At 45.4% G+C, this 57671-nt stretch carries 49 protein-coding genes, 9 tRNA genes, 3 rRNA genes and 1 other annotated feature (2 of these 62 only partly in view); of the genes, 54 read left to right on the top strand and 7 right to left on the bottom strand.

The annotated features are described in order from the left end of the window. The 29 genes from MKX41_RS18405 to MKX41_RS18265 form a co-directional block, all read left to right on the top strand. Positions 1-936, top strand: the 3' portion of a protein-coding gene (locus tag MKX41_RS18405; RefSeq protein ID WP_042194404.1) for an Rne/Rng family ribonuclease. It extends 306 nt beyond the left edge of the window; the window shows 936 of its 1242 coding nt (coding positions 307-1242); its start codon lies off the left edge, out of view; it ends in the stop codon at positions 934-936. 62 nt (positions 937-998) lie between these two features. After that, positions 999-1084, top strand: a sequence feature (ribosomal protein L21 leader region). A gap of 14 nt (positions 1085-1098) precedes the next feature. Then, positions 1099-1410, top strand: a complete 312-nt coding sequence (gene rplU / locus MKX41_RS18400; RefSeq protein ID WP_042130566.1) for a 50S ribosomal protein L21 — start codon at positions 1099-1101, stop codon at positions 1408-1410. Positions 1411-1422: 12 nt separating this feature from the next. Then, positions 1423-1758 (top strand): ribosomal-processing cysteine protease Prp, encoded by a 336-nt coding sequence (locus tag MKX41_RS18395; RefSeq protein WP_042191166.1) that lies wholly within the window; start codon positions 1423-1425, stop codon positions 1756-1758. 17 nt (positions 1759-1775) lie between these two features. Then, positions 1776-2087 (top strand): 50S ribosomal protein L27, encoded by a 312-nt coding sequence (gene rpmA / locus MKX41_RS18390; protein WP_042130564.1) that lies wholly within the window; start codon positions 1776-1778, stop codon positions 2085-2087. A 280-nt stretch (positions 2088-2367) separates the two neighbouring features. After that, on the top strand, positions 2368-3108 hold the full coding sequence (locus tag MKX41_RS18385; protein WP_076300740.1) for a Spo0B domain-containing protein: 741 nt from the start codon (positions 2368-2370) through the stop codon (positions 3106-3108). 15 nt (positions 3109-3123) lie between these two features. Continuing rightward, positions 3124-4434 (top strand): GTPase ObgE, encoded by a 1311-nt coding sequence (gene obgE, locus MKX41_RS18380; RefSeq protein ID WP_340972429.1) that lies wholly within the window; start codon positions 3124-3126, stop codon positions 4432-4434. Positions 4435-4646: 212 nt separating this feature from the next. Continuing rightward, complete coding sequence (locus MKX41_RS18375) at positions 4647-5966, top strand: SPFH domain-containing protein (protein WP_042191160.1); 1320 nt, start codon at positions 4647-4649, stop codon at positions 5964-5966. A gap of 11 nt (positions 5967-5977) precedes the next feature. Next, a complete protein-coding gene (locus MKX41_RS18370) occupies positions 5978-6724 on the top strand; it encodes a hypothetical protein (RefSeq protein WP_076300743.1) in 747 nt (248 codons plus the stop codon). Between the two features lie 14 nt (positions 6725-6738). Next, positions 6739-7509: a hypothetical protein gene (locus tag MKX41_RS18365; protein WP_340972424.1), complete on the top strand. Its 771-nt coding sequence runs from the start codon at positions 6739-6741 to the stop codon at positions 7507-7509. A 54-nt stretch (positions 7510-7563) separates the two neighbouring features. Then, positions 7564-8925, top strand: a complete 1362-nt coding sequence (locus MKX41_RS18360; protein ID WP_340972421.1) for a hypothetical protein — start codon at positions 7564-7566, stop codon at positions 8923-8925. A gap of 158 nt (positions 8926-9083) precedes the next feature. Beyond that, on the top strand, positions 9084-9521 hold the full coding sequence (locus MKX41_RS18355) for an ACT domain-containing protein (protein ID WP_042130552.1): 438 nt from the start codon (positions 9084-9086) through the stop codon (positions 9519-9521). Positions 9522-9557: 36 nt separating this feature from the next. Beyond that, positions 9558-10844, top strand: a complete 1287-nt coding sequence (locus MKX41_RS18350) for a homoserine dehydrogenase (RefSeq protein ID WP_042191151.1) — start codon at positions 9558-9560, stop codon at positions 10842-10844. A gap of 59 nt (positions 10845-10903) precedes the next feature. After that, positions 10904-11884: a homoserine kinase gene (gene thrB, locus MKX41_RS18345; protein ID WP_076300746.1), complete on the top strand. Its 981-nt coding sequence runs from the start codon at positions 10904-10906 to the stop codon at positions 11882-11884. After that, a complete protein-coding gene (gene pheA, locus MKX41_RS18340; protein WP_149646001.1) occupies positions 11881-12768 on the top strand; it encodes a prephenate dehydratase in 888 nt (295 codons plus the stop codon). Before thrB ends, pheA begins: the two co-directional genes overlap by 4 nt. Before the next feature lie 4 nt (positions 12769-12772). Continuing rightward, positions 12773-13654, top strand: coding sequence for a branched-chain-amino-acid transaminase (gene ilvE / locus MKX41_RS18335; RefSeq protein ID WP_339798169.1), 882 nt, complete (start codon positions 12773-12775; stop codon positions 13652-13654). 324 nt (positions 13655-13978) lie between these two features. Continuing rightward, complete coding sequence (locus MKX41_RS18330) at positions 13979-15808, top strand: LysM peptidoglycan-binding domain-containing protein (protein ID WP_340972413.1); 1830 nt, start codon at positions 13979-13981, stop codon at positions 15806-15808. A 445-nt stretch (positions 15809-16253) separates the two neighbouring features. After that, positions 16254-17811, top strand: a 16S ribosomal RNA gene (locus MKX41_RS18325). A gap of 232 nt (positions 17812-18043) precedes the next feature. Continuing rightward, positions 18044-20972 (top strand): 23S ribosomal RNA (locus MKX41_RS18320). Positions 20973-21119: 147 nt separating this feature from the next. Further along, positions 21120-21236: ribosomal RNA gene (gene rrf, locus MKX41_RS18315) — 5S ribosomal RNA — on the top strand. The 16S, 23S and 5S rRNA genes sit together here, the layout of an rRNA operon. 133 nt (positions 21237-21369) lie before the next feature. After that, complete coding sequence (locus MKX41_RS18310; protein WP_340972410.1) at positions 21370-21906, top strand: AAA family ATPase; 537 nt, start codon at positions 21370-21372, stop codon at positions 21904-21906. An 82-nt stretch (positions 21907-21988) separates the two neighbouring features. Then, positions 21989-22063 (top strand) — tRNA-Glu (locus MKX41_RS18305). 88 nt (positions 22064-22151) lie between these two features. Further along, positions 22152-22227: transfer RNA gene (locus MKX41_RS18300), tRNA-Val, on the top strand. 43 nt (positions 22228-22270) lie between these two features. Further along, positions 22271-22347 (top strand) — tRNA-Met (locus MKX41_RS18295). Positions 22348-22373: 26 nt separating this feature from the next. After that, positions 22374-22451 (top strand) — tRNA-Asp (locus tag MKX41_RS18290). A 15-nt stretch (positions 22452-22466) separates the two neighbouring features. After that, positions 22467-22539 (top strand) — tRNA-Lys (locus MKX41_RS18285). A 36-nt stretch (positions 22540-22575) separates the two neighbouring features. Further along, positions 22576-22650 (top strand) — tRNA-Gly (locus MKX41_RS18280). A 10-nt stretch (positions 22651-22660) separates the two neighbouring features. Further along, positions 22661-22737 (top strand) — tRNA-Arg (locus MKX41_RS18275). A 19-nt stretch (positions 22738-22756) separates the two neighbouring features. Then, positions 22757-22835, top strand: a tRNA-Leu gene (locus MKX41_RS18270). An 80-nt stretch (positions 22836-22915) separates the two neighbouring features. Further along, positions 22916-22988: transfer RNA gene (locus tag MKX41_RS18265), tRNA-Lys, on the top strand. A 118-nt stretch (positions 22989-23106) separates the two neighbouring features. Here the strand turns inward: MKX41_RS18265 and MKX41_RS18260 are convergent. The 3 genes from MKX41_RS18260 to MKX41_RS18250 form a co-directional block, all read right to left on the bottom strand. After that, positions 23107-24027, bottom strand: a complete 921-nt coding sequence (locus MKX41_RS18260) for an aldo/keto reductase (RefSeq protein WP_076284852.1) — start codon at positions 24025-24027, stop codon at positions 23107-23109. Between the two features lie 217 nt (positions 24028-24244). After that, on the bottom strand, positions 24245-25435 hold the full coding sequence (gene fabV, locus MKX41_RS18255; RefSeq protein WP_340972407.1) for an enoyl-ACP reductase FabV: 1191 nt from the start codon (positions 25433-25435) through the stop codon (positions 24245-24247). Positions 25436-25699: 264 nt separating this feature from the next. Next, the gene (locus MKX41_RS18250) at positions 25700-26635 is read right to left on the bottom strand and encodes an aldo/keto reductase (RefSeq protein ID WP_340972404.1); all 936 of its coding nucleotides are present in this window, start codon (positions 26633-26635) and stop codon (positions 25700-25702) included. 184 nt (positions 26636-26819) lie between these two features. Between MKX41_RS18250 and MKX41_RS18245 the strand changes: the two genes are divergently transcribed. From MKX41_RS18245 to yajC, 11 genes are all read left to right on the top strand, one after another. Beyond that, the gene (locus tag MKX41_RS18245; RefSeq protein ID WP_339243278.1) at positions 26820-27794 is read left to right on the top strand and encodes an ornithine cyclodeaminase family protein; all 975 of its coding nucleotides are present in this window, start codon (positions 26820-26822) and stop codon (positions 27792-27794) included. Between the two features lie 11 nt (positions 27795-27805). Further along, a complete protein-coding gene (locus tag MKX41_RS18240) occupies positions 27806-28969 on the top strand; it encodes a dipeptidase (RefSeq protein ID WP_340972401.1) in 1164 nt (387 codons plus the stop codon). An 11-nt stretch (positions 28970-28980) separates the two neighbouring features. Further along, entirely contained in the window at positions 28981-31107 is a 2127-nt protein-coding gene (locus MKX41_RS18235; RefSeq protein ID WP_340972398.1) for a CocE/NonD family hydrolase, read from the top strand. Positions 31108-31223: 116 nt separating this feature from the next. Further along, positions 31224-31943: a BofC C-terminal domain-containing protein gene (locus MKX41_RS18230; protein ID WP_197071247.1), complete on the top strand. Its 720-nt coding sequence runs from the start codon at positions 31224-31226 to the stop codon at positions 31941-31943. A 254-nt stretch (positions 31944-32197) separates the two neighbouring features. Next, positions 32198-32701 carry a crossover junction endodeoxyribonuclease RuvC gene (gene ruvC / locus MKX41_RS18225; RefSeq protein WP_036677679.1) on the top strand — a complete coding sequence of 168 codons (504 nt, stop codon included), beginning with the start codon at positions 32198-32200 and terminating at the stop codon, positions 32699-32701. Further along, positions 32698-33315 (top strand): Holliday junction branch migration protein RuvA, encoded by a 618-nt coding sequence (ruvA, locus tag MKX41_RS18220; protein WP_042191130.1) that lies wholly within the window; start codon positions 32698-32700, stop codon positions 33313-33315. The genes ruvC and ruvA overlap by 4 nt, the downstream gene beginning before the upstream one ends. A 36-nt stretch (positions 33316-33351) precedes the next feature. Then, on the top strand, positions 33352-34359 hold the full coding sequence (gene ruvB / locus MKX41_RS18215; RefSeq protein WP_042191128.1) for a Holliday junction branch migration DNA helicase RuvB: 1008 nt from the start codon (positions 33352-33354) through the stop codon (positions 34357-34359). 32 nt (positions 34360-34391) lie between these two features. Continuing rightward, a complete protein-coding gene (locus MKX41_RS18210; protein WP_340972393.1) occupies positions 34392-36494 on the top strand; it encodes a SpoIID/LytB domain-containing protein in 2103 nt (700 codons plus the stop codon). A 9-nt stretch (positions 36495-36503) separates the two neighbouring features. Continuing rightward, positions 36504-37532, top strand: coding sequence for a tRNA preQ1(34) S-adenosylmethionine ribosyltransferase-isomerase QueA (queA, locus tag MKX41_RS18205; protein WP_340972390.1), 1029 nt, complete (start codon positions 36504-36506; stop codon positions 37530-37532). Between the two features lie 21 nt (positions 37533-37553). Beyond that, a complete protein-coding gene (gene tgt / locus MKX41_RS18200; protein ID WP_042130504.1) occupies positions 37554-38690 on the top strand; it encodes a tRNA guanosine(34) transglycosylase Tgt in 1137 nt (378 codons plus the stop codon). Positions 38691-38739: 49 nt separating this feature from the next. Then, on the top strand, positions 38740-39048 hold the full coding sequence (yajC, locus tag MKX41_RS18195) for a preprotein translocase subunit YajC (RefSeq protein WP_042191123.1): 309 nt from the start codon (positions 38740-38742) through the stop codon (positions 39046-39048). Between the two features lie 94 nt (positions 39049-39142). Here the strand turns inward: yajC and MKX41_RS18190 are convergent, their stop codons facing one another. Together MKX41_RS18190 and MKX41_RS18185 are read right to left on the bottom strand one after the other, a co-directional pair. Further along, on the bottom strand, positions 39143-39982 hold the full coding sequence (locus MKX41_RS18190; protein WP_256990033.1) for a phosphatase PAP2 family protein: 840 nt from the start codon (positions 39980-39982) through the stop codon (positions 39143-39145). A gap of 95 nt (positions 39983-40077) precedes the next feature. Next, positions 40078-40470, bottom strand: coding sequence for a TIGR04086 family membrane protein (locus MKX41_RS18185; protein ID WP_042191121.1), 393 nt, complete (start codon positions 40468-40470; stop codon positions 40078-40080). A 225-nt stretch (positions 40471-40695) separates the two neighbouring features. Here MKX41_RS18185 and MKX41_RS18180 point away from each other — a divergent pair, with 225 nt between their 5' ends. Then, positions 40696-41460: a DUF421 domain-containing protein gene (locus tag MKX41_RS18180; protein WP_042191118.1), complete on the top strand. Its 765-nt coding sequence runs from the start codon at positions 40696-40698 to the stop codon at positions 41458-41460. Positions 41461-41465: 5 nt separating this feature from the next. On the opposite strand, the gene spoVB is transcribed toward MKX41_RS18180, so the two are convergent. After that, positions 41466-43061 (bottom strand): stage V sporulation protein B, encoded by a 1596-nt coding sequence (spoVB, locus tag MKX41_RS18175; protein WP_042191117.1) that lies wholly within the window; start codon positions 43059-43061, stop codon positions 41466-41468. A gap of 196 nt (positions 43062-43257) precedes the next feature. On the opposite strand from spoVB, the gene MKX41_RS18170 reads away from it, so the two are divergent. From MKX41_RS18170 to MKX41_RS18145, 6 genes are all read left to right on the top strand, one after another. Continuing rightward, complete coding sequence (locus MKX41_RS18170) at positions 43258-43509, top strand: post-transcriptional regulator (RefSeq protein WP_042191115.1); 252 nt, start codon at positions 43258-43260, stop codon at positions 43507-43509. A gap of 227 nt (positions 43510-43736) precedes the next feature. Beyond that, positions 43737-44987 carry a protein translocase subunit SecD gene (gene secD / locus MKX41_RS18165; protein ID WP_042191112.1) on the top strand — a complete coding sequence of 417 codons (1251 nt, stop codon included), beginning with the start codon at positions 43737-43739 and terminating at the stop codon, positions 44985-44987. Further along, the gene (gene secF, locus MKX41_RS18160; protein ID WP_340972379.1) at positions 44977-45876 is read left to right on the top strand and encodes a protein translocase subunit SecF; all 900 of its coding nucleotides are present in this window, start codon (positions 44977-44979) and stop codon (positions 45874-45876) included. Before secD ends, secF begins: the two co-directional genes overlap by 11 nt. Before the next feature lie 165 nt (positions 45877-46041). Further along, on the top strand, positions 46042-46992 hold the full coding sequence (locus MKX41_RS18155; RefSeq protein ID WP_042191108.1) for a cation diffusion facilitator family transporter: 951 nt from the start codon (positions 46042-46044) through the stop codon (positions 46990-46992). A 29-nt stretch (positions 46993-47021) separates the two neighbouring features. Further along, a complete protein-coding gene (recJ, locus tag MKX41_RS18150) occupies positions 47022-49424 on the top strand; it encodes a single-stranded-DNA-specific exonuclease RecJ (protein ID WP_340972377.1) in 2403 nt (800 codons plus the stop codon). Between the two features lie 160 nt (positions 49425-49584). After that, positions 49585-50103, top strand: coding sequence for an adenine phosphoribosyltransferase (locus tag MKX41_RS18145; RefSeq protein WP_042191103.1), 519 nt, complete (start codon positions 49585-49587; stop codon positions 50101-50103). Between the two features lie 207 nt (positions 50104-50310). Here MKX41_RS18145 and uraA read toward each other — a convergent pair whose 3' ends face one another. After that, complete coding sequence (uraA, locus tag MKX41_RS18140; RefSeq protein ID WP_340972374.1) at positions 50311-51624, bottom strand: uracil permease; 1314 nt, start codon at positions 51622-51624, stop codon at positions 50311-50313. A 306-nt stretch (positions 51625-51930) separates the two neighbouring features. On the opposite strand from uraA, the gene MKX41_RS18135 reads away from it, so the two are divergent. The 7 genes from MKX41_RS18135 to hisS all read left to right on the top strand — a co-directional run. Beyond that, positions 51931-54111: a RelA/SpoT family protein gene (locus MKX41_RS18135; protein ID WP_149647662.1), complete on the top strand. Its 2181-nt coding sequence runs from the start codon at positions 51931-51933 to the stop codon at positions 54109-54111. A 21-nt stretch (positions 54112-54132) separates the two neighbouring features. Further along, positions 54133-54576 carry a D-aminoacyl-tRNA deacylase gene (gene dtd / locus MKX41_RS18130; protein ID WP_076284841.1) on the top strand — a complete coding sequence of 148 codons (444 nt, stop codon included), beginning with the start codon at positions 54133-54135 and terminating at the stop codon, positions 54574-54576. Between the two features lie 160 nt (positions 54577-54736). Continuing rightward, positions 54737-54892, top strand: coding sequence for a hypothetical protein (locus MKX41_RS18125; protein WP_179085778.1), 156 nt, complete (start codon positions 54737-54739; stop codon positions 54890-54892). 148 nt (positions 54893-55040) lie between these two features. Then, positions 55041-55550, top strand: a complete 510-nt coding sequence (locus tag MKX41_RS18120; RefSeq protein WP_076284837.1) for a type 1 glutamine amidotransferase domain-containing protein — start codon at positions 55041-55043, stop codon at positions 55548-55550. 44 nt (positions 55551-55594) lie between these two features. Beyond that, positions 55595-56044: a hypothetical protein gene (locus MKX41_RS18115; RefSeq protein WP_340972369.1), complete on the top strand. Its 450-nt coding sequence runs from the start codon at positions 55595-55597 to the stop codon at positions 56042-56044. A gap of 366 nt (positions 56045-56410) precedes the next feature. Then, positions 56411-56536 (top strand): hypothetical protein, encoded by a 126-nt coding sequence (locus MKX41_RS18110; RefSeq protein WP_256716317.1) that lies wholly within the window; start codon positions 56411-56413, stop codon positions 56534-56536. 198 nt (positions 56537-56734) lie between these two features. After that, positions 56735-57671, top strand: the 5' portion of a protein-coding gene (gene hisS / locus MKX41_RS18105; protein ID WP_042191091.1) for a histidine--tRNA ligase. The gene runs 317 nt beyond the window's last position; the window shows 937 of its 1254 coding nt (coding positions 1-937); it begins with the start codon at positions 56735-56737; the stop codon falls past the right edge of the window.

Raw genomic sequence — 57671 nt, 5'->3', positions numbered from 1 at the left:
AAAGAGCCTAGTGGCGGCAAAGGTGCGCGTGTAACGACCCATTATACATTGCCCGGTCGCTGGATGGTGTACATGCCTTTTGCCGATTATGTTGGGGTATCCAAAAAAATAAGTCGCGATGCAGAACGTAGCCGGCTCAAAGGAATTGGTGAGCGTCTGCGAATGAAAGAAGAGGGGGTTATTATGCGGACCGTCTCTCAGGATGAGCCGCATGAAGCAGTGGAGGGTGATCTTTCATTTTTACGTGCGCAATGGGATAACATTACACGTCGGGCACAAACTGCAGAAGCCCCAGCTCTACTTCATCGTGATCTTAGTATTGTTCAGCGCTTTATAAGAGATGCGTTTAATCCACAGCGTGATCAGCTGATTATAGATTCTCCAGTTGCAGTTAAAGAAGCCAAGGCATTTCTGGATGACATGGCACCTGATGGGTACAAGCCTGTGAGTTTATATAATGGACCGGAGTCCATTTTTACAGCTTATGGGGTTCAGGAACAGTTGCACAAGAGCTTCAGTCGCAAGATCACGCTGGAGGGCGGAGCGACAATGATCTGGGATGAGACGGAGGCGCTCACCGTTATTGACGTGAACACCGCGCAATACATTGGAGGAGCATCCCTTGAAGAGACGGTGACGAATACTAATTTGCTTGCAGCAGAGGAGATTGGTCGTCTGATCCGTTTGCGAGATACCGGCGGAATTATTATTGTTGATTTTATTGATATGGAAGAAGAAATACACCGTAAAATGGTTACCGAGCGGCTGGAGAAAGTGATCTGCAAGGATCGAACCAAAACCCATATTCTCGGTTGGACAAGACTTGGACTCCTCGAGATGACCCGGAAGAAGGCAAGACATGATTCAGCCAGCTTCGCACCTATCCTTTGTCAGTGCTGCGGAGGGACTGGGAAAGTTGGAGAATGGATGGAATGAGTTGACGATGGGCGATAAGTATGATAATATCTTCAAGTATGTGTTTGATTGATTCGGTCCTGCACATGCTGTAACCGCTCCGATCGGGTACATAAGTGCAGTTTCCACGGGGATCTGCCACCTAGACTAGGCGAGTCTGAGACATGAGGAGGTGCAAGTAAAATGTATGCAATTATCGAAACTGGCGGTAAACAATACAAAGTCCAAGAGGGCGATGTTTTGTTCATTGAGAAGTTGGAAGCTGAAGACGGCGCAAGTGTAACTTTTGACCGTGTATTGGCTGTTTCTAACGAAGGTGGTCTGACTGCAGGAACTCCGCTCGTAAGCGGCGCGTCTGTAACAGCTAAAGTCGAGAAACATGGTAAAGGCGCTAAGGTTGTAGTTTACAAATACAAACCTAAGAAGAACTACCACAAGAAACAAGGCCATCGTCAACCGTACACGAAAGTAACTATCGAGAAGATTCAAGCGTAAGAAGGTGCGTGAATGATTAACGTACGGATTACACGATCTTCGGATCTAGGAACTATCGTTGGCTTTGAGGTAAAAGGGCACGCGGGTTATGCAAAGCGTGGCGAAGATATCGTATGTGCCGGTGTTTCGGCCGTAACGGTTGGAACCGTCAATTCGATTGAGACTTTGACCGGAATCTCCATGGATACATCCATGAAGAACGGATTCCTAAGTGGAACATTAGGTTCCATTGATGATTTCGATACTTCCGCGAAGGTGCAATTGCTGCTTGAATCCATGGTCGTGATGCTAAATGATATCGCAGAATCATACGGAAAGTATCTTCAAATAGAGCAAGTAAATATTTAAAGAAGGAGGTTGACAACATGTTGAAATTGAATCTTCAATTGTTCGCATCGAAAAAAGGTGTAGGTTCCACAAAAAACGGACGGGATTCCCATTCCAAACGTCTTGGCGTGAAACGTGCTGACGGTCAAGCAGTAACCGGCGGTAACATCTTGGTTCGTCAACGCGGAACAAAAATTCACCCAGGCACTAACGTAGGCATCGGTAAAGATGATACGTTGTTCGCATTGGTGGATGGCGTAGTGAAGTTCGAACGTTGGGGCCGCGATCGCAAAAAAGTGAGCGTATACCCAGTTGATGTCGCTCCGGTAGCAGCGGCACTGGAAGCGTAAGCTTACGGAACCATATTTGCATGTAGAAGCCTCCGGCATGAGTGCCGGAGGCTTTTTTGTAGAATATTCAGAAGCGTTTGTGTATACCTTTGAGCACTTTAGAAATGTAGACCTTCAGAGTTTTAAGAAAACATAAACATCCTTAGACATATGTGAAATCTCACGGTTATCTCTGGTGAACTACAGGGAACTGCTGTGTTATACTAGGAAATGGTAATTGATGAGGGTAATAATCTAAACGAAGTCATGAATTTTGCGAACTGAGGGACGGGGAGAAAGAATGAAATCCTGGAAAAGTGCAATCTGGGCAGTCATGTTATCCGTAATGCTTCCTTTAGGACTCGTGTATTGGCATACCTCCCTTTTGACGTGTCTGTTGCTTGGAATTTGGGTAGCAGCAACGGTTGCTTTTAGTTTGATTTGGAATCAGCGTCATTGGGAACGGGAGCTGCGTATACAAGAGAACACTCTGCAACAGGCGGCGATTCGGACACTGAATCATCATCGTCATGATTGGATGAATGATTTGCAGATTCTTTACGGATATATTCAGCTTGGAAAGCCTGATAAATCCGTGGAGTGTGTGGAAAGAATAAAGGAACGCATAGCGCTTGATAGTCGTATCGCTAAGCTGGGCATTCCTTCATTGGTCTTCTATATCCAATCTTTCCGAACTTACCGGACTAGTCTGGAACTGGAAGTTCAAGTGGAGGAAGGATTGCAACTGGAGGAGAAGCTAAACCGGGAAGCAGGAGATGAGCTGACTTCAGTGATCATGCAGACCGTACGAGCTTATCAATATAACGGACTGGCTCCTCAGGGTGAAACGCGCAAGCTGCGTCTTGGCTTTATTCAGGATGGAGGAGACATTCTTATCTCCTTCGAAGGTGAGGGAGAGCATGGCAATCCCGAGCAGCTCAAAGGGCAAATTTATAATATAGTACAAGGGAAAATCATGAAAGCGGAGCAGTTTAAGCCCAGCAAGGCTTATGTAGAGCTGCGTTTGCCGCTTGAAATGTGAGGAAGGTGAACATTAATGTTCGTAGATAAAGCTAAGATTTATGTTAAGGGCGGAGACGGCGGGGATGGTATCGTTGCGTTTCGCCGGGAAAAGTATGTACCGGATGGTGGCCCAGCAGGTGGTGACGGTGGCCGTGGTGGCGACGTTATCTTCCGCGTAGATGAGGGCTTGCGTACGCTGATGGATTTCCGTTATCAGCGCCATTTTAAAGCGGACAAAGGGATTAAAGGACGTAACAGAAGTCAGCATGGGGCGAACGCTGACCATATGATCGTGCGGATTCCACCTGGAACCATATTAATTGACGATGATACTCAAGAGATCATCGCCGATTTGACTCGTCATGGTCAGCAAGTTGTTGTTGCTCGTGGGGGTCGTGGGGGTCGTGGGAATGCTCGTTTTGCAACAGCAGCTAATAAGGCTCCAGAGCTAGCAGAGAACGGCGAAGAAGGTCAAGAGCGGTATATTGTTATGGAACTTAAGGTTATGGCTGATGTGGGACTTGTAGGCTTCCCGAGTGTGGGCAAATCTACGCTACTGTCGGTCGTATCCGCAGCTCAACCAAAGATTGGTGCATACCATTTCACTACGATTACACCGAACTTAGGTGTAGTAGATGTTGGGGATGGACGAAGCTTTGTAATGGCGGATCTGCCAGGATTAATTGAGGGAGCTAGTGAAGGTATAGGGCTTGGTCATGAATTCCTGCGTCACGTTGAACGTACACGGATCATTATTCACGTAGTGGATATGTCTGGTTCAGAGGGGCGTGATCCCTTCGAGGATTGGGTTCTCATTAATGACGAGCTGAAGCAATATAATGCGGCTCTAATTGATCGTCCTCAAATCGTGGCCGCGAATAAAATGGATATGCCAGAGTCTGAGGAGAATCTCATCGCTTTCCGAGAACGCGTAGCTGAGCTGCGTCCGGATCTTGAGGTTATGCCAATCTCCTCGCTTACCCGTCAGGGTGTTCAGGAACTGTTATATCGTGCAACGGATATTCTTGATAGTATTCCGGTGGCACCGGTAGTTGAAGAAGTATCAGGAACAACTGAACGTAAGGTTTATAAGCTAGAAGCGGAAGATAATAACTCGTTCACCATTACACGTGATAATGAAACATATGTGGTCAACAGCCCTCGTATCGAGAAAATGTTGAAACGTATGCAGCTTAGCACACATGATGCGATTCTAAAGCTCGCCCGGACATTGCGACATATGGGTGTAGATGCAGAGCTTCGTAAACGTGGAGCTGTAGAGGGGACTATTGTCCGTATTGGTGAGTTCGAATTCGAGTTCGTAGAGAATAGCAGTTACTATTAATATTTAGCTGATTACAAAGCGCGACTTGTGTTCTCCTGTAGAGGAAGACACAAGCCGCGCTTTTTTTATTTCCATATCGAGTATATTTTTTTCGTGAAAAGAACCCAAATCACGATATATATCGTATACAATTAATATCGAAATACACAATTTCCCATCCGGGAACGCATACGTTATTCATATATCATAGATGATGAAAGAGGGAATAGCAGATGGCAATTATAGAAGTGGTGAAGTACGACGGTCCTCCGGGGATTTTCGCATGGAAATATCCTAACCAAGAGCTAGGGACATGGACTCAGCTAATCGTTAATGAATCTCAGGAAGCGATCCTATTCAAGGGCGGACAAGCGCTTGATTCCTTTACGGCAGGGCGGCACACCCTGAGCACCGCCAATATTCCTATTTTATCTAATATCGTTAATCTTCCTTTCGGTGGGAAGTCGCCGTTCACAGCAGAAGTATGGTATGTGAACAAGACCAATTCGATGAATGTTAAATGGGGAACCAGCGCACCTTTACAACTCCAGGATCCTAAATACAAAATTATGATTTCTGTTCGTTCCTTCGGACAGTTTGGTGTAAAGGTTGATAATCCGCGCAAATTTTTGTTGCAGCTTGTTGGAACGCTTCCTCAGTTTGATCACGATACGCTCGTGAATTATTTCCGCGGCTTGCTTATGTCGAATATAAATGAACTGATTTCATCCTACCTTGTACATAAGCAAATCAGTATACTGGAGATTAATGCCTATGTTGCAGAGATCTCAAAGCATATCCAGGGGCGGCTAGCATCAACTTTTCTGGATAATGGACTTGAGCTGAATAATTTCTATATTGATTCCATTAATATTCCTGATGATGATCCGGCAACGATTCGATTAAAGGAAGCTTTAGCTAAAAAAGCAGAAATGGATATTATCGGCTTCAACTATCAACAGGAGCGTGGCTTTAACACGATGGAAAAAGCAGCAGGTAATCCTGGCAATCTTGGAGTAGGCATGATGAACACCGGGATGGGGCTTGGACTTGGTATGGGATTCGCTGGACCGGCTATGGATATGGTGAATCGTATGACCCGAGGGATGAGTTTTGATTCAGGGACTACAGTTGTGCGCCAAGAGCGCTCCTGTTCGAAGTGTGGGGTTATGAATTCTGTTGAGGGAAGGTTCTGTAGTGGCTGTGGGCATGCTCTGGAGAGCATTCAGCAAAGCGCATCGTCCGGAAACAAGATCAATTGTTTGGAATGTGGTCATGAATTGAAAGCAGGAGCCAAGTTCTGTCCTGGTTGTGGCAATCCTTATCGTGCTTGTCCAACCTGTGGAGCAGATAATCCTGAGGGTGCATCTTCCTGTGTCTCTTGTGGAAAAGAAATGCCTAAAGCCTGTGGTAAATGTGGAGAAATGGTATCACCAGGGGTGAAATTCTGTCCTCACTGTGGAGATAGTTTGGTTATTAAATGCGGAGGTTGTGGGCATGAGCTGAAGCCTGGACAGAAATTTTGTGCAGAGTGTGGAACAAAAGCAGGCTGAAGGAGGACGTTATGAACAAGGGCAAAAGTTATATTCGTATCATCACCATTATTTATGTGGCTGCTATAATACTAACGGTGTTCTCCTTTATAGGGTTAGGCTTCTCTGAATCACTGTTTCGATTCGTGATTTCGCTAGTTGCTGTTCTGCTGGCGGAGAGTGTGGTGTATGGCTATTGTATTTTTTGGCTCCGTACTGCAGGTAGTGTGCAGCGGACCTCACCCGTTCTTCTCAGCGGTGCAATCATCACGGGGATTTATGCGGTTGGAGTATTCGCATCGGCTATTGTCTTCGATTGGCTACTGGAGTTGTCCCCTCTGTGGTATGCTGCGGTTCAACTGCTGATTCTTTTGATTGGTGGAATCACACTGGCTGTGATCGGGATTTATGGATGGAATGCCGGAACAGAAGAACAGCAAATACAGAGGTCCTTGCAAGCTTTTCGGCAGCATCAGAGTGAAATAAACGAGATCAGTGCGCTGGCAAGCAGCTGGAAGAATCCTGAAACTGAACAGCTTGTACAAGTGCTCAATAAGTTACGAGATCAATTCAAGTTCAGTGATCCTGTATCAGATCCATCTTTATATGCTACTGAGGATATCATGCATCAGCAGATCTCCCTGTTGCATGATCATGTGAAGCTTCTGCTCATGACAAATGAGCCACATGAGAACTGGCAAGCTGAAATCAACGAAATGGCCGACAGTATTAAAGCTACACTAGAGCGGCGAAATCGGGAATTAGCGGCACTTAAATAGGAGGAAATAACTACATGAACAGATTGAACATACAAGAGCCGTCACCGACCCCAGCGGGGAGTGCAGCGGTTCCTCTGATTAAATTAGACCGGACTGGGTTTGATTATGTCATTCTTGCAGCAGCTTATCTATTCACACCCATTGGACTCGTTCTTGCATTGTTACGTTTGATGCTAACTCATTATAAAAATCATCGGAGACCCACCAATCTAAATCTGATCATGCATGTATTTATCGGAGGATTTGTTGAACTCTCTGTTGCAATGTTTGTGGATACCATGAGTGGAAACACTGGAACTTCCGAATTATTAACGATCCAGATTTTCCTTGCAGTTATATTTTTGATTCCGGCACTTATTCTTGCGAGTGTGACAGCAAAAGCTAAATATACACTTTCTAAGCTTAACACTTCTTATATAGAGCTGATTCAAAATAAAAATATCCGATATGTCGGCAGTATATCTGAACGGATAGGTCAAAGCGATAGCGATGTACGGAGAGATGTCCAGTATCTAAAGAATAAAGGATTACTGGATATTGATATTGTACTTTCCGAGGGGCGTCAGACGCCAGATCCATCCATGGCAGCACCTAATCTTGTACATCCTGGAAGGACTTCAGGCTTCGGAGCCCAAGCTTCGGGACAGCAGATTCATTCTCAACCGCAGTCCTCACCGCTGCTGCCTAAGTCCATCCGTTGTCCGGGCTGCGGAGCACAGAACACGGTTCAGCCTAGTCAGTCAAAGAGCTGTGAATACTGTGGCACGATGATATCGTATAGTTAATGCCAAGGTTCTCCCTGAGCATTGTAGATATAACTTAACTAGGGGAGATAGAAGATGAGTAAATTGGATATACGAAGGCAGCCACCAACAACAGGCAAACCGATATATAAGCACGAATATGAGCGGACGGCGTTTGATTATACGACTATTGTGTTTGCGTATGTATTTGCTCCGGTTGGCTTTATATTGGCTGCTATTCGGTTATTATCTACACATTCCAAGAGACAGCGCAAAGCAAGCAATATTAACCTGTTTTATCATGCGTGTATGGGTGCCTTTGTAGAATTGGCGATCTATTTCATTATTAGCAAGCTACTCGGTCAAATCGATTATGTCGCACTCTTGATCAGGCTGGTGATTATCTACGCATTGTTTAGGATTCCCGCCATCAAATTGTCGGTTAGGGCCGTAGGGTGGAGAGAGGGATTCACCTATCTTTGCAATGACTATATCGCATTGGTTCTTGTGGACGGCATAAGGCATATCGGCAGCCTATCCGATATTCGCGGATTCAGTGAAGAGAACGTCCGCGAGGTTTTGGAATATTTAAAAGATCAGGGAGTACTTTCACCAGATATTGTTTATTATGAAGGACGTGTAGACAATCCATTTGTAAAATTGCCGCCGAAGCTTATTTATTCCAAACGGGCACAAGCACTGGTGCGTGCGCCTGAGAATAACCTTCGCTACCGTAACAAGCGAGACCGGACAGTGTTTGATCGAATCATCATGGCGATTGCCTATTTGTTTGCTCCGCTTGGGTTTGTACTTGCGATGCTTCGTTTTGTAAGCACTCATTATAAGAATGAGCGGAAATCATTTAACTACAAATTGCTCTATCATGTATGTATGGGAGCTTTTATGGAACTTGCCGTCCTCTTCGCCGTGGGGACCTACAAAGGGGATTTTAAGTGGTTCACTTTATTGATCATTCTGGTGGTCCTCTACTTGATCTTTATAATTCCGGCGGACAGCTTTGCAGGGAGGGCTACCTTCGCAACAGAAAACTTTGATCTTCTGTGCAAGAAGTATCTCATGCTGATCATAGTGGATGATGTTAGACATATTGGTAATTTAGCTGATATCACGAAACAAAGTGAAGATGATGTACGTAGAGACCTACGGTATTTGGTGAGATGGGGGTTACTTGCTTCTGATCTTGTCTATTATGAAGGACGTGTTAAGCTCTTAGATAAACAACCGCCCAATCTTGTGCATCCTGACCGGGCACAGCCCTCCGCGGCATCAGAGAACCAGCCATCATCTGGGCGGCAGTCATTACCGGAGAATAGGCCTAAGCCACCTGTCCAACTGCCGAAATCCATCGTTTGTTCGAGTTGCGGTGCTAAGAGTAGAGTACTTCCTGGGCAGGATAAAATCTGTGACTATTGCGGGACGACGATTCCATACAGTTAGTGTACATACGATTGCCTGCTGCCCCCGGGAATCCGGGGGTTTTGCTGCACCGTACTCCCTGGCCTCAGAGTATACATATAAAGTTATTGCATTTTATAAGTCTTTTCCGATATAATGTCCACTAAGAAAACACAAAAGTCTTTGAGGTGAGGACGTTCGTGAAAGAACGCTATTATTTGGTCCGTGAGGACATATTACCTGATGCCGTACTTAAGACTATGCAGGTCAAACAATTGCTTGAGGCCGGGGATGCGAAGACCGTACATGAGGGTGTAGAACAGGTAGGATTAAGCCGGAGCGCTTTTTATAAATACAAGGATGGCATTCACCTGATCCATCAGCTCGAACGTGAGCGAATTGTTACGATCTCCATGGATTTGGAACATGAATCGGGGATGCTCTCCAAGGTTCTAGGATCTGTGGCGGGGCATGGGGCTAACGTGCTGACGATTCACCAGAGTATTCCGCTACAAGGACGAGCGAATGTGGTGATTTCCGTGGAAATCTCACATTTGAATGAGGAGCTCGGAGAGATGCTTGATAGTCTGAAGAATATTCCGGGAGTGAAGCGCGCCCTAATCGTTGGACAGGGATAGAGAAATTATATACGTAAAACTTTTAGGAGGATACTGATGAAGCCGGTTAAAGTAGGATTGCTGGGTCTGGGAACAGTTGGTACAGGTGTAGTTCGTATCGTGGAAGGAAATCAGGAGGATTTGAGCAGTCAAGTAGGCTCTCCAATACTCATTGAGCGCATAGCGGTGAATAATTCCAATAAGCTCCGTGATATTGAGGTCGACCCTGCTAAAATAACAACAGATCCATGGGATGTTATTCGTGACCCTGAGATCGATGTAATCGTTGAAGTGATGGGTGGTATCGATGGAACAAAGGAATATATTCTTGAAGCTTTGGACCGCGGTAAACATGTCGTAACTGCGAATAAGGACTTGATGGCGCTGCACGGTTCGGAGATTCTGGCTAAGGCGCAAGAGAAGCAATGTGATGTCTTTTATGAGGCTAGTGTTGCAGGTGGTATTCCGATTATTCGGACGCTTATCGAAGGCTTTTCTTCAGATAAGATCATGAAGATTATAGGTATTGTGAATGGAACAACTAATTACATACTAACCAAAATGAGCCAAGAAGGCGCATCCTATAATGATGTGTTAAAAGAAGCGCAGGATTTAGGATATGCAGAGGCTGATCCAACTTCCGATGTTGAAGGTCTGGATGCTGCCCGCAAAATGGCGATTCTCGGGACCCTAGGCTTCCGTACTAACGTGGAGCTACATGACGTCAGTGTGAGTGGGATTTCAGAAGTGAGTAAAGCCGATATTGCCTTTGCAAAGCGTCTCGGATACGAAATTAAGCTGCTAGGCATTGCTGAACGTCAGGATGAGGAATTCAGTATCAGTGTTCAACCGACCTTGATTCGAGCAAGTCACCCACTTGCATCTGTAAATGGTGTCTTCAATGCAGTTTATGTGTATGGTGAGGCAGTAGGAGAGACAATGTTCTATGGTGCGGGCGCGGGTGCAATGCCAACGGCAACTTCGGTAGTAGCTGACTTGGTAGCCATTATTAAGAACCTCAAGCTGGGTGTTAATGGATTGAAGCAAAAAGTACCTTATAAGCAGAAGAAGCTTAAGAGTGATGAGGATATCTTTTATAAAAACTTCCTACTTTTACACGTTGATGATAAAGCAGGCGTATTGGCCAAGATTACTCAGGTGTTTGCCGAGTATGACGTGAGTCTTGATTCGGTAGTTCAGCAAGCCAATCCAAATAATCCTGATGCGGAGATTATTATTGTTACCCATAACGCCAGCAAAGCAAGTATGAATAAAGTGCTGCGTCACTTTAATGAACTGAAAGTCATCCACCGGATCAAGAGTCACTACCGTGTGGAAGGTTAGCACTGTAGATGGACTATACTTTCTATATTTAAACAATGAGTAAGGAGATTGCACCTGTTATGAGTACTTATGGAGTAGCAAGGGTTAAAGTACCTGCTAGTACTGCCAATCTTGGTCCGGGCTTCGATACTCTTGGCATGGCATTGCCGCTGTATGCCTGGATTGAGATGGAGGAAGCAGAGGAGACTGTTTTTCATCTATATGGTGACGAGATGAAGGGAGTGGCTCAGGATAAGAGTAATTTACTCTATAAGGTCGCTCAAATGGTATTTGCAGAAGCTGGCGTTACGGTGCCTGAAATATCTATTTCGATGTACTCTGAGATTCCGCTTACGCGTGGACTCGGCAGCAGTGCCTCGGCCATCATTGGGGGCATGGTCGCAGCTAATACGATGATCGGCTCTCCGCTCGATGATGCGAAGCTGTTTGATATGGCTACCCAGCTTGAGAAGCATCCTGACAATGTAGGAGCTTCCTTATTTGGTGGCATCATTACCGCAGTGTGGGACGGTGATCATGCGGATTACGTTCGCCTTGATCCACCTCAAGACCTTGAGGTTCTCGTGGTTATTCCTGAATTCGAGCTGGAAACCACAAAAGCACGGGGAGTGCTTCCAACAGAAATCTCAGTTAGTGATGCTGTGTACAACATCAGCAGAACCTCTTTAATGACAGCCTCGTTTGCATCAGGTCGGCTTGACCTGATCAGTAGAGCGATGCAGGATCGTCTGCATCAGCCCTATCGTGCAGCACTTATTCCAGGCATGGAGAAGCTGCTCGCGGAAGCACCTAACCATGGTGCTTTAGGAATCGCACTTAGCGGTGCCGGTCCTACCCTACTGTGTTTAGTTGATCGCCATGAGACTCGTAAGCGAGAGCTTGAGGCTTTCCTGATGAATACGATGCAAGAACACGGCATCTCTGCTCAGACTTGCTGGCTGATGCCTTGTACTTCAGGTGTTACATCAGAGCTTCTTGAAAGAAACGAGATGCAAAACGTATCATTTTTGGATATGATAAAAGGAGAAGTACGGTTATGAAATCAATAGCGGTATTGCCGCAGGGCTCGGTATCTCACGAAGCGCTGCTGCATTTGTTTAACGGCGAGCCTGTAAAAATTGTGCATCATAAGTTAATTTCCGATGTCTTTCTCTCTACGGCTGGTGGCACCACTGATTACAGCGTTATCCCGATTGAGAATACTATTGAAGGCTCAGTTAGTCTACATATTGATTGGCTCATTAATGAGGTCGATCTGCCTATGCAGGCTGAATGGATCTTTCCATCGATACAGAATCTCATCGGTCACCCGCTGGAATTCAGAGATACGAACGGCAATAAGGATTTCACTAAAATTAAAAAAATCCTTTCGCATCCTGTTGCAATGGCACAATGCATGCAATTTGTTCGGAAGCATGCACCTTGGGCTGAACTGGAGTCGGTCGGAAGCACCTCTGAAGCTGTTGAAATCGTTAAGAACAATCCTGACAAGGGCTGGGCTGCGATTGGTACTGCTCTTGGCGCAGCAACTCATGGGCTGGAGATTGTTGATCGGAAAGTTACAGATCACAACAACAACTACACGCGATTTGTCCTTGTCGGTCCGCAGAAGATTGATCTTCCACGGAGCAGCAATGGTGTAAAGACGAGTGTCCTAGTTACGCTGCCGGAGGATTTTCCCGGTGCTTTGCATCAGGTCCTCGCTGCCTTTTCTTGGCGGAAGCTGAATTTATCGCGTATTGAATCACGACCAACGAAAAAGAAGTTGGGTACTTATTATTTTTATATTGATGTGCTGGAACCGATAGAATCAGTCCTGCTGCCAGGAGCGATTGAAGAGATTAGCGCTTTAGGCTGTCAGGTTCGGATTCTGGGCTCGTATCCCACATACACCTATGAGGAAGAGAAAGCGGAGGTGCAGTAAATTCATGGCTGAACAATGGATCTATCTGGATGGACAACACGTAACTAAGGAAAATGCAAAGGTATCCGTTTTTGATCACGGTTTTTTGTATGGAGACGGCATATTTGAAGGTATTCGTATCTACAATGGTAATATTTTTAAATGTAAAGAGCATTTGGACAGACTATATGATTCGGCGAAGTCGATCATGCTGGACATTCCGCTCACTTATGACGAGATGCTGGAAGCTATGGCTGAAACGATTCGCCTTAACGACATGCGTAACGGTTATATTCGACTGATCGTATCCCGTGGTCCTGGTAACTTGGGTCTTGATCCACGCCGTTGCCCTAAAGCCAGCGTAATCATTATCGTTGAACAATTAGCTATTTACCCAGAGCAAGCGTACATTAATGGGCTTCGCGCTGTTTCTGTATCCCAACGTCGTAATATTCCGGATGCACTGAATCCGAAGATTAAATCGCTTAACTATCTCAACAATATCCTAGTGAAAATCCAGTCCAATTTGGCAGAAGCCGATGAAGCAATCATGATGAATGCTCAAGGATATGTTACTGAAGGATCTGGAGATAATATTTTCATCATCAAAAATGGTGTGGTCTTTACTCCTCCATGCTATTTGGGAGCGCTTGAAGGAATCACACGTCTGGCGATCATCGAGTTATGTGAGAAATTGGGTATTAAGCTAAAAGAAGAACCATTCACTATGCATGATGTTTACATAGCGGACGAGGTATTCTTCACAGGTACTGCTGCTGAAGTTATTGCTGCGCGTGAAATTGACGGCCGAATCATTGGTGAAGGACAAGCGGGTCCAATCACTTTGAGATTGCTTGAAGAGTTCCGCAATGTTGTTGACAAAGATGGCTACAAGGTTTGGGAATAACAGTTAATCGTACAATTTGCTCTTTACATGCTAGTCGAGTAATGAGTATTGAATAGGCATTAGATATCCTTTCATGTATATGAAGAAGATGGCCGGAGGTCTCTGGTAAATCTTTTCATGTCTCATGAAAGGATTTTTTTTATTTCAGGGATGTCATTCGCCCATGGGCTGCATAAGATGTAGTAACGAAGGAGGCGGCTGTACCGCATATAACTCTGTAAGAGAGCAATGTTCCATCCAAAGGGTGTTTGCTTTCAAAGCCAGTTTTGCTGTGTAGCTGTAAGAAAGCAATACTCCACAAAACTTTTAGGAGGTTAATGCTACGTGAAAATACACATTGTCAAACAAGGCGATAGTCTGTATGCATTATCGCAAAAGTACGGAGTGCCGTTACAGAAAATTATTGAAGCTAATCCACAGATCAGTAATCCGAATGTGTTGGCACTTGGTGAAAAAGTAAAAATACCTACGGCTCCTGTATCCGTACCGGATAACAGTGAAGTTTACTACAAGCATACAGTCAAACAAGGAGATACCTTATGGAAATTATCTAAGGCGTGGGGAATCCCTTTAAAAGATATGGTTGAAGCAAACCCCCAGCTAAAGAATCCGAATGTTTTGATGTTAGGGGAAGTAGTCAACATTCCTAAAAAGACATCAAACGCTTCACCCGTACAGCCAGGCTACATGCCTTCTAATGCTTCTGAGAAAACACAAGTTGGCGGGAAGGAATATACGGGTCCAAAAGAACAGCCAGTAGCTGAGGTAGTTCCTGCACCAAAACCGGAAACTAAACCAGAGGTCAAACCAGAAACTAAACCGGAAGCAAAAGCAGAAAATAAACCAGAGGCAAAAGCAGAAAATAAACCAGAAGCTAAAGCGGAAACTAAACCTGCACCTAAATCATCGCCAAATATCTCGCCTTTGTACAATTCTGCACCACACCCATCGATGAACATTGCCCCTATTAATACTCAAAATGCTGCACCTAATCCTGCACCGAATATGCAGATGGAAGTTGCTCCTGTGCAAGAAATTGAAATGCAGAGCTTATTTGTTCAGATTACAGTTCCAAATCAAGAGCCTGTAGCTCATCATGAGGCACCAAAAGCTGAGATGAAGCCAATGGCTTGCAAAGAGGAAAAGGCAGATGCTTGTGACAATATGGGATATCCAGGACTAGGAGGAAATCCTTATCTCTATGATTCTTATCAAAATAGCCCTAATATGAACATGAATTGGGCACCAAGTTATGTTCAACCTGCGTCATATGGACCTGAATGCATGTCTCCATACTTCTTTTCAGAAAATATGTATTCACCTAACATGAGTCCAGAACAATGGAATCCGAATGCTGCACCTAACATGAGTCCAGAACAATGGAATCCGAATGCTGCACCTAACATGAGTCCAGAACAATGGAATCCGAATGCTGCGCCTAATGTGAGTCCAGAACAATGGAATCCAAACGCGTGGCCTAACATGAGTCCAGAACAATGGAATTCAAACGCGTGGCCTAACATGAGTCCGGAACAATGGAATCCGAATGCTGCACCTAATGTGAGTCCAGAACAATGGAATCCAAATGCTGCACCTAACAATATGGAGGCTAATGTTTCAGGGATGAATCCGATGTATGGGATGTCACCGAACCTTCCTTGGCCAACTACTTGTGGGTGTGGGGGAATGCATGTTCAACCCTATTCATATGAAATGCCCGTATATAATACCTATCCTGCATATGGAAACCCAAATGCATTCTCTGCTTATGGAGCGGGAACACCTAATCAGGGAATAGTTCCAGCATCTCCTCTTGGAGCTTTTGGCGGGCCGATAATGTCGAGTATTCCATCTAATCCGCAGTATCCAGGTATTGGTAATTATTCACAGCATAATCGGGTTCCGGAAATCCAAGATCCTGAAACGTTTGTACAGGACACTCCCGAAGTTGCTAGAACAGTGAGTGAGGAATCTACTTCTGGCGCTTCTCTCAAGAGCAAGGGAACTGGAACGAAGGAAACGGCATCAAAAGCAAAGACCTCGAGTCAAAACAGCAGTAAGAAAAACAAAACGGCTGTGAAGTCTCAACGTTCAAATGCTGGTGGTCGTACAGAGAGCTCAAAGAAACGCAGAAATCCGTGGATTTCTAATTAATACAGTTCTGAACTAACATCCAATCTCTATTTAACGTGTAGGTTCTGATTATTAGAATCTGCACGTTTTTTATGAGAAGATGGGAACGAGAAGTAGGACTGAGGCGAAAGTACTTATTTATGTTTTTTGAATTTAGGGGTTGTTTTTAGAGTGGGTTATATGTTACATTATAAATCCAGTCGCAAAGAGGAGATATAAACTTTCGGTTGGTGAATGTTAATCTGGATGAAATTACAAAAGACTTTGAAAAAAAAGTATTGCAATTCATCGGAAAACATGATATATTATAAAAGTTGCTGCTGAGACATTAAAAGGCGCCAACGAGAACTTGATCTTTGAAAACTGAACAACGAGTGAGTAGGAAATCACGAAAGTGAAATCCGAAATTAGAGAATTAATTTTCTCGTCAGATGTTTCAAAATGAGCATATCGCTCTTTTCAATACTAATTGGAGAGTTTGATCCTGGCTCAGGACGAACGCTGGCGGCGTGCCTAATACATGCAAGTCGAGCGAAGTTACTTTGAAAGCTTGCTTTCAAAGTAACTTAGCGGCGGACGGGTGAGTAACACGTAGGCAACCTGCCCCTTAGACTGGGATAACTACCGGAAACGGTAGCTAATACCGGATAATTTCTTTTTTCTCCTGAAGGAAGAATGAAAGACGGAGCAATCTGTCACTGAGGGATGGGCCTGCGGCGCATTAGCTAGTTGGTGGGGTAACGGCCCACCAAGGCGACGATGCGTAGCCGACCTGAGAGGGTGAACGGCCACACTGGGACTGAGACACGGCCCAGACTCCTACGGGAGGCAGCAGTAGGGAATCTTCCGCAATGGACGAAAGTCTGACGGAGCAACGCCGCGTGAGTGATGAAGGTTTTCGGATCGTAAAGCTCTGTTGCCAGGGAAGAACGTCCGGTAGAGTAACTGCTACCGGAGTGACGGTACCTGAGAAGAAAGCCCCGGCTAACTACGTGCCAGCAGCCGCGGTAATACGTAGGGGGCAAGCGTTGTCCGGAATTATTGGGCGTAAAGCGCGCGCAGGCGGTCATTTAAGTCTGGTGTTTAAACCTTGGGCTCAACCTGAGGTCGCACTGGAAACTGGGTGACTTGAGTACAGAAGAGGAAAGTGGAATTCCACGTGTAGCGGTGAAATGCGTAGATATGTGGAGGAACACCAGTGGCGAAGGCGACTTTCTGGGCTGTAACTGACGCTGAGGCGCGAAAGCGTGGGGAGCAAACAGGATTAGATACCCTGGTAGTCCACGCCGTAAACGATGAGTGCTAGGTGTTAGGGGTTTCGATACCCTTGGTGCCGAAGTTAACACAGTAAGCACTCCGCCTGGGGAGTACGGTCGCAAGACTGAAACTCAAAGGAATTGACGGGGACCCGCACAAGCAGTGGAGTATGTGGTTTAATTCGAAGCAACGCGAAGAACCTTACCAGGTCTTGACATCCCTCTGAATCCACTAGAGATAGTGGCGGCCTTCGGGACAGAGGAGACAGGTGGTGCATGGTTGTCGTCAGCTCGTGTCGTGAGATGTTGGGTTAAGTCCCGCAACGAGCGCAACCCTTAACTTTAGTTGCCAGCAGGTTAAGCTGGGCACTCTAGAGTGACTGCCGGTGACAAACCGGAGGAAGGTGGGGATGACGTCAAATCATCATGCCCCTTATGACCTGGGCTACACACGTACTACAATGGCCGGTACAACGGGAAGCGAAGCCGCGAGGTGAAGCCAATCCCATCAAAGCCGGTCTCAGTTCGGATTGCAGGCTGCAACTCGCCTGCATGAAGTCGGAATTGCTAGTAATCGCGGATCAGCATGCCGCGGTGAATACGTTCCCGGGTCTTGTACACACCGCCCGTCACACCACGAGAGTTTACAACACCCGAAGTCGGTGGGGTAACCCGCAAGGGAGCCAGCCGCCGAAGGTGGGGTAGATGATTGGGGTGAAGTCGTAACAAGGTAGCCGTATCGGAAGGTGCGGCTGGATCACCTCCTTTCTATGGAGAATCGTCTTCTGCAATGAAGACATTCAAATCGGAAGTTAAGCTTCCACAACTCAGGTTTAGGCCTGTTACTCACTCGTTGCTCAGTTTTGAGAGTTTAAGCTCTCAAGTAAGACTTGATCCTTGAAAACTGGATACCGAAACGAATTTGCGTTTTAGAACATCTTTTAGCAACTTGTGTAAACAAGTAAATGTTATTAGTGAGATTTTTCTTAGGAAAAATCAAGGTTAAGCTAATAAGAGCACACGGAGGATGCCTAGGCGCCAGGAGCCGACGAAGGACGTGGCGAACAACGAAACTGCCTCGGGGAGCTGTAAGCAAGCTTTGATCCGGGGGTGTCCGAATGGGGAAACCCAGCTGTGGTAATTCGCAGTTACTCATCTCTGAACACATAGGAGATGTAGAGGCAGACCAGGGGAACTGAAACATCTAAGTACCCTGAGGAAGAGAAAACAATAGTGATTCCGTCAGTAGCGGCGAGCGAACGCGGAACAGCCTAAACCTAAGAGCTTGCTCTTAGGGGTTGTGGGACGTCTCACATGGAGTTACAAAGGAATATGGTAGGTGAAGAGGTCTGGAAAGGCCCGCGATAGAGGTAAAAGCCCTGTAGCCTAAACTGTGTTCTCTCCGAGACGGATCCCGAGTAGTGCGGGGCACGTGAAACCCCGTATGAATCCAGCAGGACCATCTGCTAAGGCTAAATACTACCTGGCGACCGATAGTGAAACAGTACCGTGAGGGAAAGGTGAAAAGCACCCCGGAAGGGGAGTGAAATAGAACCTGAAACCGTGTGCTTACAAAAAGTCAGAGCCCTATTAATGGGTGATGGCGTGCCTTTTGTAGAATGAACCGGCGAGTTACGTTTAACATGCAAGGTTAAGTCGAGAAGACGGAGCCGCAGCGAAAGCGAGTCTGAATAGGGCGATTTAGTATGTGGACGTAGACCCGAAACCGTGTGATCTACCCCTGTCCAGGGTGAAGGTGCGGTAACACGCACTGGAGGCCCGAACCCACGCATGTTGAAAAATGCGGGGATGAGGTGGGGGTAGCGGAGAAATTCCAATCGAACTCGGAGATAGCTGGTTCTCCCCGAAATAGCTTTAGGGCTAGCCTCGGTATAAGAGTAGTGGAGGTAGAGCACTGATTGGGTGCGGGGTCCGCAAGGATTACCAAGCTCAGTCAAACTCCGAATGCCATATACTTATTGCCGGGAGTCAGACAGTGAGTGCTAAGATCCATTGTCAAAAGGGAAACAGCCCAGACCATCAGCTAAGGTCCCCAAGTGTGTGTTAAGTGGGAAAGGATGTGGAGTTGCACAGACAACCAGGATGTTGGCTTAGAAGCAGCCACCATTGAAAGAGTGCGTAATAGCTCACTGGTCGAGTGACTCTGCGCCGAAAATGTAACGGGGCTAAACACACCACCGAAGCTATGGCTAGATACGTATGTATCTGGGGTAGGGGAGCGTTGTATGTGGGTTGAAGGTGTACCGTAAGGAGCGCTGGACAGCATACAAGTGAGAATGCCGGTATGAGTAACGAAAAGATCAGTGAGAATCTGATCCGCCGAAAGCCCAAGGTTTCCTGAGGAAGGCTCGTCCGCTCAGGGTAAGTCGGGACCTAAGGCGAGGCCGAAAGGCGTAGTCGAAGGACAACAGTTTGAAATTACTGTACCACCGTAATCCGCTATGAGCGATGGGGTGACGCAGGAGGGTAGTGACGCGGACTGATGGATATGTCCGTCTAAGCAGTGAGGCTGATGTGTAGGCAAATCCGCACATCGTTAAGGCTGGGCTGTGATGGGGAGCGAAAATTACAGTAGCGAAGGTCATGATCTCACACTGCCAAGAAAAGCCTCTAGCCAGGAGAAGGTGCCCGTACCGCAAACCGACACAGGTAGGCGAGAAGAGAATTCTAAGGCGCGCGGAAGAACTCTCGTTAAGGAACTCGGCAAAATGACCCCGTAACTTCGGGAGAAGGGGTGCCCCGGTAGTGTGAATAGCACGAGGGGGCCGCAGTGAAAAGGCCCAAGCGACTGTTTAGCAAAAACACAGGTCTGTGCGAAGCCGCAAGGCGAAGTATACGGGCTGACGCCTGCCCGGTGCTGGAAGGTTAAGGGGAGTGGTTAGGGGTAACCCGAAGCTATGAACCGAAGCCCCAGTAAACGGCGGCCGTAACTATAACGGTCCTAAGGTAGCGAAATTCCTTGTCAGGTAAATTCTGACCCGCACGAATGGCGTAACGACTTGGGCGCTGTCTCAACGAGAGATCCGGTGAAATTTTAATACCTGTGAAGATGCAGGTTACCCGCGACAAGACGGAAAGACCCCATGGAGCTTTACTGCAGCTTGATATTGAATTTGGGTACGATCTGTACAGGATAGGTGGGAGCCGTAGAAATCGGAGCGCAAGCTTCGGTGGAGGCGCCGTTGGGATACCACCCTGATCGTATCTAGGTTCTAACCTAGTACCCTAATCGGGTACGGGGACCGTGTCAGGCGGGCAGTTTGACTGGGGCGGTCGCCTCCTAAAGAGTAACGGAGGCGTTCCAAGGTTCCCTCAGAATGGTTGGAAATCATTCGAAGAGTGCAAAGGCATAAGGGAGCTTGACTGCGAGACCTACAAGTCGAGCAGGGACGAAAGTCGGACTTAGTGATCCGGTGGTACCGCATGGAAGGGCCATCGCTCAACGGATAAAAGCTACCCTGGGGATAACAGGCTTATCTCCCCCAAGAGTCCACATCGACGGGGAGGTTTGGCACCTCGATGTCGGCTCATCGCATCCTGGGGCTGAAGTAGGTCCCAAGGGTTGGGCTGTTCGCCCATTAAAGCGGTACGCGAGCTGGGTTCAGAACGTCGTGAGACAGTTCGGTCCCTATCTGTCGTGGGCGCAGGAAATTTGAGAGGAGCTGTCCTTAGTACGAGAGGACCGGGATGGACGTACCGCTGGTGCACCAGTTGTTTCGCCAGAAGCATGGCTGGGTAGCTACGTACGGACGGGATAAGCGCTGAAAGCATCTAAGCGTGAAGCCCCCCTCAAGATGAGATTTCCCAATTAGTAAGACCCCTTGAAGACGACGAGGTAGATAGGTTGGAGGTGGAAGTGCAGTAATGCATGGAGCTGACCAATACTAATCGGTCGAGGGCTTATCCTATACTTAAAACGCAAATTCGATTCGGATTCAGTTTTCAGGAATCAAGTTCTAAACCATATGGTCCTAGTGGCTGTATGTTGATGAATTTTGTTTTCAGCATTTGGCGATGCTGAGACCTGAATAATGCATTTGTACCGCAAATGCCCGTTTGGTGGCGATAGCGGAGGGGTTCCACGCGTACCCATCCCGAACACGACCGTTAAGCCCTCCAGCGCCGATGGTACTTGGACCGAAGGGTCCTGGGAGAGTAGGACGTTGCCAAGCACGCAAGACCACTGTTGAGTAATCGACAGTGGTCTTTTTGTTGTGCCTTGTAGAGTGAATTTGCTTGTAAGGGTTTTTATGATAAAGTGGTTTAATAGAGTCACTAATAGATTATTCATGGGGGATAAAGATCTTGATTATATGGATCAATGGAGCTTTTGGTGCGGGGAAGACAGAAACTGCATATGAATTACATCGCAGACTTCCTGATTCTTTTGTATACGATCCAGAGAATGTAGGGTATTACATAAGAGCAAACATTCCCGAGGTGATGACAAAAAGTGACTTTCAGGACTATTATCTTTGTGAAATTAACCATTCCATGTTAAAATACATAGCTAGCGAATATAGGGGAACGATTATCGTACCTACGACCATAGTCAACCCAGAATATTGGATGGACATTGCTGGTAATCTAATAAATGAGGGATTAGAGGTTCATCATTTTACTTTGTGTGCCTCACGAGAGACGCTGCTCAAGAGATTGGGTGGTAGAGGTGAAGGGAATGACTCGTGGGCCGTTCAACAGATCGACAGATGCCTCACAGGGCTTAATAAGGACGTATTTAAAGACCATTTAGACACAAATAACCTGACTACTCTAGGAGTCGTAAAGATGATAGCTAGTAAGCTTGATATCACTTTAACGCCTATTATAGAAGAAAAGTGAAAATATATTAATTTAGGTATTGCTATACTTCGAAATACATGATATAATCTTTTTTGTTGTCAAAACATTTTGTTTTCAATACGGCCCGTTGGTCAAGGGGTTAAGACACCTCCCTTTCACGGAGGTAACATGGGTTCGAATCCCATACGGGTCACCAATTTCTTTAAAACGTAATTGTTCTTCTGAAATAAAATGTTGCATTACAGGTTGGATTGTGTTATGATAATTGAGTTGCTTCTTTACATGGAGGCTTAGCTCAGCTGGGAGAGCATCTGCCTTACAAGCAGAGGGTCGGGGGTTCGATCCCCTCAGCCTCCACCATGAAGCTTTCTTATGGTAATGAATAGCTAAATATTTTTAATGACGCGGGGTGGAGCAGCCCGGTAGCTCGTCGGGCTCATAACCCGAAGGCCGCAGGTTCAAATCCTGCCCCCGCAACCAATTTTCATCAAGCAATTATATCTTTTGGAACCGTGGTGTAGTTGGCCTAACATGCCTGCCTGTCACGCAGGAGATCGCGAGTTCGAATCTCGTCGGTTCCGCCATTTTTCTTGCTTCATGAGCCATTAGCTCAGTTGGTAGAGCACCTGACTTTTAATCAGGGTGTCGAAGGTTCGAGTCCTTCATGGCTCACTTCTTAAGTGAGTCGGACACTAATACATACCGTGTGCGGACGTGGCTCAGCGGTAGAGCATCGCCTTGCCAAGGCGAGGGTCGCGGGTTCGATTCCCGTCGTCCGCTCCATATAAATTTTGCGCCCTTAGCTCAGCTGGATAGAGCGTTTGACTACGAATCAAAAGGCCGGGAGTTCGAATCTCTCAGGGCGCGCCATATTTCAACTTCATACTTTGCCGGCGTGGCGGAATGGCAGACGCGCTCGACTCAAAATCGAGAGGGAAACCGTGGAGGTTCGAGTCCTCTCGCCGGTATCAATTAGCAAGCGAAGCTCTTATGCGTTAAGCTAAGGGCTTTTGCTTTTCAAGTATAGTAAGGTAAATCATTATATTGTGGACTCTTAGCTCAGTTGGTAGAGCAGTAGACTCTTAATCTATTTGTCCAGGGTTCGAGCCCCTGAGAGTCCATCCTTAAAAGAAGCGGCAGAGATGCCGTTTCTTTTTTTATATGAGTTATACGGTTTCAATTATAGTCACAAAAAAAGCCACGAAGTACGATATTAGCGTACTTCGTGGCTTTTGATATTTATGGAAGGATATTACCCGCAGCACGGTAAATTTCATACCATTCTGGTCTGGTGAGTGTAATATCGGATGCTTTGGCAATATCCCGCAATCGCTGCGTATTGGTTGTACCTACAACAGGCTGCATATTTGCCGGATGTCTGAGAATCCAGGCAATGGCAATAGCGGTATTGGTAACCTCTTTTTCAGCTGCTAAGCGGTTAATGACCTCGTTCAATTCAGGGAACTTGTCGTTGTCCAAGAATACACCTTCAAAAAAGCCATATTGGAAAGGCGACCATGGCTGAATGGTCATGTCATGAAGACGGCTGTACTCCAAAATCCCGCCATCATGAACAACCGAACCGGAGTTTGTCATATTCACATTAAAGCCGGTATCAATCATACCCGTAAACATAATGCTTAATTGCAGCTGGTTGAACAGCAGTGGTTGCTTTACATTTTTCTTCAGTAGCTCGATTTGTAACGGGTTCTGGTTGCTGACACCAAAATGCTTGACCAATCCCTTGTTCTCCAGAATGTCAAAAGCCTCAGCCACTTCTTCCGGCTCGAACAGCGTGTCAGGACGGTGAAGCAAGAGCACATCGATATAATCGGTCTTCAAGCGTTTTAGGCTACCCTCTACGGATTGTAGGATATGCTCTTTGGAAAAATCAAAATAGCCCTTGCGGATTCCGCATTTGGTTTGGATCAGCATTTTATCACGCATACCAGGATTGTTCTGAAGTACCCCTGCGAATACCTCTTCAGCTTTGCCGTCCGCATAAATGTCGGCATGATCAAAGAAGTCTATTCCGAGCTCCAACGCACTATGTACATGTGTATCAGCCTCTTTTGCAGACAAATCCGCAATCCGCATACAGCCCAGCGAAATTTGGGATACGTCAAGTACACCATTCGCTACACTAATTTTCTTAACCATGAGTGATTCACTCCTTAGAATGTAAGTTAGAACTTGCAGTATTCTATCAAACCATATCACAAAGTGGGAGGCTAAGCCAATATGCCCTACGACGTATAGGTAGGTTGTAAGCAAAGTACAAAAAAGAGGCCGCCACATCAGTAGACTTCACTACTTTTGCAGACAACCTCTTTGTTTATACATCCAGAATTAGCATATGGATGTATTCAGAATCATTTTAATACATATTCGGAATGTCGACATTAGGATCAATATCTGCTTCGTAGTCTACGCCATCTGTTCTAAAGCCAAACAGATTGAAGAAATCTTGGCGGTAGCCTTCAAGATCAGCCAGCTCACCTGCATTATCAGTTGTCAGCTCGTCCCAACGTTTCATAACCTCTGTCTGGACATCCTCACGCATTTCCCAGTCGTCAATGCGGATCAAGCAGCTTCCGTCAGCAGTAGCCTTGCCTTCACCGTATAGGTGCTCAGAGAACAAGCGATACATTTGTTCAATACAGTTCTCGTGCAGGCCTTTTTCCTTCATCACTTCATAAAGTGCAGAGATATAAAGGGGTACTACAGGAATAGCTGAGCTGGACTGAGTTACGAGCGCCTTATTAACGGATACAAAGGCACGTCCGCCTTTTGATGAAAGAAGGTCATTCATTTGGATCGCAGTCTGTTCCAGATCGTGCTTGGCTTGGCCAATTGTTCCGTCCCGATAGATAGGGTGAGTGATTTCAGGCCCGATGTAGGAGTAAGCAACGGTAGTAGCACCATCTGCAAGGACATCAGCTGCTTGAAGCTGATCGATCCACATTCTCCAGTCTTCGCCTCCCATTACAGCGATGGTCTGACGTACTTCCTCTTCATTAGCAGGCTCAATGGTGGTCATGGATACTTCGCCTGTATGGAAGTTCAAGGTTTTATTCGAATAAGCTGTTCCCACCGGTTTAATAACGGAGGAGAAGGTTTCTCCTGTTACCGGATGGGTACGACGAGGTGAAGCGACACTATAAATAACTAAATCGATGGTGCCATATTCAGCTTTAATCAGTGCAATGGTCTTCTCTTTAATCGCATCAGAGAAGGCATCGCCAACTATGCTGTGTGATTTAAGTCCAAGCTCTGCTGCTTGTTGTTCAAAGGCAGCGGAGTTGTACCAGCCTGCAGATGCGGTGCGCTGACCTTCCGCAGCCTTATCGAAGAACACACCAATGGTATTGGCGCCAGCACCAAAAGCAGCTGAAATTCTAGAAGCCAGTCCGTATCCGGTAGAGGCACCGATGACAAGTACATTCGCAGGTCCCTCAATTTTCTTTTGCGCTTTTACATATTCAATTTGTTGTTCTATTTGTTTGGCGCATCCCTTTGGATGGGCTGTTGTGCATATAAATCCGCGTGTTTTAGGTTGAATAATCATCAAGGAATTCCCCTTTGTATAAAAATTTAAGTCTACTGATACACAGAGAAAGTATAGCAAACAATATTTACTAATACAAAGAATTTAGGATATTCGATAAGAATCCGCTGCCCTGTATTTTTGTTTGTTGGCTAGCTGCGCTATCGAGTCTTGATCATTTATTAAGGCTTGCGGACTCCAGCGACGCTATTCCTTAGAAAAGGGGCTGCCCCAGTAGCCATTTCATGACTTCAAGGACAACCCCCTTTACATTATAAGGCGCTATTACGCCTTAAAGATTGAATCAATCGCTTTGATCTCATCTGGTGTCAGCTGAACTTTCAGAGTCTGGAGATTCGATACGATCTGTTCCGGACGTTTAGCTCCGGGAATAAGTGCGTCGATGGAAGGTACGGTCAAATACCAGGCTAGCACCACATGTGCGACTTCAACACCTTTGGCATCGGCAATTTGGCGAACCTTGTCAACCTTCTCCAGGTTTTTGGCAAAGGTCGCTCCTTGAAACATTGGGTTGTTCTTTCTATTGTCGCTGAACGTATCGCCTTGCTTATACTTGCCGCCAAGAAGGCCGGACGCGAGTGGGAAGTAAGGAACGAAAGAAATGCCAAGCTCCTGCGTGTAAGGGAGCAGTTCTTTTTCTGCATCACGGTGCAGCAGGTTGTAATGGGATTGGAGAACATCCACATGCCCGTCCTTGTTAGCTTCTCTCAGCTGTTCAATGGAGAAGTTGGAGACCCCAATCGCTTTGATCTTTCCTTCATCCTTCAGCTTCTTAAGCTCGCCAACAGCTTCATCCTTAGGAGTGCTTTCATCAGGGAAATGAATATAGTAAAGATCGATATAATCGGTCCGGAGGCGTTTCAAGCTGTCTTCCACAGACTGTCTTAGAAAAGCTGGAGAGTTGTCGATCGTAACCTTATCGCCAGTAATCTTGTGAGCGCCCTTAGTAGCAATAACCACATTGTCACGGCCGCCTCTTTCTCTCAGCACTTCTCCAATAAGTTCCTCGGATCTACCTGGACCATAGATAAAGGCGGTATCAATGAAATTGATCCCATGGTCAAGAGCGTTGCGAACGATGTCTTTACCAGTCTCATCATTTAAGCCGGGAAATAAATTATGCCCACCAACAGCATTGGCACCCAGTCCGAGAGGGAGTACCTGCAAATTTGTTCTACCTAAAGTTATTTTACTAGACATAATCAATCGTCAGCTCCTTAAAATAGAATATGAACTATATTAAGTATAGCTAATAGCCCGTGGTAAGACAAATTGCTGATTTCCAGCTTTATACATGAATATTTAAAGCGTATAAGTTATGATATAAAGAATAATTTTGCGTTCCCACATTTGTTGCCACAATGAAGTAAAGGAGGTTTGTCTTATGCTAGTTATTAATCAAAATGAAGTGGCTGAGCTATTAGCAATGGAGTCTTGCATCACAGTGATGGAATCCGTTTTGAAGGACTTGTCCGCAGGACAAGCCATACAGAGCTTAAGACAAGTACTCCCGCTGCACCAAGGCAATCTGATTGGCTTAATGCCGGGCTTTTTGCAGAGTGAAGAAGTAGCAGGTGCCAAAATCATCAGTGTGTTTCCAAGCAACCATGGCTCAGGTTTACCTTCCCATCAAGGGCTTGTTACGTTATTCGATTCTTCTACCGGTGTTCTGAAAGCTGTAGTAGATGGACAGAAGATTACCGCAATTCGCACAGCAGCTGTTAGCGCAGTAGCCACTCGTTATCTGGCTAGAGAAGATGCAGAGGTACTTGCCATTCTAGGTACCGGCGAGCAAGCCAAAAGTCATCTGGAAGCGATGCTACTGGTTCGATCGATTCGTGAGGTCAGAGTTTGGAGTAGGGCACTTGCAAAGGCAAGAGATTTCCAAGCAGAAATGAGCCGTAAATATGGTGTGGACATCCTTGTGGCTGAGACTATTCAAGAGGCAGTTAATCCAGCAGATATCATTTGTACCGTAACAGCATCCACAGAGCCTGTACTCGAAGGAGAATGGCTGAAGCCTGGAGTACATATCAATGCGGTTGGAGCCTGCAGAGCAGCGGATCGTGAGCTGGATTCGGAGACCGTACGGTTAGCTAAGTTATATGTAGACCGATTGGAATCCGCGCATAATGAATCTGGGGATTATTTAATTCCGCTGAACGAAGGCGTGATTACTTCAGGCCATATTATCGGTGAAATCGGTGAACTGATCAGCGGGAATATTGAGGGCAGAGCTACAGCTGATGAGATCACTCTTTTTAAAGGACTAGGACTTGCAATAGAGGATTTAGCAGCAGCCAACTTCATTTATAATGAAGCTGTTAAATTACAAAAAGGCATTGAAATTGCATTCTAAGGAGCGACCACATGATGAGCACATATGAAGGTTTGTATGATTTCAAGTTGACGGAGCAAGACGAAGAACGGGCCGTACATTTGCATGAGCAGAACATTAATATTGATTTGCTATTTCAAGGTCCCTTATCTCCAAACGCAATTCCAGAGTCTGTGTCTAAAAAAATAAAAGAGCTGTGTGAGCCCTATAAAGATGAGCCGATGATATATAGCAGCATGCCAGCAAAAATGATCACAAAGCTGTCGGCCAGCGGTGAGATCCCTGAGTATAAAAGTGAATGGTATAAATCGGGAATTACCGCGGGTAACCGGGAACTTCATTTAGAGTCCTTAGAAAGCATGATCAATAGCATGGCTGAAGTTCAGCTTCAGTTTGACTCCGCAGATTGGTTAGTAAAAGCATTAACCGCAGAGGACATTCGTTCAGCCAAGCGTAATGGGCATAAAGCGGGTATTATCACGGCACAAGAAACAGATGGCCTGGGTACCAATCTGGACCTATTAGATGTGTTACATAATTTTGGCTTAAGAATTTTACAATTAACTTATAACAATCAGAATCAGGTCGGTGCAGGCTGTGCAGAACAGTCGAACGCTGGGATTACGAATTATGGAAAAAGATTCATTGAGCGTTTGAACAAGCTCGGGATCATTGTAGATACGGGACATTGCGGAAAACAGACCACGCTCGATGCTTGTCAGTATTCTAAGACTCCGGTCATTGCTTCACACACGGGTGTAGAGGCTATCTATCCACATATGCGCTGTAAAAGTGATGAAGAGATTATCGCGATAGCGAAGACGGGTGGAGTCATCGGTATTTTTGCTATGCCGTGGTTTGTTCATGAAGATCCTAACCATACGACCATTGATCATGTGTTGGATCATATCGAATATGTGATTCGGCTTGTAGGCGTGGATCATGTCGGGATTGGAACGGATTGGCCGATGAGCGATGTGCTCTGGTCATTGGTTTATTTTAAAGAACATATTGCACCTAAGCTAGGATTTGCCAAAGGAGACGGACCTTCTACTGAAACCGTTGCTGGGCTTGAAAAATATAGCTATTTTATCAATTTTACTAGAGGTCTAGTGGCTCGCGGTTATAAGGATGAGGATATTGCAAAGATTATGGGTGGCAACTGGCTGCGCGTGTTTGAAGAAATTTGGGGATAGGGGATAAATAGATGACAACATACTTGAACACAACTACATTTAACTTCTACTGTTCTGGCATTTATTCAGGGAAAATACATTTTACGGAACAACAAATTATGCTCGCTAAGGTTGATCCACGCAGACGAACACAAATGCAATACAATGCGCTGGATACCCAGTTCAAGACCGTTCTTCCATTTCAAAAAATCCACGAACACATGGACGCTTACGCTAAAGCAGAATGGGTCAATGATGAGATAGTTCTAAGTAATGGTGATCTTTATCAAAAGCATATTCAGTATCAGGCTGTATTGGATGGCCGTGAGCTTACTTCACAAGTATGGGCGCTACGAAAAGAGACGGCACTGGATATTGTGACCTTGGATGGTGAGATTATTGCCTTTCTTGCGCCGAATCGGTATGGCATCGAGCTGATTGTTAAAGCAGGATATGAGAAGCTGACGCCTCTGGTTGTTTATGATGATCCCCTTTTGTCCAAGCCAGAGTATGGTGTAAATGATTTGGGTACGGATCTGATTCCGATGCATGATGGCGTGAGACTGGCTACGGATGTGTTTCTTCCTGAGGGCATTCAGCCGGGAACCAAGCTGCCGACGATTCTTGTGAGAACCTGCTATGACCGTAACGGGAAAAAAGAGATTTTTATGAGATGGGCTAACAAAGGTTATGCAGTGGTGTCACAGGACGTAAGAGGTCGGGCGGATTCGGAGGGGGAATTGATCCCTTTTTATAATGAACGGGATGATGGCTACGATACGATCGATTGGATTATCACGCAGGATTGGTCAGATGGCAATGTTGGAATGTGGGGCGCGTCCTATCTCGGCTTTGTGGTTGTCTCGGCGGCGACCAGTGGGCACCCTAATTTGAAGGCTGTTGTGGATGAAGTGAATGTTGGCTCACCGTTTGTAGATACAGCGCGTAAGGGTGGGACGCTTTGCTCTTGGCCACTCTTGTCTTGGACGCTTGCACAATCTGTGGGTACCCGGACGGATTTTGATATTTTTGGGGGCATTACGGTGAACCCAGAAGCGGCCGTCGATGCGAGACCGATTAAGGAGATTCCACAGCAAATGATAGGCAAAGCATCAGGACCATGGGATTTGTGGAGCCAGCATCCGGAGTATGATGATTTCTGGAGAAACTGTACCTTTACGGAACGTGGGGATCAAGTGCAGGTCCCTATGTATGTGATCTCAGGCTGGTATGATGGCGACAGCCCTGGCGTATCGGAGACTTGGAGAATGCTGACTGAACATGATGTGCCAAATCGTAAAATCCGTCTGGGTGCATGGGAGCATGGGCCAAACCGAGCCAGAGATTATGAGGGAGTAAGCTTCGGCAATGATGCAGTCGTCTATGATTATGATGTTTCTGTACTGCGCTGGTTCGACCGCTTCCTCAAAGGCATTCCGAACGGAATAGATCAGGAGCCTAGAGCCTCTTATTATGTCGTTGGTGAGAATCAGTGGAGAACGTCGGAGGATTGGACACCAGTTGAAGCTACAACTACGCCGTTTTATCTTTCCAGTGCTGGCCGTGCTAATTCAGGACAAGGAGACGGGAAGCTGCTCACAGCGCCAGAGGAACACTCTCCAGAAGATACTTATGTCTATAACCCAAATGATCCTATGAATGATAGCGGTGAGCGGGAGCCTGAAAATTTGCGGAAATATGAGCTCCGAAATGATATTCTTGTGTACACTAGTGAGGTGTTGACGGAAGAATTGACTATTGCTGGCGAATTGTCTGCTGTCATCTACGCCGCTAGCACAGGTAAGGATACGGATTGGGTAGTTACGCTTAGTGATGTGAATGAACATGGAGACTCTATCCGGTTATCTAACTATATTGTCAGAGCTAAATATCGTCATGGGTTTGATGCACCAGAGCTACTCACGCTAGGGCAAGTGGAGGCATACGATATTTTCATGCCGAATATTGCTCACAGATTTGCCGTAGGACACCGAATTCGTTTTTCGATTACCTCTTCCAGTAAATTCGTTGCTTTCCCGAATACGAATACTGGTGGTAACCCGTATGAAGATTCAGAGGCGATTACAGTGCTGCAGACGGTTTACCATAATAGTGAATATCCAAGCCATGTGAAGCTGCCGGTTATTCCTAACGCTTGAACGGTACTGCAAGGTCAACCTTGCAATTAGGATAAAATAGCGATTATTCACAGAAAAGCGCATAAATGATCCCTTCTCAGGTCACAATAGGGAAAAACCAGAATGAAGGGATTAACGTGTCGCGCATAAAAAAACAACTTTGGCAGCGATGGAGACGTTGGAAAAAGGCGCTTTGGGTAGGGGCAGCTTGTTTAGCTCTTACTGTACTGGCATGGCGCAGTATGCAGGTACCTGAGGAAATCAGTGGACTGCTGACGGATTCTAGTTGGACGGATAGTGCCGAAAGCGAGTTGGCCGCAGCTGTATTTAAAGTAGGCGTGGACAGCGGTGAGGAGAAAGAGAAGGGCACCATAAAAAACGAACAACTGTTGCAGACGATCGCTCAAAGCGGACTCAGCAGAACCGTTCATTTAAAAATATCGTATGTATCTGGGGAAGAAGTTCAGACATTGCCAGGTGTAAAGAACCCGCTTCAGCTTAAAAAGATAATTCACGAACACCCTGCATGGAGCGGCTTCATCAGCAGTGATGGAGATTTGTGGCTGGAACAAAAAGTGAATGATCTATCGACCCTAACGAAAAAAGAAGCCTATATCGGGGTCGATGCATTTGGAAATTTGAAATTGTTTAAAGGCCCTCCGGTACAGGAAAAGGTTCTGAAGACCTTTTTTCAAATGGATATGGGTTCCTTGAAATCCTCCCTGCCGGAAAGTATTTGGAAAGAGCTTCATGAGGGCATTCGTGTACAAGATATTGAAGAGTACAACAGCGTATTGTCCACCTTCAGTGACTATGCGCGAGAGGCTGCCGAACATGTCATGCAGAATAAGCAATAGCATCCTTAAGCATATCAGCTGTCCTAAAGTCATTATTAATGGCTATAGGGCAGCTTTTTTTTGCAAATATAAGAAAGTTTGAGGTTCTCATTGTAGGCCTAAAGTTGTCATTTCGCATCAGAGGGTAAACTTTTTTTCTCCCGGAAGGGGTATTTTTGCTATAATGGTTTGAAGGAATACATATGTTCGCTTCGTAGCGGAGTAATGGATGAAAACGGTGGAATAAACTGCCTGTTATAGAGGAGAGATCGTGCTTGCGCATTTTGGGAATTGATCCAGGGCTGGCGATTGTCGGTTTTGGCTTTGTGGATAAGGAAGGTCATAAGTTGACCCCGGTCCAATATGGTTGTATCCAGACTGAGGCTCACACGCCTGAGGAAGAACGTCTGCTGCATGTCTATGAAGGCATGGGTCAGCTCATTGATAAATATAAACCTGATGCTGTAGCGATAGAGAAGTTGTTCTTTGCACGTAATGTTACAACAGCATTGCCAGTAGCACAGGCCCGCGGAGTGACGATATTAGCTGCTGTACAGCGTGGCTTACCCGTCTCGGAATATACACCTATGATGGTGAAGCAGGCTGTAGTTGGTTATGGTAAGGCAGAGAAACGGCAGGTACAGGAAATGGTGAAGCTGCTACTGAAATTATCGGCGATCCCTAAACCGGATGATGTAGCGGATGCACTCGCGGTAGCGGTATGTCATGCCCATTCGAGCAGTCTTAATTCTAAATTAAATGAGGTATTGCGAAAATGATAGATTTCTTAAGAGGACCCGTCGTTCATTTAGAGTCGGAATATGTGGTGCTGGATGTGCAGGGCGTAGGATATCGGGTGTTCTGCCCGAACCCTTATGCTTTTGCTAAAGTAGAAGGGCCTGTAACGATCTATATTCATTATCAAACACGTGAGGATGCAACGCTTCTGTTCGGGTTCCCGACTCGGGAGGAGCAAAAATTGTTCCGCAAGTTGATTGAGGTATCTGGGATCGGTCCGAAGGTTGCGCTCGGAATACTGACAGGTGGAACTCCAGATCAGTTGATCTCGGCAATTTACCAAGAGAATATAACCTTCTTAACGAAACTGCCGGGCATTGGCAAGAAGACGGCGCAGCGGATGATCCTAGATTTGAAGGACAAGCTGGACGGACTCAGTATGGCTTCCATGCAAACGGGATTATTTGCAGTTCCAATGGAAGAAGCATCGGATGGGTTAGCTTGGCAAGAGGCTAGGGATGCCCTTAAGGGATTGGGTTATACCGAAAGTGAATTGGACCGTGTGTGGCTCGCTATGAAAAAAGAGGGCGCAGAGACAGGGACTGTAGATGTGTTGATGAAGAAAGCACTTGGGCTATTATATATTGCTAAGTAAAGCCGAACACATCCTTGAAGAAAGGGAGCGATAGGAATGGATGACCGGATTATATCCGCTAATTTGATGATGGACGAGCAAGCCGTAGAATTAAGTTTACGCCCTCGTTATCTGGGAGAATATATCGGACAGAATCAGGTAAAAGAAAACCTGAAAATATATATCGAAGCAGCCAAAATGAGAAGTGAAGCGCTGGATCATGTGCTGCTCTACGGGCCTCCAGGTCTCGGTAAAACAACACTCGCGAACATTATCGCCAATGAGCTGGGTGTGAATTTACGAACAACGTCCGGTCCTGCGATAGAGCGGCCGGGAGATTTAGCCGCCCTGCTGACGAACCTGCAGGAAGGCGATGTGCTGTTCATCGATGAAATTCACCGCTTACACCGGACGGTGGAGGAGGTTATGTATCCGGCGATGGAGGACTTCGCGCTGGACATCATGATCGGCAAAGGGCCAAGTGCCCGTTCGGTACGATTGGATTTGCCGCCTTTCACACTTATAGGTGCTACCACCCGTGCTGGCCTGCTGTCAGCGCCACTACGTGATCGTTTCGGAGTGGTCAGCCGCTTGGAGTTCTATACCATAGATGAGCTAAGCTTCATTGTTGCTCGAAATGCAGATCTTTTAGGAATTGAGATTGTCGGAGATGCGGCGGAAGAGATAGCGCTTCGTTCCCGTGGAACGCCGCGGATTGCGAACCGACTATTGAAGCGAGTCCGTGATTTTGCTCAAGTGCGCGGCGATGGGATTATAACCCCTGAGATTTCTGGGGAAGCCCTGAAGATGCTACAAGTGGATCCACGTGGGCTGGACAGCATCGACCACAAGATGTTAAGAGCGATGATTTCAAGCTTTCGTGGCGGTCCTGTAGGGCTGGATACGATTGCTGCTACAATTGGTGAGGAAAGTCAGACGATTGAGGATGTTTATGAGCCCTACCTGCTGCAGATAGGATTCTTGCAGCGGAGCCCTCGTGGAAGAATTGTAACCCCGGCCGCTTATCATCACTTAGGCCTTCCGCTCCCTCCGGAGCAGCATTGAGTCAGTAACTACATTTAAAAGGAGGATGCTGGATGAAGCATACGAAGATGAAATGGAGAGGAATAGCTCCACTAAGCAAAGGATTGCTAGCAGCTGCGATTGCTGTGGGAAGTCTCTTGATCCCTGCGGGTGCCAGTCATGCCGATTCTAATAGTACGATACGAGTTGCCCTTTATGCCGATATTGGTAGTAAATATAAATCTACCGTGCCAGTAGTAACTATGTTATCGACACAAAGCTTCACTTTGATGTCAAACCAACCAGGGAGCACTCCTTTGTTATCGGTGCCTGCCCAGAGCAGAATTCGTGTTAGTGTGGATAGTTATAGAGTAAAGGTAATGGAGACTTCAAGCTGGAAAACAGCTGCCGATGCGGCTAAAAAGCTTCAGTCCACCTCTGATAAGCCTCAAATTTATATGATTTCTAGAAATGGAACCAATGTATATCAGTTGTATACAGGTGTCTATGCCAGTGAAGCTGCTGCCAAGGATGGACTTGCCCGTGTATTAAAGGCAGGACTCGGCATTCCTGCTGATCAAACCCCTGCGGTGAAAGGGGATAAGCATTTATTGGCGGGTCGCTATACTTCGGAACAAGAAGCTGATACTGCTCTAAGTAGTATTACAGCTGCTGGTTTTGATGCCTGGAAGGTGTTTCTCTCAGGAAGTGATGGCAGTGCTCAGTTTGAGGTATGGGTAGGCGAAGCTGCGAATGACAAAGATTTGGGTGCTGTTCAGACCGCAGTGTCAGCAGCATTGCCACAGCTTGCTATGTCTGCTGCAACTTCACCTGGGTTAATCATGCGTCTGGATGCTGGGCTGGACCTTAGTAGCGAGACACAAGCTAATCATTATATGGTTTCCGGAAATGATGCTAAATTTTTGGCCGTTGGCAGTGAGGCTGGAATTCAGCTCGAAGAAAGATCCAAGCGTACCTACCGTGGAAATATGGAACTAAGTAATTTGAGAGGTTCCCTAGCGGTTATCAATGAAGTGCCACTGGAACAATATTTGTATGCAGTGGTTGGAGGAGAGGTTTCCTCCAGCTGGCCGGATGAAGCTCTAAAGGCTCAGGCTGTCGCCGCCCGAAGCTATGCAATGGCGCAAGGCAACCGTTTCGAAGTAGCGAATGTAGTAGATTCTACATTGAGTCAGGTATATAACGGAATCGGATCAGAGGCTCCAGTTATTATTAAGGCAGTGGATGCTACTGCCGGTGAAGTATTGATGAGTGGTGGTAAAGTTATAGAGGCTGTGTTCTCCTCGAACAGTGGCGGAATAACCTCTGATCCATCAGAGGTATGGGGCAATGGTGGAGATGCATTCGCCAGCGTTCCCAGCAAAGAGGATGTCGCAGCTACCGCGACCGCTAAGAAGTGGTATTATTTACTGCTCGCTAATGGTACCTCTGGATACGCACGTGAGGATAACATTAAATTGACAGGAAATAAAACTGCAGCGGGACTGGATATAGCGACAGCTACCACTAAAGATGTCAATGTACGCCCCCTTCCTGCTGTTGAAAGTAGTGTAAGTGCGGTAGGTAAACTGAATCCAGGCGAGAATGCTGTTGTTCTAGACAAAGTCTATGAGTCCGGTAGTTATAGCTGGATCAAAGGGCCATACACCTCTGCCGACCTTTTAAAAAGCTTGCAGGGTAAAACAACTAGCGCGCTCCCATCTAGCATCCTTAATTTGCAGGTCACTCAGCGCGGCCCTTCTGGAAGAGCGATTCAGGTGAAAGCAAATGGTCAGGCACTGGATGTGAAATATCCTGATATGTTCCGTTCTGCGTTCAATGGATTGCCAAGTACATTGTTTGATATTGTACCAGCCGGAAGTTATACTGTATTAGGCGCTGACGGTGCTACCAGCACGATTGGAAGTTCACAGAGCGCAGGTGTACTCTCTGCATCAGGTAAGGTTAATGTGAACGGTAGTGGAACTGTAGTGATGGGTGGGGATTCCTCAGCCAGAGCGATTACTAACAGTTCGGGCTTTCTGTTCATTGGCCAAGGATACGGTCATGGTCTAGGCATGTCGCAATGGGGCGTGAAAGGCATGGCTGACAGCGGGTATGATTACAAGCAGATATTGCAACACTATTATCAGAACGTTACTATAGTTAAGGAATGAAGACAGACCATGAATGTAGACGCATATGATTTTCATTTACCGGAAGAATTAATTGCCCAGACACCACTCTCTGACCGTAGCTCTTCTAGACTGCTCTTAGTAAATAAGGAGGATGGGGAGCTGGCTCACCGGCATTTTACCGATATTATTAATTATTTTCAACCGGGAGATACGCTTGTTCTGAATGATACGAGAGTCATTCCTGCCAGATTGTTTGGGGCTAAAGAAGATACGGGGGCTAAAGCTGAAGTGCTTCTCCTTAAGAATCTGGGAGACGATCGTTGGGAAGCTCTTGTAAAGCCAGGTAAAAAGCTCAAGACAGGAGCGGTTATCATCTTTAGTGATGAGCTTCGTGCTGTTATTGAGGAAGAGGCTGATATGGGTGGACGAACGCTTCGGTTCATTTATCAGGGTATTTTTCAGGAGATTCTGGACAGGCTGGGAACAATGCCACTGCCTCCTTATATTAAGGAAACACTCGATGATCGGGAACGATATCAGACCGTTTATGCTAAGCATGAAGGATCAGCTGCTGCTCCTACAGCAGGGCTTCATTTTACCAAAGAACTGTTGGATCAGATTGAAGCCAAGGGTGTAAATATTGCTTATATTACACTTCATGTAGGTCTCGGAACGTTCCGTCCGATGTCTGTTGAGAAGGTTGAAGAGCATGTTATGCATTCAGAGTATTTTGTAATGTCTCAAGAAACAGCAGATACTATAAATGCTACTAAGGAACAAGGTGGTCGCATTATAGCGGTAGGGACAACTTCTTGTCGGACACTTGAAACAGTCGGAAGACAATGCGAAGGCGGTCCACTAGTGGAATGTAGTGGCTGGACGGATATTTTCATCTATCCGGGCTATAAGTTTAGTGTAGTTAATGCGTTAATTACTAATTTTCATTTGCCGAAGTCTACTTTGGTGATGTTGGTTAGTGCTTTGGCAGGTCGGGAACATATTCTAGCTGCTTATGAAGAAGCGATAGAGCAGAAGTACCGGTTTTTTAGCTTTGGAGATGCAATGTTTATTTACTAAGGTAAGAGGATGGGTTAACTTATGGCAGCAATTACTTATGAGCACATCAAAACGTGCAAACAATCCGGAGCAAGACTTGGAAGAGTCCATACTCCACATGGTGTGATTGAGACACCTGCATTTATGCCAGTCGGCACACAAGCTACAGTCAAGACAATGAGTCCTGAAGAACTGAAAGAGATGGATGCTCATATTATTTTGAGCAATACGTACCATTTGTTCCTGAGACCGGGCCATGATATTGTTCGTGAAGCAGGCGGACTGCACAAGTTCATGAACTGGGACCGTCCCATTCTAACGGATAGCGGCGGGTTTCAAGTATTTTCGCTTAGTGACATGCGCAAGATTACCGAAGAAGGCGTTCATTTCCGTTCCCATCTAAATGGGGATAAGAAGTTCTTGTCTCCTGAAGTAGCTATGGAAGTTCAGAACGCACTTGGCTCTGATATCATGATGGCATTCGATGAGTGTCCTCCATTCCCAGCGGAATATGACTACGTGAAAAAATCATTGGAGCGTACAACGCGCTGGGCAGAACGTTGCCTGAAAAGTCATGCTCGCCCGAATGATCAAGGGCTGTTCGCTATCGTTCAAGGAGGTATGTATGAGGATCTTCGCCGTCAGAGCGCGGCAGATTTGACTTCCATGGATTTCCCGGGGTATGCTATTGGAGGGCTCAGCGTCGGAGAGTCCAAGCAGCTAATGTATGAAGTGCTGGATTATACAGTTCCCCTGCTGCCACAAGGCAAACCTCGCTATTTGATGGGCGTTGGTTCACCGGATGCGCTGTTGGAAGGTTCAATCCGGGGAGTGGACATGTTCGACTGTGTTCTGCCTACCCGTATTGCTCGTAATGGAACAACGATGACCAGTCAGGGAAGACTCGTTGTACGCAACGCAAAGTATGCCCGCGATTTTGGGCCGCTTGATCCGGAGTGCAACTGCTATACATGCCGGAATTATTCCCGCGCTTATTTGCGCCATCTAATCAAAGCCGATGAAACCTTCGGACTTAGATTGACGACATACCATAACTTGCACTTCCTGTTGGATTTGATGCGTAAAGTGCGCGAAGCCATCAAGGAAGATCGGCTGCTTGATTTTCGCGATGAGTTTTTTGCTAAATACGGATTATATGATAATCTTAAAGGCTTCTAAAGCTTCGTTGAGGTCCATGTTTTAATGTGCTTTGAAAGGGGGGAGAAATATGTTTCAATATGCAGCAGCAACAGGCGGAGGTAGTATACTGGGTCTTGTAGGTCCATTCGTACTTATGTTTGTAGTATTCTACTTCTTGCTGATTCGTCCGCAACAGAAGAAGACCAAAACACGTAATGCAATGTTGAAGTCTCTGAAAAAGGGCGATAAAATCGTTACTATTGGTGGTCTTCACGGTACGATCATGGAGATTTCCGATGATATCGTGGTTCTACGGGTCAATGATGTAACTAAACTGACCTTTGATCGCGGTTCCATTAGTCACTCCGTTGCCACGGACGTGGAGGAGAAAGTATAGTTTCGTTATTTAAAAGTACATAAAAAGCGGTGTCTTCTCATTAAGAGAATGACACCGCTTTTTTGATGTTCATCTTTCATCGTGATCTATGGGTTTAACGCATATCCGTTATTCGGCTGCGAACGGTGAGCGATTCTTCACGTCCCCGTAAGGTTAATTTGGCAAGCTGTACACCAACTGTTGAAGCTAGGACTGCTAGCAGAGTGCCGCCTATCATATCTGTAAGCCAATGAATGCCCAGATAGAATATACCAAAGACGATTACGACTGCGGAAATACTCGTAATGACCATCCACCGGCGGTTTCCTGAACGGAATGCCAGTAATGCCATCGTAACGGAAATGGACGTATGTAGACTCGGGAAGCAGTTGTTGAGACCGGATAGAGGGCGGTACTCTTGCTCAAACTTCGGAAATACATCCAGCATAGTAAATCTAACGCCTGCAGGTACATAGGACCATACCTCATTTACAGGGAAGTATAGGTAGAATGGAATTGCTACAGCATAGTTAATGATAATAGCATAGCAGGTAGCGTACAGCATCACACGGTTCTTATCTAACAGATAGACACCTAGAGAAGCTGCTAGTACAGATTGAAGCATGAAAATGTAGAAGAAAACTATGATAGGCGTTAGCCATGGACTATAGAATATATCCTGAACAGCTTGGACAAAATGCCCCTCTAGCCCAAATACAAATGATGTATAGTCTGAGGTAAGATGCATTTTTTCTTCAATTTGTAGTTCGTATTTATTCAAGACCAGTACACCAAACATGCCTACCATCAGTAGCAAAAACTTGTAGGATCGCAGCATCTCTTTTCCGATTTCAACTAATGCCATGATTGGATTTCGACGAGCGCCAATCCATACTAATATCACTACTAATGCAACTGTGTACAAAACAATATGATTCATTGATTGGTAAAACAAAGCATTCGAAGCCTCCTTGATTCTCTTTATGAAGTCAGATGATCACAGTTTAACATATTTCCAAGGAATGTTTCGAATTTTATGGAATAATAATTTTAGCTTTTCTGTAAATTAACCCCAAACATTCCGCCAAGTGCACCAATTGCTGCCGCAGCTAGAACCCAAAGAAGGTCAACACCAGAGGGTGAGCTATCCAGTGCCAGAAATCCAATTAACAGAACGATAATCCCGTAAAAGATTCCTGTAAGACTTCCTTGATACCAGCCTTTGTTCGTGGCTCTGCGACCGGCGGTTAGTCCTCCGAATGCTGCGGCTATGCCGTGCACTATATAAGTGTACATTGAGAGATCCTGCTCCTTCAGACCGCTGCCCCATAATAAAAGAGAGAGGACAAACGCGCCAAGCAGCATCCAAAGGAATGATCGACATAGGCCAGACAATACAGGATTGGCTATTCTCCATGAGAACAGGCGCCGGATTAAATACATGGTACAACCTCCTAAAGTTTTTTTAGAAAAATAATCTACATAAGTTATTATTCATTGTATGGGGAGGCTTGCCCCAATAGTACAAGAATGGGCATTGTAGCCTTTTTACCATTAATTAATATGTGAGCTTCCGAATGTTCCCTGTGCTGAGCGGTCAGAATAGGGTTACATTAATCCGCCCGAGAAAACAAGTCTGCGGGTGAGAGTGGAGGGGAGCGAAGCTATATGTCCCAGCATATCACTACCCATATTTTCTTGACCGTGCTGATGTATTTCTTCATATTCCTGTGCATGCGTATCATGGGGAAGAGGGAAATCGGTAAGCTATCTGTATTTGATCTAACGATCTCAATTATGATTGCTGAGATTGCTGTTTTTGTGATCGAGGATATTAATCGCCCGATTTACGAAGGTCTGGTTCCGATGGCCACACTGGTTATCATTCAAGTTGTAGTTGCTCAGCTCAGTCTTAAGAGTAGAAAGATTCGGCTGTTAATGGACGGTAAACCGAGCATACTTATTTCTGGAGGCAAGCTGCACCGGGGAGAGATGCGTAAACAAAGGTACAATATTGATGATCTATTGCAGCAATTGCGTGGTCAGAACATCGCTAGTCCTGCTGATGTGGAATTTGCGATTCTGGAGCCCAGTGGACAGCTTACCGTTTTCGAGAAAGACAAAGGACTTTCATCTTCCAATCAAACAGGCAATAGCAGTTCAGTTGCTGAGAATAATAAGACCGATGAGGATGCAGATGTAAGCAGTCAGAAAGTTAAACTGCCAAAGAACAAAATCAGATATGAAGGGCTTCCTATTCCATTGATTATGGATGGAAAGGTCCAGGATCATAATTTAGAAATGATAGGAAAAACAAGGTTCTGGCTAAGAACACAGATCCGCCAAAAGGGAGTATCAGATTTTCGGGATGTATTTCTTTGCTCCATAGACCATAAAGGCCGAGTTTATGTTGACCGTTTGGACAATCGATAACCATTCTAAAGCCAACGCTTAATGAAAGGCAGTCGATCCAAATCACGAAGGGAAATAAGGCCAGCTAATAGACTGAGACCGAAATACAGGGCCATTCCTATCGCAGAGGCAAATAAAAATTGAATCCATTGTGCTTCTGCAATGGGAATGGAGATGTATACATAACGCACGCCTGCTCCCATAATGATCATTGCACATAAGGTCTTAATGGTATCGGTTATTCGTAAGGATAATGAAATTAGACTGACTACGCTGTACCCGTGCAGCAGAGTAACAAGAACGCTGTTCACAATAATGGCGATGATTGCGCCGTAGATTCCGTATTCTGGCTGTGAAGCTAATATAACAATCAGAATGATTTTGACTACTGCCCCAATAAGAGTATTGATGAGTGCCCTTCCCGGTCTGTCCATAGCTTGAAGTGCAGCTTGTAAGGGGGCTTGAACATAGATGAACAAAGCGAAAGGGGCCATTAGTTTTAGCATAGGAGCGGTGTCCGGATTTCCGTATAACAAGTTGCATAGTGGGACTGCCAGTACATACATAAGAACAGCAAAGGGAGCCCCTGTTACAAGAGCGAGTCGAAGAGCTTGGTGCATTCGTTTGTGAATGGTAGGCAAGTCCTTTCTCGCGGCAGCCTCGGATAAGGAGGGAACCAAAGACACTGCGAGAGAGGAAGTTAACGCACCGGGAAGCAACAGTAAGGGGATAACCATTCCCTGTAAAGACCCATATTGAGCAGTCGCGGCGGCTGTTGCGATTCCGGCTAGTGCAAGACTACGTACGGTAATTATAGATTCCAATAGATAGGAAAAAGAACCGACAAGCCGGCTTGCCGTAACAGGAATTGATACACCTAATAAACGCCGTAGTATGGGGGAAGTTGATTGTACGGCATCTGGATCAGGAGGTATAACTTCCTTCTCAATCGTTTGCTGTTCTTGGATGGGGGGTGTTTTTTTATCCTTTTTCGTGATGACATAATATTGCCACAGAATGGCTAACATTCCGCCAATCTCTCCCACCGTTACGCCTAGCATCGCCCCTGCAGCTGCAAAAGCGATACCTTTAGGTAACAGCAGCCAAGAGAACCACAGCATAAAAAATATTCGCACGATAGACTCAAAAACTGAAGAAAGTGCGGAAGGAATCATGTTCTGCCTACCTTGAAAATAACCGCGGTATATTGCAGATACAGCAACAATTGCGATCATTGGGATCATGGCAATAAAAGTATAATAAACTCTGTGGTCTGTTAAGATCACATTGGAGACCCATGAAGCACTGACCAGCGCAACAATGGTAAAGAAGATTCCTAGTCCGACACTAAGAGTAAGGCCAGTCCGTAAAATTTGCCGCGATTTCTCAGGGCGGTTCTCTCCCTCTGCTTCCGCTACCATCTTTGCAATTGCTAGGGGAAGTCCGCCTGTAATAACAGTAGCCAGCACGATAAAGAAAGGGTACGCGAGCTGATATAGACCCACACCTTCTGCTCCAATGATGCGTGGCAAAGCAATTCGGGGTATAAATCCAAGCATTCGATTAATGATGCCGGCGGCAAGCAAGATTAAAGTTCCTTGTATAAAGCTCTGTTTCCTCAAAGGTCACGCCTTCTTCCCCAAATGAAATGAAACGCTGGCCAACTTGTCTATTCTTATGGATATGCTATACCCCTATCCCGGCATGCCTTGTTTTAGTAGTTGTAACTTTTTGTGACGGAAGGAGGAAAGCAGAGAACTTGGGTCGAATACCTATGGTAAGCATACGAACACGAGCGATCTTTGGAGGTGTCATCACGTGGAATCGGAACAGTGGAATCATGATCAACATAGTGAAGAAATCGAAGCCATGTGCCGCAGCAAAGCTGAAGAATTCCGGCTCCTCGGCTATGAGTATGTAACCAGCAAGGATATTTGGGATTGTATCAGTCGTAATTATGATAAGGACGGAATGCCTCCCTTACATAAGCTGGTAAATGATATTTATTCCTTAAAAGCCAATAGTTACATGACTTATTTGACTCTTGCAGCTTATCGGGGGTTGAACTGAACAATACACATCTCGCTTCTTTTCTTTGCGAAAAGCCTTATAAAGCAGTAAAGTAAGAGAATAATAATAACTTCACATCTCCTATATAAACGGATGTCTTGCTGATATGTGCAGGGGCGGCCGTTTCTTTGTGTGAGTATAGCTATGACTATGCTGTGAATTGACGGTCATTTCACGTGTAGCTATAATAGGAATATTGAGTGAATGAAAGGGGAACTAGCTAGAGCATGAAGAGACTAATGGGCTTTATTATTACCGTGCTCGTTTTGACAGGCGTCATGGCATTTACTACTCCTGGACTGCTGGACAAGGTTAGACTTGGTCTTGACCTGAAAGGCGGATTTGAGATTTTGTACCATGCAGAGCCTATGGAAGCGGGAGCAGCGTTGTCCCGAGCTTCACTGTTGAAAACAGCAGAAAGTTTGGAAAAACGGGCCAATGCGCTCGGAACCAGTGAACCAGAGGTTACAACTGAAGGTACTGACCGTATTCGTCTGAAAATTGCAGGCGTTACTGATGAAGCCGAGGTTCGTAAGAAGATGAAGGAGCCTGCAGTTCTGACTTTCCGTAGTGCTGCTGAAGGTGACGCTGAAGGTACTTACAGCAAGATCGAACTGGTAGGTAGTGATTTTGTTGAAGGTGCGGCAGAGGTTGGACGGGATAACCTGAATCAGCCAATCATCAGTATCAAAATAAAGGACAAGGATAAATTCGCAGAGATTACCAAACGCCTCTTAGGAAAGAATCTCGCAATTTATTTGGATGAGAACAAACTATCTGATCCTACGGTACAAGCAGTACTTACAGATGGTAGTGCGTCTATTTCCGGTCAGTATACAATTAAAGAAGCACGTGAACTGGCTGACACTATTAATCTTGGTGCGTTGCCACTGAAACTTACTGAGAAATACTCCCAAAGTGTGGGTGCAACACTTGGTAAACAATCGCTTGATCAAACGATCAAAGCCGGTCTTTTGGGTTCTTTGATTATTCTTATCTTCATGATCGGTATGTATCGCTTGCCAGGTCTCTTGGCTAGTTTTGCGCTGATCTTGCATACATGGCTGCTAATTGTAGTCTTTGTCTTAGCAGACTTCACATTGACGTTGCCTGGTATAGCCGCATTTATTCTGGGTATAGGGATGGCCGTCGATGCTAATATCATTACAAATGAACGGATAAGAGAAGAAATGCGCAGTGGTAAAAGTGTACTTTCCTCTGTTAAAGCAGGTAATAAATCCTCTTTCCGGACAGTAATGGACTCCAATGTCACAACTGTTATTGTGGCAGGTGTCATGTTCGCCTTCGGTACAGGTGCAGTCAAAGGTTTCGCATTGGTACTGATCGTGGAAATCGTTCTGAGTATCGCTACGAATCTTTATTTCTCCCACTGGTTGCTTAGCCAGCTTGTTAAAGCCGGTAAGCTGAACAAACCGAAGAGCTTCGGTGTTAAGGAGAGTGATATTCGTGCGCTTTAAGAAAGAGCTTGATTTCGTACATTTGAGTAAATTTTTCTATGTTTTTTCCATCGCCCTTACAGTGGCAGGTTTGATTTTCCTAGCAACCTTTGGATTGAATTACAGCGTTGATTTCAAAGCAGGATCTAATGTTGATATCTCTCTGTCTAAGAATTTGACATTGGAAGAGGTTAATTCAGCAGTTGAAAAAACTGGGATTTCAAGTGAGCCAAGCATTACGTTAGGAAGTGAACGGGTTAACGTTCGTTATGATCAAGTGCTCGATGAGCAACAAGATGAAGCTCTTAAAGCAGAGATCTTGAAGCTGGACGAAAAAGCATCGTTTGAGATTAACACCGTGGATACTGAAATGTCTAAAGAACTTGCACGCAATGCGATCTATGCGGTTCTCATTTCTTGTCTAGGGATCATCATTTATGTAAGTATTCGTTTTGAATGGCGGTTTGCATTGGCAGCTATTGTTTCATTGATCCATGATGCCTTTATGGTCGTTGCAATCTTCTCCATCTTCCGCTTGGAAGTGGATTTGACGTTTATTATTGCGGTGCTTACGATTATCGGTTATTCCATCAATGATACGATCGTTATCTTTGACCGTATCCGTGAGAATTTGCGTTTTGGTAAACAAAAAACCTATGAGGATTTAAAAGAGCTTGTGAATAAGAGTGTGGCTCAAACGCTTATGCGTTCTCTTTACACAGCATTTACCGTATTTATTGCGGCGTTCTTCCTGTTGATTCTTGGAGGCGAGTCCATCAAGATGTTCTCGCTTGCGATGGTTATCGGATTGCTATTCGGAGCGTACTCCTCTATCTTTATTGCAAGTCCGGTCTGGCTACTGCTTAAGAAGCGTGAGAAGATAAAGGTAAAGAGCCCGGCTAAAGGGTAATGTCTCAAGAGAAATAACATGGCTACACTTGAATGAAAAAAACATCAACTTTATAATTTAAGAAAGCCGCGTCAAATGCGACGCGGCTTTCGAAATCTTTGGGGTAGTATGTCATGTGTATTGTATCATCATGAGATTACTTGCTAGTGGTAAGGGGGGCCTCGTATGAATAAAGAACGATCACCGCAAAGCAAGACGGTTGCTTGGACAGGGATCATCAGCGATGTTACTTTGGCAGTAGCTAAGGGGAGTTTTGGCTATATTTCAGGTAGCAAGGCTTTAATGGGCGATGCATTATATTCTGGAGCAGATGCTGCAGCTAAATTGGCGGATATTCTCCCATGGCGCTCTGAACAAAGCAGAAAGAGCAAGCAGCGGATAGAAGAGCGACGAGGGAATAAGGAGCCGCTTTTAGCTATACTTTTTTCGGTATTAATTCTTATGGGGGGGCTGCAAATCGCCTTCTCTGCAATCCGTGACTTAACCGAGGGACAGTCATCCACTCGCGGAGAACTTGCACTTGTAACTGTCTTACTATCTATTGTACTTAAAGAAGCTGTATTTCAATATCAATATCGGTACTTTAAAAAAATAGGTGATGGCAGTCATGCTGCTTATGCCAATAGTCATCGTTTCAGTTTGTATACTTCTATCACAGTATTAGTTGGGATATCGTTATCAATGGGGGGGACCTATTGGCATCCTCTACTCTATATGGACCCTATTGCTGCACTTTTAACAGGATGCTTAATTCTACGTAAAGGTTATTTGCTCATTGTTAATACTGTTAGTGTTAAGAATGCGCAGGAGCTACCTTCTGAGGAGGCAGCTAATTTTATTGAAACCGTACAACGTGTTCATGGTGTTATTCGTGTAGAACATTTGAAGGCACTTGAGCAAGGGAATTATGTGAATCTGCAAGTGAAGATCAGTGTAAATCCGCGTATTACGGTGATGGAAGCACAGGATATTTCGGAATGTGCAAGAAAGTTGCTGCAGCACAGGTTTGTTCATGTTGGTGAGGTACATATGGACGTAGTTCCTTATGATCCTGGCTATCCATACAAAAGTAATTATGAATTGGTGGATAATGATATTCCGACGCTGCTTCAGTAGTTCGCAAGGTGAGAGAAAGGTGAGCGCTATTGCTTTATTCAAAAACAAGATGGCAATCTCCGGCAGCCGATCCCGACGTCGTAAGGGATATGGCCCGGAGCCTTTCTATTTCTCCGCTCTTATCCTCACTATTAGTGACTAGAGGAATTGATACGCCACATGAGGCTCTATCGTTCATGGATGGCGGTGTGGAAGCTCCGCATGATCCGTTCCTTCTAAAAGGAATGGCCGAAGCGGTTCCCAGAATTAGAAAGGCTTTAAAAGAAGAAGAACATATTCTGATTTACGGTGATTACGACGCCGATGGTGTGTCCAGTACAGCATTAATGATTCATTTGCTGCGTTACTTAGGCGCTTCCTTTGATATTTATATCCCGCACCGTTCTAATGAGGGCTATGGGCTGCATAATCATGCTTTGGATTGGGCTTTACAGCAGGGTGTATCCTTGATCATTACTGTAGATACTGGCATTAGCGCCTATCATCAGATTGCTTACGCTAATGAACTTGGGATTGATGTGATTGTTACGGATCACCATGAGCCACCAGAGCTTCTCCCAGAGGCTTATACGTTGATTAATCCGAAGCTGCCCGACTGCCCCTACCCGTTCAAAGGATTGGCAGGTGTAGGTGTAGCTTATAAGCTCGCCCAGGCTATGCTAGGGGAGGAAACTCCCGAAGAATGGGCAGAGATAGCTGCTATCGGTACTGTAGCGGATTTAATGCCGCTGCTGGGTGAGAATCGTGAGATTGTTCGAAACGGCTTGGTGAGTATGCGAAATTCTCGATTCCCAGGTATTCGTGCCTTACTCGATGTTAGCGGCGTAACCATGAGTACTGTGAGCGCGGTTAATATCGCTTTTGGAATGGCGCCTCGTATCAATGCGAGTGGTCGTCTGGATCATGCTGGACGGGCAGTGGCGTTGCTTACAACCGAGCATACTGATGAGGCAGAGCAACTGGCTGGGGAGCTTGATCTGCTTAATAAAGAACGCCAATTGGTCGTAGAAAGAATTGTAGTGGAGGCCACTGCAAAACTGGAGCAGGTGACTCAGGGTGGAGAAATACCAGACATCATAGTCCTTGCTGAACAAGGTTGGAATGTGGGTGTGGTAGGCATAGTGGCTTCCAAACTGCTGGAGCGTTACTATCGACCTGTAATTATTCTGGATATTCATCCGGAGACCGGCATGTGCAAAGGTTCTGCCCGCTCTATTCCTGGACTTGATATATATGCGGCCTTATCCTCTTGTTCTAACTTAATGGATCATTTCGGTGGTCATCCAGCAGCTGCGGGAATGAGTCTGCATCGGGACGGCTTAGAAGCCTTCGCTGCGGCATTAAATGAATACGCTGCTACTGTGTTAACACCGGAGCATTTCGTTCCTGTTACTTCTGCTGATGCAGAAGTGTCGATTTCCGATTTGTCCCTACAGACCGCGCTTGAATTGGAAAGGCTTGCACCTTTCGGGATGTCGAATCCATTGCCAAAGTTCATCATTCGCGGGGCTACAGTGAAAGAGACACGCACCATGGGGCAAGACGGAAAACACTTGAAGATCGTCTTGCAACAGGGTAAGAGTACGATCGAAGCCTTAGCTTTTGGTAAAGGGGATTTGGCTAAGCTGCTCCCTGTGGGCACCCCGATCAATGTGCTGGCTGAACTGTCGATCAACGAATGGAATGGCTCGAGGAAACCACAGCTGATGCTACAGGATTTATCAGTTCAGGATGCTCAATTATTTGATCTTCGTGGTGCTGCTGACGCTGTACGGCAGGCTGCACATATTAGAGAGCTGCTGCTTCCCTATAGCGGTGCTGGCCCATATCGTGCTGCAGCAGTGTTTCAGAGTGGACGTATGTCTTCACAGACTGAATTGATAGGAATGTCCTTCTGGGTATATGATAAAGAAGCTGGCATTAGCGCCGCTATTAAGGATGATTCGATTCAGGAATCAGGGCATGTCTCACTGTTATGTCTACTGGATATGCCGGAGACTCCTGAACAACTAGACGCGTTACTAAAGGCTTTTCCTAATGCTGATAATATTGCGTTATTGCATTCTATAAAGGATGGCCGAGAACGACTTATCATTCCGACACGGGATCATTTTAAAATACTCTATAAACTGCTGGCTTCGATCACTGCTGTTGCAACGCCAGAACATGAAGTGCTGCTGCGGCTAAGTCGACAATCCTCATTAAGTATTCGAATGCTTAGTAATATGCTAGATGTGTTCGAGGAGCTGGATTTTATCGAAAGAAGTCACGGAAGTGTGACCTTTATTACGCAGCCTACAGCTAAAAGCCTTACAGCATCAAGACATTTTGTCAGACTGGGGCAGATGGCGGAAATGGAGCAGTACTTCATGGAAGGTAGCTTGTCTGAACTGCAGGATTGGATGTTATCACGCCGTTTAGGCGTATCATAAAGACTAAACAAAACAAAGCAGACGCTTACGAAGCAAGTTTTGCCGAAACGGACTCAAAGTAGCATATGCTAACAAAACAAAGCAGACGCTTACGAAGTAAGTTTTGCCGAACCGAACTCAAAGTAGCATATGCTAACAAAACTTTTAGGAGATGAAAAATTTGGATTTTAAAGATAGTATTCGCGTGATTCCTGATTTCCCAAAAGAAGGTATTAGTTTTAAAGATATCACCACCTTGTTAAAAGACGGTGATGCATATCGCCAAGCGATTGATGCCTTGAAAGCTCTTGTATCCCACTTAGAAATCGATGTGATCGCTGGACCGGAAGCACGTGGTTTTGTAGTTGGTGCACCTCTTGCTTATGCATTGGGCGTAGGCTTTGTGCCGATTCGAAAGAGTGGTAAACTGCCGTATGAGACTATCGAGGTTGGATATGATCTTGAATATGGTAAAGACACACTTGCTGTTCACACGGATGCCATTAAGCCTGGACAAAATGTATTGATTGCTGATGATTTGTTAGCAACAGGAGGTACTATAGCTACTTCAGTTAACCTTGTGGAGCAGCTTGGTGGTAAAGTGGTAGGCGCAGCGTTTTTGATTGAATTGGTTGAGCTTGCTGGACGTAATAAGCTTTCTGGAATTGAAGTTATTACATTAGTTGATTACGAAGATTAATACGATAAACTTGTCTTTTCCCGGGAAATAAATTGGGATTTATGTATCGAATAATGTGGAAAAGTGCAAACAACAGCAATTCTCTGTCACTACTAGCGGAGGGTTGCTGCTTTGCAATTTTTTGCTCAAAAGAGATTCGAAAAAAGACTGCTCAATCCATAAAATGGATCTGGAGCAGTCTTTTTGAATTATTAATTCATAAATAAATTAGTGAGCAGCTTTATCGCTTTCTCCACCTTCATTAGACAGTCCAAGAACTTCAATGAGTTTGAAGAATATGGCTAGAACGATACCAACAATTGTAGCTAGAGCCATACCACTGAGTTTTACATTACCTATAGTAAGGGTTGTACCACTAATTCCGACAACAAGCACCAACGTAGCCATAATCATGTTAGTGGCTTTGGAAAAATCAACTTTTTGCTCTACGAAGATTCGCAGACCGGATGCGGCAATTACACCGAACAACAGTAGTGATACGCCGCCCATTACAGGTGTTGGGATATTAGCGATAACGGAGGAAAAAGTACCGGAGAACGATAGCAGAATTGCAATCACTGCTGCGCCACCGATCACATATACAGAATAAACTTTAGTTAATGCCATAACCCCGATATTCTCACCGTAGGTTGTATTTGGAGTAGAACCGATAAAACCGGAGATAATTGTAGATATCCCGTTCCCCATCAGGGAGCGGTCAAGTCCAGGATCTTTAGCCAAGTCTCTGCCAACAATATTGCTGGTTACAAGTAAGTGTCCAATATGTTCAACGATTACTACTAGCGATACTGGGATGATAGTCAGGATTACATTCCAATCGAAGGATGGAGTAACAATGGTAGGGTGCGCTAAAAAATTCGCATTAGATATTGCAGCCGTATCCACCATTTTCATAATATAAGCTAAACCATAACCAGTTACGATACCGATGAGGATGTGAATGATTTTTGGGAAACCGCGGAAGAGTACAGCTCCAATTACGGTTACGCCCAGTGTCACCATAGAAAGTGTGATTGCTTTGCCATCTGGAGTCCAGTCTGCAACTGCAACACCTTCAGGGGCAATAAGTCCTGCCATTCGCGCGGCAACAGGCACAAGTTCAAGTCCGATCGTTGCTACGATAGCTCCCATTACTGCTGGAGGGAAGACAACATCGATCCATTTTGTTCCTGCATAACGGATGATCAAAGCAACGAGCACAAAGATAACACCTGTGATGATGAAAGCGCCCAAAGCAAGCGAGTACCCTTTCATATGATCATCTTTATGATCAGCAAGCACTGATAATACGGGTGCGATAAATGCAAAGCTGGAGCCAAGGTAGGCAGGTATTTTACCACGGCAAATCCAAATGTATAGCAGTGTGCCGATACCGTTCATCAGCAAAATCATGCCAGGGTCAACCCCGAACAAGTTAGGCACTAGCACTGTACTGCCAAACATGGCGAACAAATGCTGTAGGCTTAACAGAAAACCGGGGCCCCATGGAAGTTTTTCATTAACTTGAATTTCGCGTTGCAATGGAGTTCACTCCTCTTTCTTAATGGATATGATGTTGTCCAGCGAAAATCCGCCTTTACTAGATTAAATAGAACTGGACATTTTTACAACAACATTTTCACAAGTGTTATTAATTTGTCCGATTTTCATAACTTTTACTTCTTGAATACCATGAGATGGCAAGTGTTGACGTAATCCCTCGTAAGCGTCATAATTATAGACAACTTTGAACAAGAGCGTAAGTTGCTTGCGAAATGATTGGAACCTGCAGATTTCAGAATGATTGCGGGTTCATTTTATTATAGAAAGGAAACGGATACGACGAGAATGGGCATAGAGCGATTAATTGATAAGGCTGGCGCCTATATAAAAGATAAAGATCTTCTCCGCATCCGGGAAGCTTATGAATTTGCCGATCAGGCTCATCACGGGCAGATCCGCAAGTCGGGGGAGCCATACATTCTGCATCCGCTGGCGGTGGCAGATATTGTCGTCAATATGCAAATGGATGTTATATCTATTGTTGCGGCGCTTTTGCATGATGTTGTGGAAGATACGACGGTCTCATTGGAACAAATCCGCGCGAAATTTGGCGATACCTGCGCGATGCTTGTCGATGGCTTAACTAAGCTGGAACGCATCCGTTTTCGCTCAAAGGAAGAGCAGCAGAACGAGAATTACCGTAAGATGTTTATTGCGATGGCGCAGGATATCCGGGTCATCGTTATCAAACTAGCGGATCGCCTGCATAATATGCGTACGTTAAAGTATCAATCTGAAGAGAGCCAGCGACGTATTTCTTATGAAACGCTGGAGATTTTCTGTCCTGTAGCTGATCGTTTGGGGATTTCCGCGATTAAGTGGGAGATGGAGGATATTGCGCTTCGTTACTTGAATCCGCAGCAGTATTATCGCATTGCTAATCTAGTGCATAAGAAGCGGGCTGAACGTGAGCAATTTATCGACAGCGTAATTGGCCGTATTCGTGCCAAGCTGGATGAAATGGGCATTGAAGGTGATCTTTCAGGTCGTCCGAAGCATATCTACAGTGTCTATAACAAAATGAGTACGAAAAACAAACAGTTTAATGAGATCTATGACCTGCTGGCCATCCGTATCATTGTGGATAATATCAAGGATTGTTATGCAACCCTCGGAATTATTCATACCCTTTGGAAGCCAATGCCAGGTCGATTTAAAGATTATATAGCTATGCCCAAAGCCAATATGTATCAATCTTTGCATACTACAGTGGTAGGTCCTGGCGGAGAGCCAACCGAAGTGCAAATTCGCACTTGGGAAATGCATCGCACGGCTGAATTCGGGATAGCAGCACACTGGGCATACAAAGAAGGAACCAGCAATAATGTGAATCCTGAGAATCGGATGCCTTTTTTTCGCGAAATATTGGAGCTTCAGCATGAGGCCAAGGATGCAGAAGAGTTCGTAAAATCACTCAAAATGGACTTTTTCTCGGATCTTGTGTTCGTGTTTACGCCTAAAGGCGAGGTTATTGAGCTTCCTGCGGGTTCTGTACCACTTGATTTCGCATTCCGTATTCATACGGAAGTGGGTAATCGTACGATTGGTTCTAAGGTGAACGGGCGGATCGTACCGTTGGATCACAAGTTGAAGACGGGCGATATTGTAGAGATACTGACATCGAAGCATTCGTACGGACCAAGCCGCGACTGGCTCAAGATTGCTCAATCCTCACATGCGCGAAGCAAAATTAAGCAATGGTTCAAAAAAGAAAAACGTGAGGAAAATGTCGAAAAAGGTCGCGAAGCGATTGAACGTGAGCTGAAGCGTCTGAATGTCGAGGTTTCTGAGTGGATTTCTGATGATAAGCTTTTAGAAGCAGCGAAGAAATTTGCTTTTAACGATGTTGAGGATATGCTGTCTGCCGTTGGATTTGGTGGGATTACCGCTTCGCAGATTGCTTCCCGTTTGACGGAAAAGCTGCGCAAAGAGCAGGAAGAAGCTGCTAATCATTTAGAGCTTACTTCAGAGATGAAGGAGATCAAGTCTTCCGGCGAAAAACGTAATCAACCGACCAATGGTGTTAGTGTAAAGGGAATTGAAAATTTACTTGTCCGTTTTGCACGATGTTGTAATCCGGTACCGGGTGACGACATTGTAGGGTATGTTACACGGGGCCGGGGAGTATCTGTACATCGCCAGGATTGTCCTAATATTCCGGGTGAGGGTGACGGAGAAGAAGCAGCAAGGGTGATTGAAGTGGAATGGGAAGGTACGATGGAAGCAAACTACAGTGTGGATATTGAGATTACAGGTCATGATCGTAATGGACTGCTCAATGAAGTGCTGCAGGCAGTTTCCGAGAGTAAAACGAACATTTCTGCGGTCACTGGGCGTTCTGACAAGAATAAAATGGCAATGATTCATATGACCATTCTCATTCGTAACACGGAACATCTGCAATCCGTTGTAGATAAAGTGAAACGAGTCAAGGATGTATATACAGTGAATCGGATCATGCAATAGGGCAAGGAGCGGAGTAGTACGATGAGAGTTGTAGTACAGCGTTGTAAGGACGCCAAAGTAACCGTGGATAAGGCAGTGACCGGAGAAATTGGCAAAGGCTTAATGCTGCTAGTTGGCGTTACGCATGAGGATACAGAAAAGGATGCCAAATATTTGGCGGATAAAATAGCAGGACTACGAATTTTTGAAGATGATGCTGGTAAAATGAACTACAGTGTCACAGAGACTGAGGGAGCGATTCTTTCAGTATCCCAGTTTACTTTATACGGGGATTGTCGTAAGGGGAGACGGCCGAATTTCATGGGAGCAGCAGCTCCTGCGGAGGCCGAGCGACTTTATGATTACTTTAACCAAGAGCTTAGAGCTGGAGGCCTTCAAGTGGAGACGGGGGTTTTTGGAGCGATGATGGATGTGTCGCTGACCAATTGGGGCCCGGTTACTCTCATTTTAGATAGCCGCAGTTAATGAAAAAAAGATGTCGAAAATTGCTTCTAGCGGAGCTAACTTTCGACATCTTTTTTTATTGTGGATGAGCAGTGAGTAAGAATCTTGTGCGGATAGAGCCTCTTGGAGCTGGATAAACTAAAGGTAGACAGTTATCCCGCACGATGCAAGGAGCCTAGTAATGAGACATTCACAGAAGGCATGGGTATGGAGAAGTATCCCGGCACTAGCGACAGGGAGTCCTGTAGAAGCCTATGCATTAGCCAAAAAGACGGAAGATGAAATTGAATCTCAAGTGATCAAAGGAAGAAGCCGTAATCTCTTACCGCGTACCTGAAATGGGTGGTGGAGGCGGCTTTTTGATGCGGTTAACCGGGGATATTTTCTGATTAGAGGTTAGAAATCATTGTGATAAGGGTAATAGACGACAAGAAAGATCAATAAGTACCTATTCATTTGCACTAGCAGAGAGGAGAACTTATCACATGAGTAATGTTGCATTTTTACTAGCTAATGATTTTGAAGATTCTGAGATGAAGGTCCCTTACGATGAAGTTATAAAGGCAGGACATCAAGCTGACATTATTGGTTTAAAGAAGGGTGAGACCTTACTAGGCAAAAAAAAGGAAGTCTCCTACGCAGCCGATAAAGCCATAGCTGACGTTCAAGCAGGTAATTATGACGCGATAGTAATTCCTGGAGGTTCTTCCCCAGAAAATTTACGGCAAAATGCAGATATTTTGAAGTTTGTGAAAGAAGCAAACGAAGCTGGTAAGCCTATCGCTTCTATTTGCCACGGACCCCAAATTCTGATCAGTGCAGACTTGCTTAAAGGACGTACCATCACCTGTTATCCTCCGTTGAAAGATGATGTTGTGAACGCTGGTGCGGAGTTTAAAGATGAAGAAGTGGTAGTTGATCGTAATTACATTACTTCGCGTACCCCGAAAGATGAGCCTGCCTTCGTTCGTGAAATATTGAAGGTCCTGCAATAGCAATTAATAACACTGAGTCTTATAATCTAAAGGAGGTAATGGTAATGACCAGAAAAATCCAAGCATATTTTAGAACGGAAAATGAAGCAGAAGGTGCTAAAATAGCATTGATTAGTTACAAGGTAGATGGCTTGGAGGTATGGCCACTCACGGACCCTATTGGGGAAGATCGTAGAATTCTGTTTCCGATAGCCCCGTTTAGTAATACGACGTTAGCCGCAGGTACAGTGGGGACGCTTGGAACGGGTAGCACTCCGGCAGCTGGAGCTATGTTGGCCCCTGGTGTTGCCGCCTCCGAAACGCGTGATGAGTCTGAGACCCATTATAGCGTGGATGAAGACCAGGTTAGTGCGGATGTAGCAGATGGAGAGCTCGAAGATGGGGATTTAAGTAAACTTCGTTATGTGATGGACCTAAGTGTTGCAGAAGAGAATTATAATGAGGTTGTGGAAACCCTTCGGGGCAAAGGAGCATTTGTAGAGCAATTCGATTAACAACAATCTATTAAAATAAACCGCTTTCATGAATGTAATATAATCGTAATATTACATACATGTTTCCTTAATATAGCGTGTTTATAATAAAGGCATGACCCCCTTTTTAATAATATATGATGATGGACCTGCAGCATTTGGCTGCAGGTCATTTTTTTTGTAACGGTTGAAGTTAAAGGTCAAAAGTTGAAAGTTGTCGAATTTTTTATTCATCTTCGCATTTCCTGCCTTGACTTTAGCGCAGTAGTTCAGTAGAATTTAAAAATATACGATTTTATCATATGGTTTTGATGACGGGAACAAGTAATTCGAGGACCCACAACTCCAGAGAGGAATCCCCTGTAGATTCAGATGATATCCAGTACAATGGATGATCTATCGTTTCTGCTTGGCTGCAAGGATTCTGTTGATGAGCGAATGAATGACCTCCCCGAGAACGTACGGCGAAAGTGGGCAATGTATATTGCCGCTATCAGTAGCCGTTATGCGTAGGCGGGCGTTAACCGCTTTGAGCGGATTCAGAATGGTTCTGATCCGGAATGTGGGTGGTACCACGGGTGTATTATTGGTTATGATAATCCCTCGTCCCTGTTTTTTTATAAACAGGGCGGGGGATTTTTTGTTTTGTTTAGCATGATGAAGTGATGAAGAGAGCAGATTTAGAGGGGTATTTTTTAGGAGGGATAGACTGTGGCTAAAGAAAGATTCGAGAAACCTACAGGAACGCAGGATGTGCTTCCGGGAGCTGTGGAGAAATGGCAGTATATTGAGGGGAAGGCTAGAGATTTATGCCGTCGTTTCAATTACCGTGAAATCCGTACACCGATGTTCGAGTATACGGGGTTATTCGAGCGTGGAGTAGGCGAAACAACGGATATTGTAGAAGGCGAGATGTACACGTTCAAGGATAAAGGCGATCGTGATCTGGCGCTGCGTCCAGAAGGAACGGCTGGTGTCGTTAGAGCTTATGTTCAGAACAAGCTTTACGGTGAACCTGATGTAAGTAAGCTGTATTATATCGGACCTATGTTCCGTTATGAGCGTCCACAGGCAGGTAGATATCGTCAATTCCATCAGTTTGGTATTGAGGCTTTTGGAGCTGTGGATCCGGCTATTGATGCGGAAGTAGTCTCCTTAGGCTATCAATTCTATAAGGATCTTGGCCTTAAGGATGTAAGAGTGGAAATCAATTCTGTCGGTAACGCACCTAGCCGTGCAGCTTATCGGGAGAAACTATTGGGTTTCTTAAGACCAATGAAGGATACCCTTTGCAGTGACTGTCAGCGTCGTATTGAGCGTAATCCGCTTCGCGTACTGGATTGTAAGGTAGATCAAGATAAATTTACAGATGCGCCTTCCATTTTGGATAGTCTGGACGAAGAGTGCACGACTCATTTTGAAAAGGTGAAGATGCACCTTGATATCATGGGTGTGGAATTCACCATTAACCCTCGACTTGTAAGAGGACTGGATTATTACACGCATACAGCGTTTGAATATAAAGCAGCAGGTATTGGTTCGATTGATACCGTGGGCGGCGGAGGCCGTTACAACGGTTTGGTTGAAGAAATTGGTGGACCGGATCAACCGGGTATTGGTTTTGGGATTGGACTTGAACGAATTCTCC

It is taken from the genome of Paenibacillus sp. FSL R5-0475 (genome assembly GCF_038004585.1).
GTDB lineage: Bacteria > Bacillota > Bacilli > Paenibacillales > Paenibacillaceae > Paenibacillus_AQ.
The sequence above is the reverse complement of the archived record's forward strand: the minus strand, read 5'-3'. Positions and strand labels throughout refer to the sequence as shown.

Bases quoted from the DNA above. Each gene is read 5' to 3' on its own strand.
- rplU (WP_042130566.1), top strand. From the start codon at position 1,099: ATGTATGCAATTATCGAAACTGGCGGTAAACAATACAAAGTCCAAGAG.
- MKX41_RS18395 (WP_042191166.1), top strand. From the start codon at position 1,423: ATGATTAACGTACGGATTACACGATCTTCGGATCTAGGAACTATCGTT.
- rpmA (WP_042130564.1), top strand. From the start codon at position 1,776: ATGTTGAAATTGAATCTTCAATTGTTCGCATCGAAAAAAGGTGTAGGT.
- MKX41_RS18385 (WP_076300740.1), top strand. From the start codon at position 2,368: ATGAAATCCTGGAAAAGTGCAATCTGGGCAGTCATGTTATCCGTAATG.
- obgE (WP_340972429.1), top strand. From the start codon at position 3,124: ATGTTCGTAGATAAAGCTAAGATTTATGTTAAGGGCGGAGACGGCGGG.
- MKX41_RS18375 (WP_042191160.1), top strand. From the start codon at position 4,647: ATGGCAATTATAGAAGTGGTGAAGTACGACGGTCCTCCGGGGATTTTC.
- MKX41_RS18370 (WP_076300743.1), top strand. From the start codon at position 5,978: ATGAACAAGGGCAAAAGTTATATTCGTATCATCACCATTATTTATGTG.
- MKX41_RS18365 (WP_340972424.1), top strand. From the start codon at position 6,739: ATGAACAGATTGAACATACAAGAGCCGTCACCGACCCCAGCGGGGAGT.
- MKX41_RS18360 (WP_340972421.1), top strand. From the start codon at position 7,564: ATGAGTAAATTGGATATACGAAGGCAGCCACCAACAACAGGCAAACCG.
- MKX41_RS18350 (WP_042191151.1), top strand. From the start codon at position 9,558: ATGAAGCCGGTTAAAGTAGGATTGCTGGGTCTGGGAACAGTTGGTACA.
- thrB (WP_076300746.1), top strand. From the start codon at position 10,904: ATGAGTACTTATGGAGTAGCAAGGGTTAAAGTACCTGCTAGTACTGCC.
- pheA (WP_149646001.1), top strand. From the start codon at position 11,881: ATGAAATCAATAGCGGTATTGCCGCAGGGCTCGGTATCTCACGAAGCG.
- ilvE (WP_339798169.1), top strand. From the start codon at position 12,773: ATGGCTGAACAATGGATCTATCTGGATGGACAACACGTAACTAAGGAA.
- MKX41_RS18260 (WP_076284852.1), bottom strand. From the start codon at position 24,027: ATGGTTAAGAAAATTAGTGTAGCGAATGGTGTACTTGACGTATCCCAA.
- fabV (WP_340972407.1), bottom strand. From the start codon at position 25,435: ATGATTATTCAACCTAAAACACGCGGATTTATATGCACAACAGCCCAT.
- MKX41_RS18250 (WP_340972404.1), bottom strand. From the start codon at position 26,635: ATGTCTAGTAAAATAACTTTAGGTAGAACAAATTTGCAGGTACTCCCT.
- MKX41_RS18245 (WP_339243278.1), top strand. From the start codon at position 26,820: ATGCTAGTTATTAATCAAAATGAAGTGGCTGAGCTATTAGCAATGGAG.
- MKX41_RS18240 (WP_340972401.1), top strand. From the start codon at position 27,806: ATGATGAGCACATATGAAGGTTTGTATGATTTCAAGTTGACGGAGCAA.
- MKX41_RS18235 (WP_340972398.1), top strand. From the start codon at position 28,981: ATGACAACATACTTGAACACAACTACATTTAACTTCTACTGTTCTGGC.
- ruvA (WP_042191130.1), top strand. From the start codon at position 32,698: ATGATAGATTTCTTAAGAGGACCCGTCGTTCATTTAGAGTCGGAATAT.
- ruvB (WP_042191128.1), top strand. From the start codon at position 33,352: ATGGATGACCGGATTATATCCGCTAATTTGATGATGGACGAGCAAGCC.
- MKX41_RS18210 (WP_340972393.1), top strand. From the start codon at position 34,392: ATGAAGCATACGAAGATGAAATGGAGAGGAATAGCTCCACTAAGCAAA.
- queA (WP_340972390.1), top strand. From the start codon at position 36,504: ATGAATGTAGACGCATATGATTTTCATTTACCGGAAGAATTAATTGCC.
- tgt (WP_042130504.1), top strand. From the start codon at position 37,554: ATGGCAGCAATTACTTATGAGCACATCAAAACGTGCAAACAATCCGGA.
- yajC (WP_042191123.1), top strand. From the start codon at position 38,740: ATGTTTCAATATGCAGCAGCAACAGGCGGAGGTAGTATACTGGGTCTT.
- MKX41_RS18185 (WP_042191121.1), bottom strand. From the start codon at position 40,470: ATGTATTTAATCCGGCGCCTGTTCTCATGGAGAATAGCCAATCCTGTA.
- MKX41_RS18180 (WP_042191118.1), top strand. From the start codon at position 40,696: ATGTCCCAGCATATCACTACCCATATTTTCTTGACCGTGCTGATGTAT.
- secD (WP_042191112.1), top strand. From the start codon at position 43,737: ATGAAGAGACTAATGGGCTTTATTATTACCGTGCTCGTTTTGACAGGC.
- MKX41_RS18155 (WP_042191108.1), top strand. From the start codon at position 46,042: ATGAATAAAGAACGATCACCGCAAAGCAAGACGGTTGCTTGGACAGGG.
- MKX41_RS18135 (WP_149647662.1), top strand. From the start codon at position 51,931: ATGGGCATAGAGCGATTAATTGATAAGGCTGGCGCCTATATAAAAGAT.
- dtd (WP_076284841.1), top strand. From the start codon at position 54,133: ATGAGAGTTGTAGTACAGCGTTGTAAGGACGCCAAAGTAACCGTGGAT.
- MKX41_RS18125 (WP_179085778.1), top strand. From the start codon at position 54,737: ATGAGACATTCACAGAAGGCATGGGTATGGAGAAGTATCCCGGCACTA.
- MKX41_RS18120 (WP_076284837.1), top strand. From the start codon at position 55,041: ATGAGTAATGTTGCATTTTTACTAGCTAATGATTTTGAAGATTCTGAG.
- MKX41_RS18115 (WP_340972369.1), top strand. From the start codon at position 55,595: ATGACCAGAAAAATCCAAGCATATTTTAGAACGGAAAATGAAGCAGAA.
- MKX41_RS18110 (WP_256716317.1), top strand. From the start codon at position 56,411: ATGGATGATCTATCGTTTCTGCTTGGCTGCAAGGATTCTGTTGATGAG.